The 55,352-nt window shown below is 68.5% G+C and carries 58 protein-coding genes and 1 pseudogene (1 of these 59 running past the window's edge); 13 read left to right on the top strand and 46 right to left on the bottom strand.

Annotated elements, in window-relative coordinates:
* Positions 1-72 carry the 5' end (the start) of a glutathione peroxidase gene (locus WC493_RS04440; protein WP_373062929.1) on the bottom strand. The gene continues 507 nt to the left of window position 1, outside the view, so only the first 72 of its 579 coding nucleotides appear in the window; its start codon is at positions 70-72; the stop codon falls past the left edge of the window.
* 122 nt (positions 73-194) lie between these two features.
* On the opposite strand from WC493_RS04440, the gene WC493_RS04435 reads away from it, so the two are divergent.
* A complete protein-coding gene (locus WC493_RS04435; RefSeq protein ID WP_373062927.1) occupies positions 195-971 on the top strand; it encodes an esterase/lipase family protein in 777 nt (258 codons plus the stop codon).
* 123 nt (positions 972-1,094) lie between these two features.
* Here the strand turns inward: WC493_RS04435 and WC493_RS04430 are convergent, their stop codons facing one another.
* Complete coding sequence (locus tag WC493_RS04430) at positions 1,095-1,496, bottom strand: HU family DNA-binding protein (RefSeq protein ID WP_373062925.1); 402 nt, start codon at positions 1,494-1,496, stop codon at positions 1,095-1,097.
* Positions 1,497-1,596: 100 nt separating this feature from the next.
* Positions 1,597-2,226, bottom strand: a complete 630-nt coding sequence (locus WC493_RS04425) for a TetR/AcrR family transcriptional regulator (RefSeq protein WP_373062923.1) — start codon at positions 2,224-2,226, stop codon at positions 1,597-1,599.
* Positions 2,227-2,298: 72 nt separating this feature from the next.
* On the opposite strand from WC493_RS04425, the gene WC493_RS04420 reads away from it, so the two are divergent.
* Entirely contained in the window at positions 2,299-3,564 is a 1,266-nt protein-coding gene (locus tag WC493_RS04420) for an MFS transporter (RefSeq protein ID WP_373062921.1), read from the top strand.
* Here the strand turns inward: WC493_RS04420 and WC493_RS04415 are convergent.
* From WC493_RS04415 to gluQRS, 5 genes are all read right to left on the bottom strand, one after another.
* Positions 3,561-4,064 (bottom strand): GNAT family N-acetyltransferase, encoded by a 504-nt coding sequence (locus tag WC493_RS04415; RefSeq protein WP_373062919.1) that lies wholly within the window; start codon positions 4,062-4,064, stop codon positions 3,561-3,563. The two genes, WC493_RS04420 and WC493_RS04415, sit on opposite strands and share 4 nt — an antisense overlap.
* Complete coding sequence (locus WC493_RS04410; protein WP_373062917.1) at positions 4,061-4,378, bottom strand: DUF1778 domain-containing protein; 318 nt, start codon at positions 4,376-4,378, stop codon at positions 4,061-4,063. Before WC493_RS04410 ends, WC493_RS04415 begins: the two co-directional genes overlap by 4 nt.
* Before the next feature lie 81 nt (positions 4,379-4,459).
* On the bottom strand, positions 4,460-4,723 hold the full coding sequence (locus tag WC493_RS04405) for a hypothetical protein (RefSeq protein WP_373062915.1): 264 nt from the start codon (positions 4,721-4,723) through the stop codon (positions 4,460-4,462).
* 79 nt (positions 4,724-4,802) lie between these two features.
* Positions 4,803-5,852, bottom strand: coding sequence for an alcohol dehydrogenase (locus tag WC493_RS04400; RefSeq protein ID WP_373062913.1), 1,050 nt, complete (start codon positions 5,850-5,852; stop codon positions 4,803-4,805).
* Between the two features lie 63 nt (positions 5,853-5,915).
* Complete coding sequence (gene gluQRS, locus WC493_RS04395) at positions 5,916-6,764, bottom strand: tRNA glutamyl-Q(34) synthetase GluQRS (RefSeq protein ID WP_373062945.1); 849 nt, start codon at positions 6,762-6,764, stop codon at positions 5,916-5,918.
* 80 nt (positions 6,765-6,844) lie between these two features.
* On the opposite strand from gluQRS, the gene WC493_RS04390 reads away from it, so the two are divergent.
* Together WC493_RS04390 and WC493_RS04385 are read left to right on the top strand one after the other, a co-directional pair.
* Positions 6,845-7,510 (top strand): alpha/beta hydrolase, encoded by a 666-nt coding sequence (locus WC493_RS04390; RefSeq protein ID WP_373062911.1) that lies wholly within the window; start codon positions 6,845-6,847, stop codon positions 7,508-7,510.
* A 123-nt stretch (positions 7,511-7,633) separates the two neighbouring features.
* Entirely contained in the window at positions 7,634-8,194 is a 561-nt protein-coding gene (locus WC493_RS04385; RefSeq protein ID WP_373062909.1) for an HNH endonuclease, read from the top strand.
* Positions 8,195-8,213: 19 nt separating this feature from the next.
* Here the strand turns inward: WC493_RS04385 and WC493_RS04380 are convergent, their stop codons facing one another.
* The 13 genes and pseudogenes from WC493_RS04380 to WC493_RS04320 form a co-directional block, all read right to left on the bottom strand.
* Positions 8,214-9,212, bottom strand: coding sequence for an NAD(P)/FAD-dependent oxidoreductase (locus tag WC493_RS04380; RefSeq protein WP_373062907.1), 999 nt, complete (start codon positions 9,210-9,212; stop codon positions 8,214-8,216).
* A gap of 76 nt (positions 9,213-9,288) precedes the next feature.
* Positions 9,289-10,431: an MHYT domain-containing protein gene (locus WC493_RS04375; RefSeq protein ID WP_373062905.1), complete on the bottom strand. Its 1,143-nt coding sequence runs from the start codon at positions 10,429-10,431 to the stop codon at positions 9,289-9,291.
* 103 nt (positions 10,432-10,534) lie between these two features.
* Complete coding sequence (gene moaA, locus WC493_RS04370; RefSeq protein WP_373062903.1) at positions 10,535-11,569, bottom strand: GTP 3',8-cyclase MoaA; 1,035 nt, start codon at positions 11,567-11,569, stop codon at positions 10,535-10,537.
* A 46-nt stretch (positions 11,570-11,615) separates the two neighbouring features.
* On the bottom strand, positions 11,616-12,239 hold the full coding sequence (locus WC493_RS04365; RefSeq protein WP_373062901.1) for an OmpW family protein: 624 nt from the start codon (positions 12,237-12,239) through the stop codon (positions 11,616-11,618).
* Positions 12,240-12,274: 35 nt separating this feature from the next.
* Positions 12,275-13,897 (bottom strand): NTP transferase domain-containing protein, encoded by a 1,623-nt coding sequence (locus WC493_RS04360; protein WP_373062899.1) that lies wholly within the window; start codon positions 13,895-13,897, stop codon positions 12,275-12,277.
* Positions 13,894-14,865, bottom strand: coding sequence for an XdhC family protein (locus WC493_RS04355; protein ID WP_373062897.1), 972 nt, complete (start codon positions 14,863-14,865; stop codon positions 13,894-13,896). The genes WC493_RS04360 and WC493_RS04355 overlap by 4 nt, the downstream gene beginning before the upstream one ends.
* Before the next feature lie 13 nt (positions 14,866-14,878).
* Positions 14,879-15,448: a CoxG family protein gene (locus tag WC493_RS04350; RefSeq protein ID WP_373062895.1), complete on the bottom strand. Its 570-nt coding sequence runs from the start codon at positions 15,446-15,448 to the stop codon at positions 14,879-14,881.
* Positions 15,449-15,466: 18 nt separating this feature from the next.
* Entirely contained in the window at positions 15,467-16,285 is an 819-nt protein-coding gene (locus WC493_RS04345) for an XdhC family protein (RefSeq protein ID WP_373062893.1), read from the bottom strand.
* Positions 16,286-16,296: 11 nt separating this feature from the next.
* The gene (locus WC493_RS04340; protein ID WP_373062891.1) at positions 16,297-17,487 is read right to left on the bottom strand and encodes a VWA domain-containing protein; all 1,191 of its coding nucleotides are present in this window, start codon (positions 17,485-17,487) and stop codon (positions 16,297-16,299) included.
* A gap of 1 nt (position 17,488) precedes the next feature.
* Positions 17,489-18,367 (bottom strand): AAA family ATPase, encoded by an 879-nt coding sequence (locus tag WC493_RS04335; protein WP_373062889.1) that lies wholly within the window; start codon positions 18,365-18,367, stop codon positions 17,489-17,491.
* A gap of 121 nt (positions 18,368-18,488) precedes the next feature.
* Positions 18,489-20,773, bottom strand: a pseudogene (locus tag WC493_RS04330) (aerobic carbon-monoxide dehydrogenase large subunit).
* 131 nt (positions 20,774-20,904) lie between these two features.
* On the bottom strand, positions 20,905-21,408 hold the full coding sequence (locus WC493_RS04325; RefSeq protein WP_373062887.1) for a (2Fe-2S)-binding protein: 504 nt from the start codon (positions 21,406-21,408) through the stop codon (positions 20,905-20,907).
* A 19-nt stretch (positions 21,409-21,427) separates the two neighbouring features.
* Positions 21,428-22,294, bottom strand: coding sequence for a xanthine dehydrogenase family protein subunit M (locus WC493_RS04320; protein ID WP_373062885.1), 867 nt, complete (start codon positions 22,292-22,294; stop codon positions 21,428-21,430).
* Positions 22,295-22,921: 627 nt separating this feature from the next.
* Here WC493_RS04320 and WC493_RS04315 point away from each other — a divergent pair.
* Together WC493_RS04315 and WC493_RS04310 are read left to right on the top strand one after the other, a co-directional pair.
* On the top strand, positions 22,922-24,073 hold the full coding sequence (locus WC493_RS04315) for an alpha/beta fold hydrolase (protein ID WP_373062883.1): 1,152 nt from the start codon (positions 22,922-22,924) through the stop codon (positions 24,071-24,073).
* Positions 24,070-24,801 carry a hypothetical protein gene (locus tag WC493_RS04310; protein WP_373062881.1) on the top strand — a complete coding sequence of 244 codons (732 nt, stop codon included), beginning with the start codon at positions 24,070-24,072 and terminating at the stop codon, positions 24,799-24,801. Before WC493_RS04315 ends, WC493_RS04310 begins: the two co-directional genes overlap by 4 nt.
* Here WC493_RS04310 and WC493_RS04305 read toward each other — a convergent pair.
* Positions 24,738-25,148: a response regulator transcription factor gene (locus WC493_RS04305; protein ID WP_373062879.1), complete on the bottom strand. Its 411-nt coding sequence runs from the start codon at positions 25,146-25,148 to the stop codon at positions 24,738-24,740. The genes WC493_RS04310 and WC493_RS04305 overlap by 64 nt on opposite strands.
* Positions 25,149-25,377: 229 nt before the next feature.
* Between WC493_RS04305 and WC493_RS04300 the strand changes: the two genes are divergently transcribed.
* The 4 genes from WC493_RS04300 to WC493_RS04285 all read left to right on the top strand — a co-directional run bounded on the left by WC493_RS04300 (position 25,378) and on the right by WC493_RS04285 (position 30,270).
* A complete protein-coding gene (locus WC493_RS04300; RefSeq protein ID WP_373062877.1) occupies positions 25,378-27,273 on the top strand; it encodes a glycosyltransferase family 2 protein in 1,896 nt (631 codons plus the stop codon).
* The gene (locus tag WC493_RS04295; RefSeq protein ID WP_373062875.1) at positions 27,270-28,109 is read left to right on the top strand and encodes a hypothetical protein; all 840 of its coding nucleotides are present in this window, start codon (positions 27,270-27,272) and stop codon (positions 28,107-28,109) included. Before WC493_RS04300 ends, WC493_RS04295 begins: the two co-directional genes overlap by 4 nt.
* Positions 28,094-28,978: a hypothetical protein gene (locus tag WC493_RS04290; RefSeq protein ID WP_373062873.1), complete on the top strand. Its 885-nt coding sequence runs from the start codon at positions 28,094-28,096 to the stop codon at positions 28,976-28,978. The genes WC493_RS04295 and WC493_RS04290 overlap by 16 nt, the downstream gene beginning before the upstream one ends.
* Positions 28,979-29,058: 80 nt before the next feature.
* Complete coding sequence (locus tag WC493_RS04285) at positions 29,059-30,270, top strand: Bcr/CflA family multidrug efflux MFS transporter (RefSeq protein ID WP_373062871.1); 1,212 nt, start codon at positions 29,059-29,061, stop codon at positions 30,268-30,270.
* On the opposite strand, the gene WC493_RS04280 is transcribed toward WC493_RS04285, so the two are convergent.
* The 3 genes from WC493_RS04280 to WC493_RS04270 are packed head-to-tail and all read right to left on the bottom strand — an operon-like array spanning position 30,258 to position 32,807.
* Entirely contained in the window at positions 30,258-31,067 is an 810-nt protein-coding gene (locus WC493_RS04280; protein ID WP_373062869.1) for a metal-dependent hydrolase, read from the bottom strand. The two genes, WC493_RS04285 and WC493_RS04280, sit on opposite strands and share 13 nt — an antisense overlap.
* 16 nt (positions 31,068-31,083) lie before the next feature.
* Entirely contained in the window at positions 31,084-31,902 is an 819-nt protein-coding gene (locus WC493_RS04275; RefSeq protein ID WP_373062867.1) for a metal-dependent hydrolase, read from the bottom strand.
* A gap of 35 nt (positions 31,903-31,937) precedes the next feature.
* Positions 31,938-32,807: an SDR family NAD(P)-dependent oxidoreductase gene (locus WC493_RS04270; protein ID WP_373062865.1), complete on the bottom strand. Its 870-nt coding sequence runs from the start codon at positions 32,805-32,807 to the stop codon at positions 31,938-31,940.
* 155 nt (positions 32,808-32,962) lie between these two features.
* On the opposite strand from WC493_RS04270, the gene WC493_RS04265 reads away from it, so the two are divergent.
* Entirely contained in the window at positions 32,963-33,655 is a 693-nt protein-coding gene (locus tag WC493_RS04265; protein WP_373062863.1) for a TetR/AcrR family transcriptional regulator, read from the top strand.
* A 6-nt stretch (positions 33,656-33,661) separates the two neighbouring features.
* Here the strand turns inward: WC493_RS04265 and ureG are convergent, their stop codons facing one another.
* The 20 genes from ureG to WC493_RS04165 all read right to left on the bottom strand — a co-directional run bounded on the left by ureG (position 33,662) and on the right by WC493_RS04165 (position 52,125).
* Complete coding sequence (gene ureG / locus WC493_RS04260; RefSeq protein ID WP_373062861.1) at positions 33,662-34,291, bottom strand: urease accessory protein UreG; 630 nt, start codon at positions 34,289-34,291, stop codon at positions 33,662-33,664.
* Entirely contained in the window at positions 34,288-35,487 is a 1,200-nt protein-coding gene (locus WC493_RS04255; RefSeq protein ID WP_373062859.1) for an AAA family ATPase, read from the bottom strand. The genes ureG and WC493_RS04255 overlap by 4 nt, the downstream gene beginning before the upstream one ends.
* Before the next feature lie 93 nt (positions 35,488-35,580).
* Positions 35,581-36,282: a putative 2OG-Fe(II) oxygenase gene (locus tag WC493_RS04250; RefSeq protein ID WP_373062857.1), complete on the bottom strand. Its 702-nt coding sequence runs from the start codon at positions 36,280-36,282 to the stop codon at positions 35,581-35,583.
* 1 nt (position 36,283) lies between these two features.
* Complete coding sequence (locus WC493_RS04245) at positions 36,284-37,048, bottom strand: urease accessory protein UreF (RefSeq protein WP_373062855.1); 765 nt, start codon at positions 37,046-37,048, stop codon at positions 36,284-36,286.
* Positions 36,984-37,622 (bottom strand): urease accessory protein UreE, encoded by a 639-nt coding sequence (locus tag WC493_RS04240; protein ID WP_373062853.1) that lies wholly within the window; start codon positions 37,620-37,622, stop codon positions 36,984-36,986. Before WC493_RS04240 ends, WC493_RS04245 begins: the two co-directional genes overlap by 65 nt.
* Positions 37,623-37,632: 10 nt before the next feature.
* Positions 37,633-39,345 carry an urease subunit alpha gene (ureC, locus tag WC493_RS04235; RefSeq protein ID WP_373062851.1) on the bottom strand — a complete coding sequence of 571 codons (1,713 nt, stop codon included), beginning with the start codon at positions 39,343-39,345 and terminating at the stop codon, positions 37,633-37,635.
* 1 nt (position 39,346) lies between these two features.
* Positions 39,347-39,652 carry an urease subunit beta gene (locus WC493_RS04230; RefSeq protein ID WP_373062849.1) on the bottom strand — a complete coding sequence of 102 codons (306 nt, stop codon included), beginning with the start codon at positions 39,650-39,652 and terminating at the stop codon, positions 39,347-39,349.
* A gap of 9 nt (positions 39,653-39,661) precedes the next feature.
* Positions 39,662-39,964 (bottom strand): urease subunit gamma, encoded by a 303-nt coding sequence (locus WC493_RS04225; protein WP_373062847.1) that lies wholly within the window; start codon positions 39,962-39,964, stop codon positions 39,662-39,664.
* Positions 39,965-40,248: 284 nt separating this feature from the next.
* On the bottom strand, positions 40,249-41,100 hold the full coding sequence (locus tag WC493_RS04220; RefSeq protein WP_373062845.1) for an urease accessory protein UreD: 852 nt from the start codon (positions 41,098-41,100) through the stop codon (positions 40,249-40,251).
* Entirely contained in the window at positions 41,066-41,761 is a 696-nt protein-coding gene (urtE, locus tag WC493_RS04215) for an urea ABC transporter ATP-binding subunit UrtE (protein ID WP_373062843.1), read from the bottom strand. The genes WC493_RS04220 and urtE overlap by 35 nt, the downstream gene beginning before the upstream one ends.
* A gap of 11 nt (positions 41,762-41,772) precedes the next feature.
* The gene (gene urtD, locus WC493_RS04210) at positions 41,773-42,531 is read right to left on the bottom strand and encodes an urea ABC transporter ATP-binding protein UrtD (protein ID WP_373062841.1); all 759 of its coding nucleotides are present in this window, start codon (positions 42,529-42,531) and stop codon (positions 41,773-41,775) included.
* A gap of 11 nt (positions 42,532-42,542) precedes the next feature.
* A complete protein-coding gene (urtC, locus tag WC493_RS04205; protein ID WP_373062839.1) occupies positions 42,543-43,688 on the bottom strand; it encodes an urea ABC transporter permease subunit UrtC in 1,146 nt (381 codons plus the stop codon).
* Positions 43,685-45,289 (bottom strand): urea ABC transporter permease subunit UrtB, encoded by a 1,605-nt coding sequence (gene urtB / locus WC493_RS04200; protein ID WP_373062837.1) that lies wholly within the window; start codon positions 45,287-45,289, stop codon positions 43,685-43,687. Before urtB ends, urtC begins: the two co-directional genes overlap by 4 nt.
* A 213-nt stretch (positions 45,290-45,502) precedes the next feature.
* The gene (gene urtA / locus WC493_RS04195) at positions 45,503-46,798 is read right to left on the bottom strand and encodes an urea ABC transporter substrate-binding protein (RefSeq protein WP_373062835.1); all 1,296 of its coding nucleotides are present in this window, start codon (positions 46,796-46,798) and stop codon (positions 45,503-45,505) included.
* 304 nt (positions 46,799-47,102) lie between these two features.
* Positions 47,103-47,525 carry an organic hydroperoxide resistance protein gene (locus tag WC493_RS04190; RefSeq protein ID WP_373062833.1) on the bottom strand — a complete coding sequence of 141 codons (423 nt, stop codon included), beginning with the start codon at positions 47,523-47,525 and terminating at the stop codon, positions 47,103-47,105.
* Positions 47,526-47,601: 76 nt separating this feature from the next.
* Positions 47,602-47,973, bottom strand: a complete 372-nt coding sequence (locus WC493_RS04185; RefSeq protein ID WP_373062943.1) for a MarR family winged helix-turn-helix transcriptional regulator — start codon at positions 47,971-47,973, stop codon at positions 47,602-47,604.
* A gap of 144 nt (positions 47,974-48,117) precedes the next feature.
* On the bottom strand, positions 48,118-48,915 hold the full coding sequence (locus WC493_RS04180) for an ABC transporter permease (RefSeq protein WP_373062831.1): 798 nt from the start codon (positions 48,913-48,915) through the stop codon (positions 48,118-48,120).
* Positions 48,905-49,843 (bottom strand): ABC transporter permease, encoded by a 939-nt coding sequence (locus WC493_RS04175; RefSeq protein ID WP_373062829.1) that lies wholly within the window; start codon positions 49,841-49,843, stop codon positions 48,905-48,907. Before WC493_RS04175 ends, WC493_RS04180 begins: the two co-directional genes overlap by 11 nt.
* Positions 49,840-50,859, bottom strand: coding sequence for an ABC transporter ATP-binding protein (locus WC493_RS04170; RefSeq protein WP_373062827.1), 1,020 nt, complete (start codon positions 50,857-50,859; stop codon positions 49,840-49,842). The genes WC493_RS04175 and WC493_RS04170 overlap by 4 nt, the downstream gene beginning before the upstream one ends.
* Positions 50,860-50,967: 108 nt before the next feature.
* Positions 50,968-52,125, bottom strand: coding sequence for an ABC transporter substrate-binding protein (locus WC493_RS04165; RefSeq protein WP_373062825.1), 1,158 nt, complete (start codon positions 52,123-52,125; stop codon positions 50,968-50,970).
* A 216-nt stretch (positions 52,126-52,341) separates the two neighbouring features.
* On the opposite strand from WC493_RS04165, the gene WC493_RS04160 reads away from it, so the two are divergent.
* Entirely contained in the window at positions 52,342-53,709 is a 1,368-nt protein-coding gene (locus WC493_RS04160) for a DUF1329 domain-containing protein (RefSeq protein ID WP_373062823.1), read from the top strand.
* Between the two features lie 100 nt (positions 53,710-53,809).
* On the top strand, positions 53,810-54,943 hold the full coding sequence (locus WC493_RS04155) for a radical SAM protein (protein WP_373062821.1): 1,134 nt from the start codon (positions 53,810-53,812) through the stop codon (positions 54,941-54,943).
* Between the two features lie 3 nt (positions 54,944-54,946).
* Here the strand turns inward: WC493_RS04155 and dapB are convergent.
* A partial coding sequence (gene dapB / locus WC493_RS04150) for a 4-hydroxy-tetrahydrodipicolinate reductase (protein ID WP_373062819.1) occupies positions 54,947-55,352 on the bottom strand: 406 nt, incomplete at its 5' end.

Genomic DNA, 55,352 nt, shown 5'->3' with positions numbered 1-55,352 from the left:
GGCGTCGGCCACCGCGGCGGCGAGGCCGCTCAGGGGGTTGTCGCGCAAAACTTTGGCGATCTTGTCCAGCATGGGCGCCCTCTCCTCGGCTTCTGTTCGCCTGATCCATCAATGCCCCAAGTCTACGAAAGCGAGAAGGCATCGGATTGACATTGGCGTTAGTATAATCGCCAATGCGTCTTGACGGACACGCCATGGTCGATCGCTTCACGAACGCCTTCAGCTTCCTGCGCCGCACCTTCATGCTGGCCGCCGAAGCCCGTGCCACGCTCGAACTCGCCGGGCTCGCCGCCAGTTGGGCGCTGCTCGGAACCGCGGCCAGGGGCGACGGCCATCCCGTGCTGGTGGTGCCCGAATTCCTCACCGGCGACGGCGCCACCTGGCCGCTCCGCCGCTTCCTGGGCGAGCGCGGCTATGCCGTCTACGGCTGGGACCAGGGCTTCAACCTGGGTCCCCGACCGGACGTCATGTCGAGCCTGCAGGCGCGGATCAGCCATCTGGCCGACCTGCACGGCACCAAGGTGAGCCTGGTCGGCATCAGCGTCGGCGGCATCTATGCCCGCGAGGCGGCCAAGGCCAAGCCCGATTCGGTGCGCGCCGTGATCACCCTGGGCACGCCGACCCGACCGCTGTCGGACGACGTGTTGAACGAGGATGCGCCCCTCGGCCTCATCGAGGCGCTCCGCCTCGCCGTCGGCACGCTGCGCGAGCGGATCGCCAAGGCGCCGCCGGTGCCGACCACCGCGATCTTCAGCCGGAGCGACGGGCTGGTCGCCTGGAAGGCCTGCCTCGAGGCCGAAGGCCCGATGCACGAGAGTGTCGAGATCTTCTCGAGCCATCTCGGCATGGCCCACAACCCGCTGGCCCTCATGGTCATCGCCGACCGCCTGGCCCAGGCCGAGGGCCTGTGGCGGCCCTACAAATCGCTCGAAGGCAAGGCACCGGCGGCCCGCCTGGGCAGCGCCGAGTAACCTGCAGCGCCGAGTAACCTGCAGCGCCGAGTAACCTGCAGCGCCGAGTAACCCATAGCGCCGAGTGGCCGGCTACCCGCGCTGTCCCCGCCGAAGAGCCGGGACAGCGCGCGTCGACGAAGATTACTTCGCAGCCTTCTTGGCGGCCGGCTTCTTGGTCGCGGGCTTTTCCGCCTTGGGCGCGGGCGCTGCCTTTTCGGCCTTGGCCGCGGCCTTCGAGGCCGCCTTGGGGGCCGCCTTCGCCTTTTTCGGCGGGGCCGCGACCGCCAGCGTGGCCGCCGGCTTGAAGGTCAGACGGCTGCTCGCCTTGATCTTGATCGCTTCGCCGGTCTGCGGATTGCGGCCCTTGCGCGCGGCCCGCTTCTTCACCTCGAAGGTGCCGAGGCCGGGCAAGCGCAGCTTGTCGCCCTTGGATGTGCGGGTGGCGATGAATTCGATCGCGCCGCGCAGGGCCTTTTCGGCCGTCTTCAGTTCGATCCCGATATGGGCCGCATAGTCGGCAATCAATTCCTTGAACGTCGCCACGTCTTCCCCCTTCTCCCCGCGCGATTCGGAAGCCTTGCCTCCACGCAAAGCCCGCGCGCCGCCATTCTACATGGCTTTGCGCCGGGCCAAAGAGCCCAGGTTACAATTGCACGACGGAATTTTGGGCGCCGGCGATCATCCGTTCGGCCGCCGCGGCGATCGAACCCGCCGGTCCGCCCGGCCCGAACAGCTGGCCCGAGACATAGGCGCCCTCGATCAAGAGGTGCAGGCCATCGCCCACCACGTCGGGCTCGGCCACCCCCATGGCAGCCGCCATGGCGCGCAGGCGGCGGCGCAGTTCCTGCTTGTTGGCGAGCGAGACCCGAAAGGCCGGATGGTCCGGATCGGGATATTCGACGATCGCATTGGTGAGGCCGCAGCCGCGATAGGCGGCCTGGGTCGCCCGCACCGCGATGCCGCGCAGGAAATCCAGGATCTGCGCTCTGGCATCGCCCGGATGGGCGGCCACGGCGGCATCGAAACGGGCCCAGAATTCACTCTCGTAGTCGCGCAGATAGGCGGCCGCCAACTCGTCCTTCGAGATGAAGGCGCGGTACAGGCTGGGCTTGGTGACGCCGGCCGTGGCCACGATCTCCTCGACGCCGACGGCGCGGATGCCACGCCGGTAGAAGAGATCGCGGGCGGCTGCCCGGATACGGTCGACAGCCCTGAGGGGGGCCCGGGGGGCGGGCTTGGCGGACGGGCTGCCCAATTGAGGAGTAGCGGTCATGCGTGAGACGCCGGTTGACGATGTTACCGATCGGTACCTATACAGGAAGACCACAACGTACCGGTCAGTCACATGAACATAGGACGCGCCCGGCCCTTTGGCCAGAACTATGCCTTTGTCGTCGTCGCGGTGATCTTCCTGGCCCTGCTCGCGGCGGCCGGGCAGCGTTCCGCGCCGGGCGTATTGATCCGCCCGCTCGAAGCCGCCTTCGGCTGGAGCCGGGACGAGATTTCGGTCTCGGCCGCCGTCGGCATCTTTCTCTACGGCATGGTCGGGCCTTTCGCGGCCGCGCTGATGGCCAGCGTCGGCATCCGCCGCACGCTGATCTACGCCCTCGCCCTGATGGCGGCGGCGACAGCGGCGAGTTCCTTCATGACGGCGAGCTGGCAGCTCGTCGCCACCTGGGGCGTGCTCTCCGGCCTCGGCTCAGGCTGCGTCGCCATCGTGTTGGGGGCGACCGTGGTGAACCGCTGGTTCGTTTCGAACCGCGGCCTGATGATGGGCCTGCTGACCGCCAGTGCGGCGACCGGCACGCTGGTCTTCCTGCCCGTCCTGGCCTGGATCGCCGATGCCTGGGGCTGGCGCCCGGTGGTGCTCTCGGTCTCGGCCGCTTCGGCGGTCCTGATCCCGCTGGTCTGGTGGCTGCTGCCGGAGCGCCCGGCCGACATCGGCCAATTGCCCTATGGCGCTGCCGAGGCGCCGCCCCCGCCGCCCCCCGCCGCCGGCATGTTGACCCAGGCCTTCGGCGCCCTCGGCCGGGCGGCGCGGACTTCCGCCTTCTGGTGCCTGTTCGCCACTTTCTTCATCTGCGGCCTGACCACCAACGGTCTGGTCGGCACCCATCTGATCGCGCTCTGCGGCGACCAGGGCATTCCGGAAGTGCAGGCCGCCGGCCTGCTCGCCGCCATGGGCCTGTTCGACCTGGTCGGTACCACGGGTTCGGGCTGGCTGAGCGACCGTTTCGACCCGCGCAAGCTCCTGTTCGTCTATTACGGGGTGCGCGGCCTCTCGCTGATCTATCTGATCCACTCGGATTTCACGATCTACAGCCTGGGCCTGTTCTCGGTCTTTTACGGCCTCGATTGGATCGCCACCGTACCGCCGACACTGCGCCTGACCACCGAGCATTTCGGCGACCGCGACGCCCCCGTGGTGTTCGGCTGGATCGCCGCCGGCCACCAGATCGGCGCCGCCACCGCGGCCTTCGGCGCCGGCTGGCTGCGCAGCGCCCAGGGCAATTATCTCGAAGCCTTCGTCATCGCCGGCGCGACCGGCCTCGCCGCCGCCGTCATCTCGCTCGCGATCGGCCGCCGCGCCCCGGTAGCAGCCCGGGCCTAACCGGGCCCGAGCAGGGCGAGCGCCGTTTTCACCGGGAGGTAGAGGCGGTGCGGCCGCTCGGTCAGGGGCGTGAAGCCGAAGGCTCGATAGAAGGCAGCCGCCCGCTCGTCGATCGCGTCGACGAAAACGGCAAGGGCACCGATCGGGGCCGTGGCGACAGTGCGCAACGCGTCGAACAGCAAAGCTTCCCCGAGGCCGGCGAAGTCGCGGTGCCGGCCGAGCCAACCGATCAGCACCGCCGGCACGGCCGGATAGCGGGGCAGCCGCTTCGCCAAGTCTGGGGGCACCTCGGTCAGGGCGACCGTACTGGAAGGCAGCGTGTAGAAGCCGGCGACGCGGCCGGTCGCCAGTTCCTTCGCGACGAAACAGGTTGCATAGCGGCGTGCAACGTCCTGGGTGACGATCTCCCCGAAATGGCGATCGATCCGGTCGTTGCCGCAGGTGAAATCGCAGCGGTCGTGGCCATCCGCCAGCGGCTCGACGGCGAAGCGTCGACTCACCGCGGCTCGATCAATTCGGCGTGGCGGCGCGCCGCGCGCCGCAGCCGGTCATTCGGGGCCGGCGATGCGATCAGGGCCTCGGCGAAGCGGTACTGATCCTCGACGGCGAGCCGCAGAATTTCCGCTTCCTCGACCGTGCGGCGGGCATCTTCCCCTGCGGTCGCGATGATATAGGCGGTCAGGGTCATGCCGCGCAGCCGAGCCGCCTGCTGTAGCCGCTCGTAGACGCGTTGCCGAACGCGCGCTTCCAGCCGGGCCGTCGGGCCGGCCGCACGGACAGTCTCGGATTTGCTCTCGGATCGGGGTTTGGCCATGACGATCTCCCGCCACGATGATACGGCAGATTGCCGTATGCAGCAGGCAGGGGGCGGCGAACCGCCCCCGCCGCGATCAGGTCAGCTGCACTTGGCGTCCATCATCTTCTTGCCGATGTCGGTCGCCTTGCCGGCCAGTTCCTGGATCTGCTTCTGGAGATCGGCGACCTTGGCTTGATCGCCGGCCGCGGTCGCCGCAGCGAGGTCGGCGCCGAGCTTCGTCGCCTGATCGGACAGCTTGGCCGCTTCGGCCTTCATGCTGTCGCAGCTCTCGCCGCCGCCGCAGGCCGCCAGCACCAGCAGGCCGAAGGCGAAGGCGCCGGCCTTCATGACGTGATTCATCATTTTCCCCCTCTTGTCGGCGCGGCCGCCGCAGCGGCCGCGCCGACACTCTCCGCCAAGGGAGGACTCCCGGCAAGGGGCCTCAGGCGGTGAGCACCACCCGGCCCACCACTTTGCCGGCCTTGAGATCGTGCAGGGCTTCGGTCGCTTCGGCCATGGGGCGGAGCGTGACCGGGATCGGCGCCACCTTGCCAGTACGCACGAGGTCGAGCAGTTCGCCCAGCTCGGCCAGGCTGCCGACATAGGAACCGACGATCGCAATGCCGTTCCACGGCAGCAGCGGGATCGGCATCGAAAGCGCACCGCCGAACAGGCCGACCACCACCGCCGTGCCGCCCCGGCGCAGGCCCCGCGTGGCGAGCTGCACGGTCGCCTCGGCCCCGACGAAGTCGAGCGCCGCATGGACGCCGCCGATCTTCTTCTGGAGATGGGCCGTGGTCTCCTTCTCGCGCGGGTCGAGCACTTCGCTGGCGCCGGCCGCCTTGGCTGCCTCGGCCTTGGCGGGGTCGATCTCGGCGACCAGCAGAGGGGCGGCGGGATAGAGCGCCCGGGCGACCTGGATCGCCATCAGGCCGACGCCACCCGCCCCGATGATCAGGATCGGATCGCCGGCCCCCGCGGGCGGGATCTTCTTCAGCGCCGAATAGGCGGTCAGGCCCGAGCAGGCGAGCGGACCGGCGCGGTCCTCAGCAATGCCGCTGTAATCGAGCAGGTAGCGGGCGTGGGGCACCACCACGGTATCGGCGTAACCGCCGTCGACATTGACGCCGAGATGCCTTCCCTTGGGGCACAGATGCTCGAGCCCGCGGGCGCAGGTCGGGCAGGCGCCGCAACCGATCCAGGGATAGACCACCCGGCGCTCGCCGACCGAAACACCTTCCGCCGCCGGGCCGACCGCGATCACCGTGCCGACGATCTCATGGCCCAGGGTGAAGGGCAGCTTGCGCCCGCCGCGCACGTCCAGGCGGTTGCCGCCACCCATCTCGAAATAGCCTTCATAGATGTGAAGGTCGGAATGGCAGACGCCGCAACGCGAGATCCGTACCACCACTTCGCCGCCCTGAGGCACCGGATCGGGCTCCACCAGCTCGCACAGGGGGGCACCGTAGTCGACCATTTTCTGGCTTTTCATCGAACGCATCCTCCGCCATTCGCGGGCAAGGTAAGGGAGCCGCAGCAGCGCAGCAAGGATCGCTCACGGCGCCAGACCGAGGCTGGCGCGGAGACCGGCCGGCGTCTCGCCCGCCTCGCGCATGGCGGCCAGCGTCAGCGCCTTGTCGCGCTTGGCGAGGCGGACGCCGTCTTCACCCATCACCAGGCCGTGGTGGTGGTAGCAGGGCGTCGGCAGGCCGAGCAGGGCTTGCAGCAGCCGGTGGATATGGGTCGCCGGGAAGAGGTCGATCGCCCGCGTGACCAGGGTGATCTCCTGCAGGGCGTCGTCGACCGTGACCGCCAGGTGATAGCTCGCCGGCGTCTCCTTCCGGGCCAGCACGACATCGCCGAGCAGTTCGGGGCGCGCCGCTTGGAGCCCGGCCTTCTCGTCGAACCAAGTAAGTCCGCCGCCCGCCAGCGCCAGCGCCTTCCCGATATCGAGGCGAAGGGCATGGTCGCCCCCCTCGGCCAAGCGAACTGCCCGCTCGGCTGGCGACAGGCGCCGGCAGGTGCCGGGGTAGAGCGGCCCGGCCGGCCCCTGGGGCGCACCGCCGGCCGCCTGGATCTCCGCCGCGATCTCCGCCCGCGTGCAGAAGCAGGGGTAGAGCACGCCCAGTCCCTCCAGCCGCTCGAGGGCGGCGCGGTAATCGTCGAAATGGTCCGACTGGCGGCGGATCGGGCCGTCCCAGGCGAGGCCGAGCCAGGTCAGGTCCTCGACGATGCCGGCTTCGAAGGCGGGGCGGCAGCGGGTCCGGTCGATGTCCTCGAGGCGGAGCAGGAAGCGGCCGCCCGCCGCCCGCGCCCGGTCATGGGCGAACCAGGCCGCGAAGGCATGGCCGAGATGCAGCCCGCCGGTTGGACTTGGCGCAAAACGTGTAGTTATGGGGGCAATTTGGACCAATACGGACTTTTCCCTGGCGCGAATCGCCAGGATGATTATGGCAGCCGCGACGCCACGTAGGAGTTCCCCGCATGACATCGATCGACGGACCGCGCCTGGCACCGGCAGACGGCCGGCCGGCCCGCCACCTCGTCGTGCTGCTCCATGGCTATGGCGCCGACGGGGCGGACCTGATCGGCCTCGGCCACGAATGGCGCCGGCTGCTGCCCACCGCCTGTTTCGTGGCCCCGGACGCGCCGGAGCCCTGTCCCATGTCCGGCTTCGGCCGGCAGTGGTTCCCGCTCACCGATTTCGGCGACGAGGCACGGCTGGCGGGAGCCCGCCACGCCGCCCCGGCGCTCGACGCCTTCATCGATGCCGAATTGCAGAAGCTCGGCCTGACCGATTCGGACCTCGCGCTGGTCGGCTTCAGCCAGGGCTGCATGATGGCGCTCCATGTCGGGCTGCGGCGGCGCCAGGCGCCCGCCGGCATCGTCGGCTTTTCCGGCGCCCTGCCCGGCTCGCCCGCCGTGCTGGAGGCCGAGGTGACGGCGAAGCCGCCGGTCCTGCTCGTCCACGGCAGTGCCGACGCGGTGGTGGCGCCCGCCTCGCTGCAGCGGGCGGTGACCGCGCTCTACGGCCTTCAGGTCCCGGTGCAATGGCACATCGAGGAAGGCTTGCCCCATGGCATCGGGCCGGAGGGTTTCGCGCTGGCCGGTGAATTCCTCTGCCGCGTGCTGCTGGATGCCGCAGCTTAAAGCGGCGTCATGACCGCGTAACACAGCATGTAGTATTTTGCTGGCGCGGATCCGCAAGGCTTGACACAATTCTGCCGGGCCCTACGGGGGCTTTGTGGCTTTAGGTCAAGGGCGAGGCGGTCGATGAACGCGGTGTCCCATCCAGTTGAAGCCTGTCCAGCGCTCGTCCTGAACGCTGACTACCGACCGCTCTCCTATTTTCCGCTCAGCCTGTGGTCCTGGCAGGATGCGATCAAGGCGGTCTTCCTCGGCCGGGTCAACATCCTCTCGGAATATGAGCGCACGGTCAGGAGCCCCAGCTTCGAGATCCGCCTGCCCTCGGTCGTCTGCCTGAAGACCTATGTGAAGCCGGCGAAATATCCCGCCTTCACCCGTTTCAACGTGTTCCTGCGCGACCGCTTCGCCTGCCAGTACTGCGGCGCCCCCGAAGACCTGACCTTCGACCATATGGTGCCACGCAGCCGCGGCGGTCGCACCACCTGGGACAACATCATCACCGCCTGCTCCCCCTGCAACCTGAAGAAGGGCGGCCGTTCGCTGAAGGATTCGGGCCTCGTGCTGCGCAGTTGGCCAGTGGTGCCCACGGTCGGCCAGTTGCAGGAGAACGGGCGCTCCTTCCCGCCCAACTACCTGCATCATTCCTGGAACGACTTCCTCTATTGGGACGCCGAACTGGAGGACTGAGGCCTCACGCCGCCATCCTTCACGCGGCTTGGGCCAGCCCCAGGCGGGCCGCCATCGCCTCGCCCAGGCTGCGGCCGGAGAGGAAGGCCGCCTCGATCCGCGCCCCCAGGCACCAGTCGCCGCAAGCCCCGATCGCCTGGCGGACGTCCAGCAGATGGGGCACGCCCGCCGGCTGAAGGGTCTGGGCTTCGGGCCAAAAATGGCTGATCGCCACGACCGGCCCGCGGCCGGTACCGAGCGCGGCGCGAAAGGCGTCGAGCAATTCCGCAGCAACCTCGGCCGGGCTCGCTTCGGCATGGGTGCGGCTCCAGCCGGGGGCGGCATGGACCACCCATTGGTCGCCGCCCTGGGCGCTCCGTCCCGGCTTGCTGCCGTCGCGGGCGATCCAGGCGAGCGCACCGCCGGCCACGGTCGGATCGACGGTGGCGGCATCGAAACCGGGATCGAGCGGCGCCGCGAAGGCGAGCATCAGAGCCCAGCAGGGCGCCGTCTCGACCATGGCCGCGGCATTGCCGAGGGCGGGCGCTACCGCCAGCAAGGGCACCGCGGTGCCCGCCGGGGTGGCGACGACGACCGAATCGTAAGGCCCGAAATGTTCGCCGTGGCGGTCCTTCAAAGTCAGCACGGGGCCGCGCGGCGCGACCTCGCGCACGTCGATACCATAGACGGTGGCGCCGCTGCCCAGGGCCGCGACCAGCGCCCCCATGCGCGGGGTGCCGACATAACGGGTTTCGTGCCCCGTTTCCGGAACGAAGCCGTCGGGGCCGAGGGTACCCACCCGTGCCTCCCACGGGGCGACGGCGCCTTCCGCGGCGAGGCCCACCATCAGGGCCCTCAGGACGGGATCCCGCACGGTGAAATATTGCGCGCCGACATCCCACTGACAGGCACCCTCGCGCCGGGTCGCCAGGCGGCCGCCGGCCCCTTGCGCCTTGTCGAAGACCGTGACCAGGGCACCTGCGGCGGAGAGCACGGAAGCCGCACTCTGCCCCGCGATGCCGCCGCCGACGACTGCCACCAGTGGTTTCCCGTTCATCGCCGTCCCGCCCATTCTTGGTGTTATGCGTGGACTCTGATAATCGATCCTACACCCCTCAGGCTCGGGACTCCATCAGACGCTTGCGCACGGCCGAAAGGCGGCCGCGAGCGACCGGGATGTTCTGCGGCACCAGGGCGCCGATCTCGGCGACGCCGCCGTCGCCAGTTCGACGCACCGCCTCGATCCGGCCGATCGAGACGATGTAGCTGCGGTGCACGCGCATGAAGCGGGCGGGGTCGAGCTGGCCCTCGATCTCGCTGATCGCGGCCTGGCAGAAGAATTCCTGCTCGCCGTCCGAGACCAGGGTGTAATGGCCGTTGGCCCGCACGAAGGCGATCTCGGAAACCGGCAGCCAATGGCTCCGCCCGTCCTTCTGGACCTCGACCCGGCGGGCGAAGGCGGCGGGATCGGACAGGGTCTCGGGCACCGGCAGCGGTCCGGCTGGCAGCACCTGGGCCAGGGCCTGGGGCAGCGGCGCCGGGACCGGCACCGGCCGCTCGATCCGCTGGTCCGGCATCAGCGAGAGCATGAAGCCGCCCGAGATCAGGAAGGAGACGATGGCGACCACGATCGCCATCACGTCGTGCGGCATCACCGGATCGGTCGGCGGGGCGAGTTCGATCGGCACCGCGGTCAGGCCGGCCATGGCGGTATAATGCATTCCCGAGATGGCGAGGCCGAGGATGACCGCCGAGGCGAGGCGAGCCGGCTGCCGTTTCGAGCGTTCCATCTGCAACAGCGCCAGGCCCGAGGCGGCGACCGCGACCAAGGTCGACGCGATCACGAAGCCGGTCGAATGATAGATGTCGCAGAGATAGATCGCCGACATGCCGACGTAATGCATGGTGGCGATGCCGCCGCCCATGGCGATCGCACCACAGGTGATGCGCAGCAGCTTGGGCAGGGCGGTATGGACGATCAGCACGCCGGCCCCGACCACGAGCACGCAGATCAGCAGCGAGATCAGGGTGGGCAGCACCCGGAAGCCGACCATGACCGGAAAGCGCGCCGCCATCATGCCGACGAAATGCATCGACCAGATGCTGATCGCCAACGTCATGGCCGCGGCGGCGACGATGAAGCGCCGGCGCAAGCCGCGCGCACGGTCCCCCTCGTCCGCCAGCAGCAGGCTGACGTAACTGCCCTGGGCGGCGATGATCAGCGACAAGGCGACGAGCCAAGGGCTGTGGGCGAGCACCCTTTTCCTCCCTGCGGTCGTTCCCGTTCCTGGATTTTCTTTAGAATCGCACAGAAGGGCGCGCGGTCAACCGCGACATGCGGTTGACCGGAGGCTACCGGCTTCAGCCACCGGTGACGCTCATGTGGCGGCTCAGCGCCGGGGTCCCGTGGTTTCTGTCGATGATGAAGTCGTGCCCCTTCGGCTTGTGGCCCATGGCAGCGCGGATCATGGCGTCCAGGGCGGGATCGGCGACGCCGCCGCGCAGGGCGTCGCGGAAGTCGACCGAATCCTCCTGACCCAGGCAGAGGTAGAGGCGGCCGGTGCAGGTCAGGCGCACGCGATTGCAGCTCTCACAGAAATTATGGGTGAGCGGGGTGATGAAGCCGATCCGCCCGCCGGTCTCGGCCACCGTGACATAGCGCGCCGGACCGCCGGTGCGGTAGCCGCTCTCCTGCAGGGTGAAATGGCGTTCGAGCGCGCGCCGTACCCGGGTCAGGGGCAGGTAATGGTCGGTCCTGTCGCCATCGACGTCGCCGAGCGGCATGGTCTCGATGAAGCTGATGTCATGGCCCCGGCCGTGGGCCCAGAGCACCATGGCGGCGAATTCCTCCTCGTTCAGGCCGCGCAGGGCGACCACGTTGAGCTTCACGGCAAGGCCCGCCGCCTTGGCCGCCGCGATCCCCTCCAGCACCGTATCGAGCCGGCCGCGCCGGGTGATGGCGGCGAAACGCGCGGGGTCGAGGCTGTCGAGGGAGACATTGACCCGGCGGACGCCGGCCGCCGCCAGCGCCTCGGCATGGCGGGCGAGTTGGCTGCCGTTGGTGGTCAGCGTGAGTTCGTCGAGCGTGCCGGCCGCGAGGTGGCGCGACAGGCCGCGGATGAAGTCCAGGATGTCGCGCCTGACCAGGGGCTCGCCCCCGGTCAGGCGCAGCTTGCGGACACCCTGGCGGACGAAGGCGGCGCACAGCCGGTCCAGTTCGTCGAAACTCAATACCTCGGCCTTGGGCAGGAACTGCATCTCCTCCGCCATGCAATAGAGGCAGCGGAAGTCGCAGCGGTCGGTGACCGAGACGCGGAGATAGGTGATCCTGCGGCCGAAGGGGTCCGCCAGCCCCGGGGTGCCGCGCTTTCGCGTGATGTCGTTTTGATGAGCCATGCCGTCATTCCTTGGGGCCGGCGATCGCCTCGCCGGCCCGGAACCGTCAGAAGCGGTAGCCGACGCCGAAGCCGACCAGCAGCGGATTGATGTCGACGTCGGCCTTGATGGCGCCGTTCACGGTGGCGGTGGTCGACAGGAAGATCTGCTTCACGTCGACGTTCAGCATCCAATGCTCGCTGATCGGCATGTCGACGCCGGCCTGGAGCGCCCAGCCGAAGCCGTTGTCGTAGCTGACATCGGTGACACCCGGGCCTTCACCGCCCTGGCCGTAGAAGATCGTGTAGTTCACGCCGGCGCCGATATAGGGCCGGATCTTGCCCTCGGGCGCGAAGTGATACTGCAGGGTCAGGGTCGGCGGCAGCAACCAGATGTGGCCGAGGTCCAGCTTCGGGCCGGAGGTGTCGACGTTATGCGGCGTGGTGCCCAGGATCAGCTCGGCCGCGATGTTCTTGGTGAAGAAATAGGTGATGTCGAGTTCCGGCACCACCGAGTCGCTGATCGAGACGTCGAGCGTCGGGATGGACGGACTGACCCCCGTCAGGTCCTCCTCCGGCAGCACGATCAGCGCGCGGCCGCGGATCTGCCAGGGGCTCTGATCGGCCGCCTGGGCCGTGGCAGCGATTGCGGCAGCCGTCAGCAGGGCCGCCGTGAACATCGTCTTCTTCATGCCGTGATTCCTCCCAGAATTCTCGTTGTCTTCGGTTACGCAGACAGATCCCCGCCACCCCGAGCGGCGGCGTAGTCCGCCCGCGTGTCGAGGTCGATCAGGACGCCGTCGTCGGCCATCGCCACTTCGACCGTCCAATCCGGATTGGCGGCGGCCAGCAGGCGGGCACCCCGATCGCCGTCGAGCGCCGCCATGGCAGGAAAGAAGCGCCGCGCCCAGAGCAGCGGATTGCCCCAGCGCCCGCCCACCGTGGGCACCGCGATCGCCCGCCCCTCATCCGGCGCGAAGGCGGCGGCGAGGCGGGCCAGATGCTCGGCCGTGACGCGCGGCATGTCGCCCAGCATGACGAAGGCGCCGTCGATCTCGGCCCCGAGCGCCGAGACCCCGGTGCGGAGCGAGGACGACAGGCCCTCGGCATAGTCGGGATTGTGCCGCATGGTGACCGGCCGCCCGGCCAGCAGCGGCGCGACCTTGTCGGCATCGTGCCCGGTGACCACCACGACGGGATCGAGCCCGGCCGCCAGCGCCGCGTCGACGGCATGGAGCAGCAAGGGCTTGCCGCCGAGATCGAGCGTCAGCTTGTTGGCCTCGGCCATGCGCGACGAGCGCCCGGCCGCCAGTACCAGGGCACCGAGGCGCGGCGCCCGCGGCGGCGGCGGCGTCGGGCAATCGCCACTGCGGGCGCGGATGGCGGTTTCCTTGAGCAGCCCGCCGACGCCCATCCCGGCGAGTGCCGCGCCGTCGACCGGGACGCCTGCGGCGAGCCGGCGCAGCACGAAGTCGAAGCCGTTGAGCTTCAGGTTGCGGGCGCAGCCCGGCACGCCGATCACCGGCCGGCCGCGCAGCGCGCCGAGGAGGAGGAGATTGCCCGGATCGACCGGCATGCCGAAGCGCAGCACCTCGCCCCCCGCCGCGACCAGGGCGGCCGGGATATGGTCGGCCCGGTCGATCACGGCATGGGCGCCCGCGATCAGCAGGAGATCGGCCGGTGCCGCGGCACGGATCGCCGCCGCGATCGCTTCCGGCCGGTGCTCGACCACCAGGCAGTCGGCGATCGTGCCGCCCACCGCGGCGAGCCTGGCCTTCATCGCGGCCATTGTCTTGTCGATCACCGACTCCTTGGTCGTCCCGTCGCGGCTGACGATCAGGGCGGCGGTCAAGGGGCGGAAGGGATCGACCGCCACCGCCCGTCCGTTGCCGGCCGCCGCCAGCGCCCGTTCGACCAGGGGCCGGGGCACGGCGAAAGGCATGACCTTCACGGTGGCCAGCATCTGGCGCGCTTCGACCATCTCGTCGGGAGCGAGGGTGGCGACGGTGATCGCCTCGTCGACCGCATTGATCGCCGCGATCCTGCCGGCGTCGACGCAGAAGAGGCCCGGCCCCTCGGCATAGAGATTGGCGCGGCCGGTGAAGGCGGCAGTGGCGACCGCGCCGGGCCCGCAGATCGCGGCGGCGAGGCGGCGCGCCACCTCGTCCTCCGGCACGTCGTCGGCTTCGAGGCGGGCGACGAATACCGGTTCACGCCGCTCGGCCGCCAATAGCGCAGCATCGGCGGCGGAGAGCAGGCGGCCCTTCTTCCAGGCCTGGCCGGCGACCACCCGGCTGTGCGCCAGGATGGCGCCTTCGACCTCGGCGGGGGGCAGGGCGGCGAAGATCATGGCAGGCTCCCGTTCAGGACGCCGGTCGCCTGGGCCAGGATGGCGACGGCGATCTGGCCCGGGCTGCGTGCCCCGATGTCGAGCCCGACCGGGCCGTGGATGCGGGATAGCGCCGCCGCGTCGAAGCCCGCTTCGGCCAGGCGGCGCAGCCGGCCGGCGTGGGTCCGGCCGGAGCCGAGGGCGCCGATGTAGAAGAGCGGGGACGACAGGGCGTTGACGAGCGCCACGTCGTCGATCTTGGGATCATGGGTCAGGGTGACGAGCGCGGTCCGCTCGTCGAGGCCGAGGCCGGGCAGCACCTCGTCCGGCCAGCCGGTCGCCAGGGTCGCCCCGGCGAAACGCTCAGGTCTGGCGAAGGCGCGCCGGGGATCGACGATGGTGACGGCGAAACCGGCCAGCGCTGCCATCGGGGCCAAGGCCTCCGCGATATGGACGGCACCGATGAGCACGAGGCGGAGCGGCGGCGTGAAGGGGTTCAGGAAATGCCGGCCGTCCTCGCTCAGGGTGGCACGGTCCTTCGCGATCACGGCGGCGGCAGCGGCGTCGCCTTCGGGGTAACGGAGCGCGTGGCGCCCGGTTTCGAGGTCGGTGTCGAAGACGGCGGCGCGTTTCTCTGCCAGCGCCCGGCGCAGCGCCTCGAATTCGCCGCCCGCCGGCAGGGGCTCGACCAGGACGCGGATGCGCCCGCCGCAGGCGAGGCCGACGGCCCAGGCGTCGGCATCGGCGACGCCGAATTCGAGCATGCGGTGGCGGCCCTCGTCCATGCTCTCGAGCGCCGCCTCGATCACCGCGCGCTCGACACAGCCGCCGGAGACCGAGCCGACGAAATTGCCGGTCCGGTCCGCCGCCAGCAGGCTGCCGGCCGGCCGCGGTGCCGAGCCCCAGGTCTCGATCACCGTGGCCAGCGCGGCGATCCCGTCACGGCCGGCCCATGAGGCGGCCTGGTCGAGGATCGCGTCGCGTTCCATGTCCCGGCTCCGCTCAGGCGACCGGTTTGCCGCTCGGCGTCCGGCCGCCGCCGAACAGCCGCTTGATGAAGCGGAAGATGGCGCGGAAGACGCGGATCACCACCCACTGCCTGGCCTCGCGCTCCGCGATGATGTCGGCGGTCGGCGGCGCCACCATGTCGCCGAGCTTCATAAAGAAGTCGTCGGCCAGCTTCTTCGCGGTGACGTCGATCAGGCGGGCGCCGAGCTGGGCGAGCTTGCCGCTCACCTCGGCGGTCACCGTGTAATGCAGGATGGTCTGCTTGCCGGCCGGTTCCAGGCGCACCTTGGCGGTGCCCTTGGCCTGGCCGTTGGAGCCACCGTTGCCTTCGCCCTTGATCGTATAGCCCCGGGGCGGATCGATGTCGGAGAAGCTGACATTGCCCTTGAAGGAGGCCTTCACCGGGCCGACGCGAAGCGTGACCAGGGCTTCCATCGTGGTGTCGCTGGTCTTGGCGATCTGCTCGCAGCCGGGAATGCAGGCCTTCAGCACCTCGACGTCGTTCAGCGCGGCCCAGAGCTTGGCCGGCGGGGCGTTGACGCGCTGCGATCCGTTCATTTCCATGGCAGATGTTTCCTTTCGTTATTCGGGTGCGGGCTTTGCGCCCTTGCGGCGGTGGGAGACGATTTCGGCGAGGATCGAGAGGGCTATCTCCTCCGGCGTGATCGCACCGATGTCGAGGCCGGCCGGTGCCTTCACCGCGGCCAGGCGCTCCTCGGGCACGCCCTCGCCGCGCAGGTCCTCGATCAGCGAGGCGATCTTGCGGCGCGAGCCGACGAAGGCGACATAGGCGGACTCGCCGGTGATCGCGGCCTTCAGCGCCGTGAGGTCGCCCGTGCTCTGGGTCGAGACGACGACGTAGCGGGGCCCTGCCGGCGCCGGCAGGGCGAAGCCGTCGATCACCTGATCGGCGCCGGCGAAATCGCCGTGATATTTGGCCGGCGCCGCCGCGGTGACGCGAAAACCGAATTTGCCGGCGAGCCCGACCAGCGCCGATGCCACCGGCGAGGTGCCGAGCACCACGAGTTCCGGGCGCGGCAGCACCGGCTCGACGAAGATATAGAGCGTGCCCTGGCTCGGGCATTTGTTGCGCGCGTAATGCACCCCGTCCCGCGTGTCGCCGGCATGGACGCCGATCTCTTCCAGCATTTCCTCGGGCTGGACCGAGATGAGGCGGGGCCAGCCGTCGGCCAGCGAATCGCGGACCGCGGTCAGGGTGGCGCCGCGGGCGCAGCCGCCGCCGATCCAGCCGGCGACCACGGTGCCGTCGCCGAGGATCAAGGCCTTCGCGCCGGCCTTGGCCGAGGTGACGGAGAGGGTGCGCACCACTGTCGCCACGGCGAAGGGGGTTTCCCTGGCCTGGAGGTCGGGGATCAGGTTGAAGACGTCGCGGGGGGTCATCGCTTCGCCTCCTAGAGCCGGGCCAGATAGGGCTCGAGGGCTTCCAGGCTCTCGAGATTGTGGGCCGGGGCGAAGAGATCGAGATGGGGCAGCGCCGCCTTCATGCCGGCCGCCACCGGGGCATAGTCGCGCCAGCCCATCATCGGGTTGAGCCAGGCGATGCGGCGCGCCCGCCTGCGCAAGGCCGCCATCTCGCGCCCCAGCCGCTCCGCCTCGCCGGTGTCGTAGCCGTCGGAGACGATCAGCACGGCGGTCCTGGAATGGACGACACGGCAGGCGTGCCAGCGGTTGAAGGTGGCGAGGCAGTCGCCGATCCGCGTTCCCCCGCCGACCCCTTCGGTCATCAGCCCGAGGCGCTCGACGGCACGCGCGGGATCACGCTCGCGCATGGCATCGGTGATGTCGACCAGGCGGGTGTGGAAGAGGAAGGCCGACGCCTGTCGGAAGCCTGCGAGGACGCCGTGGATGAAGCGGACGAAGAGCGCCACATAGGGGCTCATGGAACCCGAGGCATCCAGCAGGATGACGAGCTTCAGGGGCTTCGGCCGGCGCCGGCGCAGGACGAGCTCGACCGGCACGCCGCCCCGCCCGACGCTGCGGTGGAGGGTGCGGCGGAGGTCGACGCGGGGCCCGCCGCGGGCGATCTCCATCCGCCGGGTCAGGCGGACACGCATGGCGGCGGCGAGGCGGCGCGCCAGTTCCTGCACCCGGGCCTGTTCGGCGGGATCGAGGATATGGCGGAAATCGGTGCGCGCCAGCTTCTCCCGGGCGGAGGCGCCGCCCTTCTCCTGGCCGCCCTCGGGCAGGTCCTCGTCGCCCTCCTCGGTGACCTGGCGCTCGGTCTTCAGGATCGGGCCGTCCGCCCCCTCCTCGCCCCTATCAGCCAGCACGGGGGATTTCGCAGGGCCCTGCTTCCGGCGCCGCGGGTCGGCCACCTTGGCGCCCTCGCGGAGGTGGCGCTCGAACCAATAGGCATCGAAGAGCGGGCCGAACTTCTCGAAATCGGCCCGGCGCGAGGCAAGCAGGGCGCGCAATCCGGCGCGCGCCACCGCGGGCCGGTCGAGGCCCGGATCGGCGAGCAGGCGAAGGGCATCGGCGCTCTCCGCCAGGCCGACGGCAAAGCCGTTGTCGCGCAGCACGCGGACGAAGCCGGCGAAACGGCGGCGCAGCGCGGCACCCGGTTCGGGCAGGGCGGGTGCCATCTCAGGCCACCTTGTGGACGAGGCGGGCGACCACCTCGGGCACTATTGCGGCGCGGTCTTCGTGGGTCTTGAGGACCGTGATCAGGAGGTCGTAGACCGCGTCGGGATCGCGCGCCAGATCATGGAGGCCGAGGCCGGTCAGGGCGGCGACGAAATCCAGCGTCTCGGCGACGCCGGGCAGCTTGCGCAAGTCCTCCTTGCGGATCGCGGCGACGAAGCGGGCGACCTGCTGGGCCAGGGCGGCGTCGACCCCGGGCAGGCGCGCCTTGACGATCGCCGCCTCGCGGTCGATGTCCGGGAAATCGACGAAATGATAGAGGCAGCGCCGGCGCAGCGCGTCGGAGAGTTCGCGCGTGCCGTTCGAGGTCAGCACGACGCGGGGCACGGATCTCGCCTTGAGAGTGCCGAGCTCCGGGATGGTGACCTGGAAATCGGACAGGAGTTCGAGAAGGAACGCCTCGAATTCCTCGTCCGCCCTGTCGACCTCGTCGATCAGCAGGACGGCCGGCGTCTCCGACCTGATCGCGGCGAGCAGGGGCCGCTCCAGAAGATAGCTCTCGGAGAAGATCTGCGCCTCCGCCTCGGCGGCCGACTGGCCGGCGGCTTCGCGCGCCTTCAGGGCCAGGATCTGGCGCTGGTAGTTCCATTCGTAGAGGGCTGCATTCTGGTCCAGCCCTTCGTAACACTGGAGCCGGATCAGGCGGGCGCCATGCACTTCGGCCAGGGCGAGCGCCACCGCCGTCTTGCCGACGCCGGCCGCCCCTTCGAGCAGCAGGGGCCGGCCGAGCAGGTCCATCAGCCAGAGCGCGGTCGCCAGGTCGCGGTCGGCGACATAGCCGGCCCGGGCGAGACGTTCGGCGATGGTGGTGCGATCGGTCATGGTCTTCTCGAATTTCGGGCGCCCGGATGACAGGGCGCAGGGCGCCGAAGCAGGCGGTAAGCACCTGCTTCGGCCGTGCGGCGCGGGGGCGGCGAGGGGATGAACCAGCCGCCCCGCGGCCTCACTTATGCAATCCCAGGCGTTCCGCCGCCTGCCAGATCCGCCAGTAGTCGTGCGGCATGTCGATATGGCTGGAGCCCATGAAGGAGAAGGCGTCGTTCACCGCGTTGGAGAAGCAGGGCACGCCGCCGACATGCGGGCTCTCGCCCACCCCCTTGGCGCCGATCGGGTGATGCGGCGAGGGGGTGACGGTATAGTCCGTCTCCCAATGCGGGGTCTCGACCGCGGTCGGCACGAAGAAGTCCATGAAGGACGCCCCCATGACGTTGCCGCGATCGTCGTAGCGGATCTCCTGGCCCATGGCGACGGCGAAGGCTTCGGTCAGGCCGCCGTGGACCTGGCCTTCGATCACCATCGGGTTGATCCGCGTGCCGCAGTCGTCGAGGGCGTAGAAGCGCCTGACCTTGAACACGCCGGTGTCGACGTCGATGTCCATCACGCAGAAATAGGCGCCGAAGGGGTAGGTCAGGTTGGGCGGATCGTAGTAGTTCACCGCCTCCAGACCCGGCTCCAGCCCCGGCACCGCCTGGTGATAGGCGGTCCAGGCGATCTCCTTCATCGACTTGCGGCGTTCGGGCAGGCCTTTGACCGCGAAACCGTCGACATCCCATTCGAGGTCGTCGTGATGGACTTCCAGAAGGTAGGCAGCGATCAGTTGCGCCTTGGCCCTGATCTTGCGCGCGGCCATGGCGGTGGCCGCCCCGGCCGTGGGCGTCGAGCGCGAACCATAGGTGCCGAGACCATAGGGGGCGGTATCGGTATTGCCTTCCTCGATCGTGATGTCGTCGGCCGGGATGCCGAGCTCGGTCGCCAGGATCTGGGCATAGGTCGTCTCGTGACCCTGGCCCTGGCTCTTGGTGCCCATGCGCGCGATCACCGAACCCGTGGGATGGATGCGGATCTCGCAACTGTCGAACATCGCGATACCGAGGATGTCACAATTCTTGGACGGGCCGGCGCCGACGATCTCGGTGAAGAAGGAGACGCCGATGCCCATGACCTCACGCGTCTCGCCCCGCAGATACGCTTCGCGCTTGGCCGCCTGTTCGGCCCGGAGGCCGCGGTAGTCGACGGCCGCCATGGCCTTCTCCATGGCCGTGTGATAGTCGCCCGAGTCGTATTCCCAGCCGAGCGCCGCCTTGTAGGGGAATTGCTCGCGCTTGATGAAATTCTTCAGGCGGAAATCGACCGAATCCATGCCGAGCTTCTGGGCATGGACCTCCATCGCGCGCTCGATGGCATAGACCGCCTCGGTGACACGGAACGAGCAGCGATAGGCGACACCGCCGGTCATCTTGTTGGTGTAGACGCCGTCGACGCCGAGATGGGCCACGGGAATGTCGTAGGAGCCGGTGCAGATATTCATGAAGCCGGCCGGCCATTTGCTGGGGTCGGCGCAGGCGTCGAAGGCGCCGTGGTCGGCCAGCACATGGCAGCGCATGCCGAGCAGGCGGCCGTCGGCCGTCGAGGCCAGTTCGGTCGTCATGTGGTAGTCACGGGCGAAGGAGGTGGCGGAGAGATTCTCCATCCGGTCCTCGACCCATTTCACCGGCCGGCCCAGCACGATCGAGGCGACCACGGCGCAGACATAGCCGGCATAGGCGCCACCTTGTTGCCGAAGCCGCCGCCGATGTCGGGCGCGATCACATGGATCTTGTGCTCCGGCAGGCCGGAGATCAGCGAAACCACGGTACGGATGACATGCGGCGCCTGGAAGGTGCCGTAGAGCGTGAGCTCGCCCTTCACCTTGTCCATCGAGGCCAGGCACTGACAGGTCTCGAGCGGCGAGGGATGGGTTCGGTGGTAGAAGAAAGTCTCCTTGGTCGTCACCGGTGCCGACTCGAACACCGCATCGGTGCCCGACTTGTCGCCGATCTCCCAATAGAAGATGTGGTTGTAGTGCTTGCGCGAGCCGTGGGCGCCTTCCATCTTGTCCTTGATGTCCTCGCGGAGCAGAGGGGCGTCGGGGTCCATCGCCTTCCAGGGATCGACCAGGACCGGCAGTTCGTCGTATTCCGCCTCGATCAATTCGATCGCGTCGGCAGCGATATAGCGGTCGTCGGCGATGACGAAGGCGACTTCCTGGCTCTGGTAGAGAACCTTCTCCTCGGCCAGCACGGCCTGCACGTCGCCGGCGAGCGTCGGCATGTAGTGCAGGTTCAAGGGCTTCAGGTCGGCTGCGGTCAGCACGGCATGGACGCCGGGCAGGGCCTTGGCCTTGGAGACGTCGAGCTTGCGGATCCGCCCATGGGCGACCGGCGAGCGGTAGAAGTCGCCGAACAGCATGCCGGGCAGCTTGATGTCGTCGACATAATTGCCCTTGCCCTGGGTGAAGCGGATGTCTTCGACGCGCTTCCGCCGGCAACCCATGCCCTGGAGCTTTTCTTCCCGCTGTTCGCGGGTGACCACGATCTCGTTCATTCCGCCGCCTCCACGAAGGGGGTGCCGTTCAATTTCGCCGCGGCGTATTGAATGGCTTTGACGATGTTCTGGTAGCCGGTGCAACGGCACAGGTTACCGGCGATGCCGAAGCGGATCTCCTCCTCGGTCGGATCCGGGTTCTCCTGCAGGAGCCGGTGGGCGCGCATGATCATGCCGGGTGTGCAGAAGCCGCACTGCAGCCCGTGCATCATGCGGAAGCCTTCCTGGAGCGCGTGCAGCGTGCCGTCGGGGGCGGCCATGCCCTCGATCGTGGTGATGGTCGAGCCGTCGGCCTGGACCGCGAAGCGCGTGCAGCTCTTCACCGACATGCCGTCGAGGTCGACCGTGCAGGCGCCGCAATGCGAGGTGTCACAGCCGATATGGGTGCCGGTCAGGGCGAGCTGCTCGCGGATGAAATGGATCAGCAGCAGGCGCGGCTCCACCATCTCTTCGACCAGCCTGCCGTTGATGGTCATGCTGACGGGGATTTTTTTCGCCATCTCGTTGCCTCCTTCCGGTTCAGCCGGCGGCCCGGGCGAAGGCGCGTTCGAGCGCCCGGCGGACCATGATGCCGGCCACCTTGGTGCGGTAGGCGGCGGGACCCCGGCCATCGCTGGCCGGATCGGTGATCGCTTCGGCGGCCGCGGCGGCGCGTGCCAGCACGTCGGGGCCGAGGCTCGTACCCCGCACCGCCGCCATGGCGTCTTCGGCCAGGAGGGCGGTCTGGCCGACGTTGGTCAGGGTGATCGAGGCTTGCGCGATGCGCCCGCCCTGCTTGGTCAGGACGACGGCGGCGGCGGCGGTGGCATAGTCGCCGATCTTGCGCTTCAGCTTCTCGTAAGCCGCGCCATGGCCGGCCGGCGGCACCGGGACGGAGACCGCGGTCACCATCTCGCCGGGTTCGAGGGCGGTGAAATAGGCGCCGAAGTAGAAGTCGCGCGCCTTCACCTCGCGCGTGCCGGCGGAACCGGCGATCTGATAGCTGGCGTCGAGCGCCATCATCACCCCCGGCATGTCGTTGCCGGGGTCGCCGTTGGCGACATTGCCGCCGATCGTGCCGCAGTAGCGGACCTGGGGGTCGGCGATCAACAGCGAGGTTTCGCGGATGATCGGCAGGGCCGAGGTCAGCAGGTCGGAAGCGATCAGCTCCTTCTGCGTCGTCATGGCGCCGATCACGATCGAGGCGCCCGCATGGCGGATGCCCTTCAGTTCGGCGATGGCGGCGAGATCGACCAGATGTTCGGGCGTCGCCATGCGCAGCTTCATCATCGGGATCAGGCTGTGCCCGCCCGCGAGGGGCCGCGCATCCTCTCCGAGGTCGGCCAGCAGCCTGACCGCATCGGCGACCGTGGTCGGCCGATGGTATTGGAACGAGCCTGGAATCATGCCTGCCTGTCCTCCCCGCGCTGGCCGGACGTGCCGGCCGTTCCCTCGTCGGACCCCTCTTGGCCGGGGGCCCGTTCTGTTGGACTGAAGGGTCCGCGTTGCTGCGCCGCACCCTCAACGGAGGATTCACCAAGGCCCCGTTTCGATGCCCGGAAGCACCGGCGCTGCACGAAAGGCGGAGTCTGACCGTCCGCCTTTCACGAACGGCGGCCCGACGGCAGGCCGGCGCCTGCCGTCGCGAATGCGCCGCTGCGCCGCAGAAAACCAGGATCGCCACCGCATTTCGTGCGCATTCGGGGGCAGCGGGTCGCCGTTCGTGCAAGGGCGGGCCGCGTTGGTGCCCCGGACGGTCGTGTCCCGGCCCGGCCCCGGGCCGGGCGGGAGAATCGTCGAAAAGGACCGGGCCGATGTTCCAGGACACGGCGGCGGCCATCCGGCCGCCACGGCTGCGGTTTCCCTGTTCCCGGCCCTGGAGCGCCGGCACCTCGCCCGATCGTCCCGCAGCGGGGCAATTCCGCCGCCGCTGCCCTTGCCAAGCCCGCCGGCCGCCGCTAATCGAGAAATGTTCGGTATCGCGTACAAGAATGACGGGAGAGGGTTCCCGCCACACATCTCGTAGGGATCTTCATGGTGCTGGACAGGCTGGTCAGGGCGTCGAGCTTCGCGGGCGAAAGAGCCCTTCAATGGATCAGCAACGCGGTCGAGAGCACGCTCTTCGCCGAGAATTTCGACATCTCCGAACAGACCCCCTACGAGGTCGTGGTGCAGAGCGGGCTGATGTCGCTGCGCCACTATCCGCCGCTGGCCGAAGACGCGATCGAGGTCGGCGACCAGACCATGCCGGTCGCGACCCAGCACCATGCCGTGCCGATCCTGCTGGTGCCGCCGCTGGCCGCCGATCCGCTGAACTTCGACCTGTTGCCCAACCGCTCGCTGGTCAAATTCCTGCTCGCCAAGGGCTTCAGGGTCTATCTGGTCGATTTCGGCTCGCCCAAGGCACGCCATGCCGACTATGGCCTGGCCGACTATGCCGCGCGTATGCTGCCCGACGCGCTGGCCGCATTGCGTGCCCATGCCGGGACCATGCCGGTCTCCCTGGTCGGCTACTGCATGGGCGGGCTCTTCGCCCTGGTCTATCAGGGTTTCGCCCATGATCCCGACATCCGCACCATCGTGACGATCGCGAGCCCGATCGATTCCAAGGCCGTGGGCACCGCCGGCGTATTGGTCGAGGCGATGCAGGTGCCGACCCGCCTGATCCGCCACCTGACTCCGTTCCGGATCGACAAGATCGATGGGAAGCGCCTGATGATGCCGGGCTGGATGGCGTCCAGCATCTTCAAGCTGACCAATCCGATCGGCGTGCTCCAAGGTTACGCCGACCTCCTGGTCAACCTGTGGGACCGGGAATACCTCCTGGAAAACCGCACCATCGCCAAGTGGTTCAACGACATGCACGCCTATCCGGGCGGCATCGTGAAGGATTTCCTGGTCCGCGTCGGGCTCGACAATGCGCTGGCGAAGGGGCGGATCGAGCTGGGCGACGGCTTGGTCAGCGATTTCTCGGCCATCACCTGCCCCTATCTCGCCATCGCCGGCAAGTCGGACCAGATCGTCACCCTGGACGCCGCGCGCAAGGTGATGGACGTGGTGCCGGCCAAGGACAAACAGTTCGCCGAAGCACCGGGCGGCCATGCCGGCGTCTTCGCCGGCTCCAAGGCGCCGCGCACGACCTGGACCATCGCCGCCGACTGGCTGGCGCTGCGCTCCGCCGCGTGAGAGCCGGCGCCGCCCTCGCCCTCTTCGCCGCCCAGCTGGCGGCCGGAACGGCGCAGGCCGCCTGGACCGAAGAGCCGGGCCACGGCCTCGTCATCCTGAACACCACGGCGAGCCGCAGCAGCGGCCGTTACGAAAAACTGGAAGTCGCCCCCTATCTCCAGTTCGGCCTGGCCGAGGGTATGACCGCGATCCTGCAACCGACCTGGAGCGAGATTTCGACCACCGACGATGCCGGCGCCGGCCTCAGCAAGGTCTTCGCGGGTGCCCGCCTCCGCCTGTGGCAGGACGCGGCGGAGGTCGTCTCGCTCCAGCCCGGCCTCACCCTGTCGCCCTTCGACCAGGCCCAGTCCCGCTTGCGCGGCGGGGGTGACAGTTCGGCAGAATTACGCCTGTTGTGGGGCTGCGGCTTCGCCGAACCGTTCGAGGGCTTCGTGGTGGCCGAGGCAGCCCCCCTGCTCTCCCTCGGCGGCGACGCGTCGCTGCTCGAGGCGGACCTGACCCTGGGCTTCCGGCTCGATGCGGAAGACTTGGCCATGGTCCAGTTCGTCAACAAGCTGCCGCTCGACGGCGGGCCGGGCGGCTACCGCAAACACCAGGTGGTGCCGTCGCTCGTCCAGGACCTCGGCCTGTTCGGCCTGTCGCTGCAAATGGGCCTGCCCTGGACCTATGCCGGTGAGGACATTCCGCGAGAGATCGGCGTCTCGGCAGCACTCTGGCTCCGCTTCTGAGCGAAGCGGGCGAGCAGGTCGTCGAGGGCGAAGGGCTTGGCCAGGATCTCGATGTCACCGAGCAGATCGCGCGCCGCCGTGCGCAGATAGGCGTGCCCGCTCATCATCACGAGGCCCGCCGCCGGCACCAGGGCGCGCACCACCTGGGCGAGGCGCAAGCCGTCGACTCCGGGTGTCTCGACGTCGAGCAGGATCAGGTCGGGACCGTCCTCGGTCGCCAGGCGGGCCCCGGCCTTTCCGTCGGCCGCGACCGAGACGGCGAAACCGCTGGCGGCGAGTCCGGCTGCCAGTTCTTCGCGCAGAAGACAGTCGTCCTCGACGATCAGAACCCTGGTTTGGTCGGACATCGACAGCGCCCCCGTCAGATCGTGATAGTTTATCTGTTTCCAGTCTTTGGCGCAGCATAATATGGTATGCGACTTAAGGCTGTTGTTCCGGGGGCGGACGTGGGGCGCGGAGTTGAACGATGACGGCGGGCGGCTTGGCTGCCCCGCTGGCAGGGCTTTTTTGGGTTTTGTTGTCGGCCGCGATCCTGTTGTGGCGGCGCCGGCGCCATCGCTGCCGGATCGCGCGGTCATGACGGCCGCCGCGGTGCCGGATCCGGCCCGCCGGGACTGGGGCGGCGCCCTGGCCGGTCCCGCGGGCGATGTCTTGGTGACCCGCGGCCTGGTCACCGCGGCCTTGCGGGAGGCGGCGATCGATACCGCCCGCCTGCACCGGGCCGATCCGACCGATGCCCTGCTGGGCTGCCTTCCGATCGGCGCCCGGCCGACCCGGGCCGCGATCGCCGACCTCTATGCCCGCGACCTCGGCCTGATGCGGGCGGATCTGGCGGTGCGGCCGCTCGATCCGGAATTATTCGAGGCGCCGCGTGCCGGCTTCTATGCCGATCACCTGCTGCTGCCCTGGTACCGCGAGGGCGGTTGCCCGGTCTATGCCTGTGCCAGTCCAGATGCCGGGCTCCTCGCCCTGGCCGAGGAGCTGGCGGGCGGTCCGGTGCGGCTCGCGGTGGCGACCAGGGCCGAGATCATGGGCGCGCTGATCGCGGCGGCATCCCCCTGGCTGACCGAACAGGCGCGCGAATTGCTGCGCAGCAAAACACCCGAAGCCTCGGCCGGAACGCCGGCGCCCCGCTGGCAGTGGCGCACTGCGGCCGGCGCGGCGGCCGTGGCCGGCGCCGCCGTGCTGATCTGGCCGGACCTGGCGCTGCCGGCGTCGAGCGCGCTGGTCAGCCTGTTCTACCTCGGCAACCTGGTGCTGCGCGCCGCCCTGGTGCTGGCCGGACGGCGCCCCGGCGGTGCCGCACCGCCGCCCCTGCCGGACCACGCCCTGCCCAGCTACAGCGTATTGGTGCCGATGTATCGCGAACCGGAAGTCCTGCCCCAGCTCGCCGCCGGGCTGGACCGGTTGGACTATCCCCCTGCCCTGCTCGACATCAAGCTGGTGCTCGAGGCCGACGATCGCGAGACGCTGGATGAAGCCCTCCGTCTCGGCCTGGCGGAACGTTTCGACATCGTCCTGGTGCCGCCGTCCGAGCCGCGCACCAAGCCCAAGGCGTGCAATTTCGCCCTGCCGCTGGCCCGGGGCGAACGCCTCGTCATTTTCGATGCCGAAGACCGGCCGGAGTCGGACCAGCTCCGCCGCGCCGCCGCCGCCTTCGCTGCCGGTCCGCCGGATCTCGCCTGCGTGCAGGCCCGGCTCAATTTCGACAATGCGGAAGAGAACTGGCTGACCCGCATGTTCGCCATCGACTATGCCCTGTGGTTCGATTTCCTGCTGCCGGGGCTCGACCGGCTGGGCATGCCGCTACCCCTGGGCGGCACCTCGAACCACTTCCGCACCGCGGTGCTGCGCGAGGTCCTGGCCTGGGACCCCTTCAACGTGACCGAGGACGCCGATCTCGGGCTGCGGCTCCAGCGCCGGGGGTACAGGGTCGGGGTAATCGCCTCGACCACCTTCGAGGAAGCCAATTGCGAGATCGGCAATTGGATCCGCCAGCGCAGCCGCTGGCTGAAGGGCTATATGCTGACCTTCACGGTGCAGATGCGCAGCCCGGCCGACCTGTGGCGCCGGCTCGGTCCGCTCGGCTTCTTCGGCTTCGCCTTCTTCATCGGCGGCACCGCCCTGTCTGCCTTGATCAATCCCCTCGTCTGGGGCTGTTTCGCCCTCTGGGTGGTAGCCGGCAGTCCGCTGCTCGACCCGCTGTTCCCGGCCCCGGTGCTGGTGGTCGGCCTGTTCAACTGGCTCGGCGGCAACTTCCTCTATCTTTATCTGGCAATGCTGGCGCCCCTCAGCCGACGATGGTTCGGCCTCGTGCCCTGGGCGCTGACCGTGACGCCCTATTGGGCATTGGTTTCGATCGCCGGTTATCGCGCCCTCTGGCAGTGGATCCGCCGGCCCTTCCACTGGGACAAGACCCGCCACGGCCTGAGTCGGCAATTGCGGACCTCTTCCGCCGGGACGGTGACGTGAGAGCCACGGTCCTGCGGGTGGCCGGCGGCCTGGCCCTGGCGAGCGGCGGTGCGGCGCTGCTTCGCGGTGGGCCGACGGCCAGCCTGGCCGATCTGCCCGCCTTCGGCGCCGTCCTGCTCGCCCTGCTGCCGCTGGCCGGCAACAACGCTGCCCTCGCCCTCGCCCTCCCCGGGCTCGGCGCGGCCCTGGCCGAAGGAACCGGGGCTTGCCTCCTGGCCCTCGCCTATGCCCAGGCCGCAGCGGCGCTCGGTCGCATGGGCCGGCAGCCCGCGACCCGCGACTTGGTCACCGCCGGCCTCGCCCTGGGCACCCTGCCCTTCCTGCATCCGGCGGGCGCCGCCCTCGATTTCGCCGTCCTGCCGGCGATCGCCGCGAGCCTGCCGGCCGCCCTGGTGTCCGGGCGCGGCCTGATGGCGACCCTGCTGATCCTCGGTTTCCCGGGACTGGCCTTCGCTGCCGCCTATGGGCTGCTCGCATCCCGCTTCGGCCAGGCGCCGGGCGCACCCTTCCTGACCCTGGCCGGTCTCGGTCAGGGATTCGATGCGCGCGAGGCCACGGCCTGCTTGGCAGGCGCCCTGCCCGCCATTGTCTGGCTCTGTGGCCCGCTGCCCTGGCGCCGGCCGGACCCGGCCCTGGTGGCAGTGCCGCTCGCCGCCGGCCTGTTGCAGGGCCTGGGTGGCGGACGGGTCGAACTGGCGGCGGTCCTGGCCCCTGCGCTTCTGGCCGCGGCGAGGCAGCCGGCGCCGGCGCCGCAGGTCCGCTGGTTCGGTGCCACCCTCGCCTTGACCGGCGTGGTCGGCGCCCACTGGATCCGACTGCCGTGGACATCGTCCTGATCGATCCCGATCCGGCCCGCCGGGCGGCCTGGGCGTCACGGCTGGCCCGCCTGGGCGGCCACGCCACCTCGGCCGGAACGCCAGCCGATGCGGCCGGTGCCGCCCTTCTGCTGTTGCGGGCGCCGGAAAGCGGCGCCGTCGGGGCGTTGCTGACCCTGGCGGCCGAGAGTCCCGCAGTCTTCGCGGTGATCGCAGGGTCGGCGACGGCGGCGCTGCGCGAAGCCTGCGCGCTGGCCGGTGTCGAACTCCTGGAGGACGGCGCCGACGACGCGGCCCTCGCCCTCTTGATCCGCCATGCCGCACGGTTGCAGGGCGAACGCAGCCGGCGCCTCCATCTCGAGACCGAGAAGCGGCAACTGGCCGAACAACGGCTGGCGCTCCGCGACCTGGCCCCCTTCGAGGCCGGAAACACCATGCTCCGCCCGGCGACCGGACGCTACCGCGCCCAGCACCTGCTGGCCGCGGGACCGGCCCTGGTGATCACCCTGGCGCTCGACGGATTGGGCGCGCTGCGGGCCGGGGCCGGGGCCGATGCCGCCGGGGCGGCCGAAGCACGGATCGGCGCTTTGCTGGCCGAAGCGCCCGCTCGCCTGGGCGACATGATGCACGTGCGGGGCCCTGGCGCGGGCTGGGCCCTGTGGCGTCCCGGCCACGATCGGGAAGCGGCGGAACGGCTGGCCCTCGGGCTGCTCGACCGGGTCGAGGGCGCGGGCCTGCCCCATGGCCACGGCCGGCGCCGCCTGACACTTTCGGCCGGCATCGCGCTGGCCCCGGCCGCGAGCCCCGCCCTGTCCGCCGAGGAACGGGCCGACGCCGCCCTGGCCCGAGCCGCCGACCTCGGCGGCAACCGCATCCGCTGGGCCGACTGAAGCCCGGCCACCGCGGACTGCATGGGGTGCCGGCGCGACCGCCGATGGTCGGCCCCCGGGTGCTTCGTTAGACTTTTCCGATGCCGACCGAATCCCCTCCGCCCAGAGCCCGCCGCGAGGCCGGCCTGATTCTCGTGCTCGGCGCGTTGACCGCCTTCGCGCCGCTTTCGATCGACATGTATCTGCCGGCCTTCCCGGCGCTGGAGGCGTATTTCGCGACCACCGGCGGGGCCGTGCAGGCGACCTTGGCCGCCTTCTTCGTCGGTCTCGCTATCGGCCAGTCGGTCCATGGCCCATTGGCCGACCGGCTGGGCCGGCGCCTGCCCATGGTGATGGGCATCGCGGTCTATGTCGCCGCCTCGATCGGGGCGATCTTCGCCCCCGACATCGAGACCCTGACCCTGCTCCGCTTCCTGCAGGCGCTGGGCGGCTGTGCCGGCATCGTGATCGCCCGGGCCATGGTGCGCGACCTGTTCGACGAGCGGAATTCGGCCCGGGTCTTCTCGCTCCTGATGCTGGTCATGGGGGTGGCGCCGATCCTGGCGCCCATGGCGGGCGGGCAATTGCTGGCGATCGCCGACTGGCGCTGGATCTTCGTCGTGCTGGCGCTCTTTGGCGCCGGCTGTCTGGCCGCCGTCTTCCTGATGCTGCCGGAGACCCTGCCGCCCGAACGGCGTCAGCGCGGCGGCATCGGGCCGATCCTGGCGGCCTATGGCCAATTGCTGCGCGATCCCGTGTTCATGGGCTTTTCGCTATCGAGCGGTCTGCTGATGGCCGGCATGTTCGCCTATATCACCGGCTCGCCCCTGGTCTTCATCAAGCTCTACGGCGTCAGCCCGCAGCACTACGGCCTGCTGTTCGGCCTCAATGCCTTCGGCCTGATCGCGGCGAGCCAGATCAACGTCTTCCTGTTGAAGCGTTTCGCCGGGCGGCACATCCTGGGCACCGCGCTGCTGGCCAACAGCGCGGCGGCGCTGGTGCTGGGCGTGATCGCCACAGTCGGCACCGGGCAGCTCCTCGCGATCCTGGTGCCGCTGTTCCTGACCATTTCGAGCCTCGGCTTCGTCACCGCCAATGCCATGGCGGCGGCGATGAGCCGGGCGGGGGCGCGGGCCGGCATCGCCTCGGCCCTGATCGGCGTGCTGCAATTCTCGCTCGGCGCCGTCGGCGGCGGCCTGGTCTCGGCCTTCGACGACGGCACGGCGGCCCCCATGGGGCTCACCATCGCCGGGCTCAGCCTGGCGGGCGCTTGCGCCCACCGGCTGGTCCGGCTGGGGGCTCAGGCCTCGTAGGCGGCGCGGAACTTCTCGATCAGCACCCGGTTGTCGTGCTTCCAGGGATGGAAGCCCGGCAGGTAGTAGCCGAGGTAAATGCCGAGCACACGGCGCAGAATGCCCGGCTTCACGAAGCCGAAATAGGCCATGCGCCGGACATTGCGCAGCGTCGAGGTCTCGCCCCGCGCGTGGAGCAGGGCGAAGGCATTGTGGTGCACCTGGCCGATGAAGACCCTTGTCGCCAGCATCATGGCGCGCACGCGCATCCAGTAACCCTTGAGGCCCTTGGGCTTCACAATGTTCCAGACGTCATAGGCGACCGACTTGTGTTCGGCCTCTTCGATCGCGTGCCAGTGCCAGATGCGCGAGAATTCGGGATCGGCACCCTTCATGAAATCGTCGTGCGCGAGCAGGTCATCGGCGAGGATCGCGGTGAAATGCTCGAAGGCGCAGGTCACGGCGAGCTTGAATTCCGGGCTGTCGTCCCAGCGCGCGATCTCGTCCTTCAGGTTCTGTTCGAGCCGGCCGACATCGCCGCCGAACGCTTCGATCGCTTTGTTGTAACGCCGATGCTCACGCGAGTGGATGCCTTCCTGCTGCTGGAAGGCGGTGATCTCTTCGAGAAGCTTGGGATCGCTCACGCGGTCGCGGAAATGCACCACGGATTCGATGAAATAGGTCTCGCCGACCGGGAACAGGATCGACGCCCCGTCCATCACCGCGGTCGCCACCGGATTGCCGGCGAACCAGTTCCGCTTGTCTTCACCCGCCAGCGCGAATTTGATGTTGCGCGGCTTGATCGCTGCCATGCCCATGGTCGCTCTCCTCCGATCAGGCCTCGTAGGCCGCCTTGTATTTGTCGATCAGGTTGCGGTTGTCATGCTGCCAGGGGTGGAAGCCCGGCTTGAAATAGGCGAGATAGGCGGGCAGCGAACGGCGCAGCACGCCCGGCTTCACCAGCGAGAAATAGAAGATGCCGAGCACCGTGTTGCGGAAGCCGCCGTAACCCCGGGCACGCAGCAGGACCCGGGCGTTGTAGCGCGACTGGCCGACGAAGACGCGGGTCGCCCTCATCATGGCGCGCACACGCATCCAGTAACCCTTGAGGCCCTTGGGCTTCACCTGGTTCCAGACGTCGTAGGCGACCGACTTGTGTTCCGCCTCCTCGATCGCGTGCCAGTGCCAGATGCGCGAGAATTCGGGATCGGCGCCGGCCATGAAATCGGGATGGGCCAGCAGGTCGTCCGCCAGCATCGCGGTGAAATGCTCGAAGGCGCAGGTCAGCGCCAGCTTGTACTCGGGCGAGACACCGCGACGGTCGAGATCGTCCACCTCGGCCTGGAGGCGCGCCTCCAGCTCCGCGATATTGCCGCCGAAGGCTTCGACCGCCTTGTTGTAACGCCGGTGCTCACGCGAATGGATGCCTTCCTGCTGCTGGAAGCCGCGAATTTCCTCGAGCAGCTTGGGATCGCTGATGCGGTCGCGGAAATGCACCACGGATTCGATGAAGAAGGTCTCGCCGATCGGAAAGAGGATCGAGGCGCCGTCCATCAGGGCGGTGGCGACCGGGTTGCCGGCGAACCAGTTCCGCTTGTCTTCACCCGCCAGCGCGAACTTGATGTTGCGCGGCTTGATTTCGACCATGCTCATGTCGTGTCTCCCCTATGGGCCGGCGGCGGGTCGCGTCAGGACCGGGCCGCGGCCGGGTTTTCGTTTCTGTTCTTCGACTTGGTGGCGAATTCGAGCGCCTTGCGCACGACGGCCGAATAGGCCACCGGGAACAGGCGGGCGAGGCCGGAAATGACCCTGGCGTCGCCGCCGATGAGAATGCGGGGCGAGCGCCGCTCGATCCCGCGCAGGATGGTGGCCGCCGCCTGCTCGGGCGTGGTGCGGGCCGTCTCCTCGAAACGGCGCGCCATGGCCTCGGGCGAGTCGACGCCGGGCATCAGTTCGACGGTGCGGGCCGAGGCCGCGATATTGGTCTTGATCCCGCCCGGGTGGACGCAGCCGACATAGACGCCGCTGCCGGCCACTTCCTGGCGCAGCGTCTCGGTGAAGCCGCGCACGGCGAATTTCGCCGCGCAATAGGCGCCCTGGCCGGGCACACCGATCAGGCCGAAGACGCTCGACACATTGACGATCGAACCCCGCCCACGGGACAACATGCCGGGCAGGAACGCCTTGGTGCCATGCACCACGCCCCAGAAGTTGATGCCCATCAGCCAGTCGATCTGATCCAGCGGCAGGGCGGCGATCGAGCCGACCAGGGCGACGCCGGCATTGTTGATCACGATGTCGACCGGCCCCAGCTCGCCCGCCAGCATGTCGGCATAGGCGAAGAAGGCGGCACGGTCGGAGACGTCCAGCCGGTCGGCCCGGGCGTTGGCACCGGCGGCGCGCAATTCGGCGGCGACGGCTTCCAGGCGTTCGATGTTGACGTCCGAGAGGGCGAGACGGGCACCCCGGCGGGCCAAGTCGCGGGCCAGCGCCAAGCCGATGCCCGAAGCGGCACCAGTGATCACGGCGATTTTTCCGGCGAATGGGTCCTGAGCCATGGGTCTCTCCTCTCGCCAATGTTTTCTCATTCGACCTAACTTATGTCAACCGACAAATAAATCCGATTCCAAATCGAACCGGGGGGGATCCGAGGCTTGCATCCAGCGCGCGTGCTGCGCATTGTGCGCCTTTGACCGCTTGTTTCGGGGTTTCAGTGTCGCGTCCGGTTTTCGACGATCTGCAGGCCCGCCTGCGCTCGCTCGCCCGCGGGGACCTGCCGGCGGCAGTGGCCCTGCCCACGGGCAGCCGGGCCGAGCGTTCGGCCGCGCTGCGCGCCCGGATCGTCGAGGCGGCCAAGCCGGAATTCGCCGCCAAGGGCTATGACGGTGCCTCGGTCCGCTCCATTGCCGCGGCGGCGGGCATCGAACAGGGCCATCTCGGCTATCACTTCAAAACCAAGCGGGCGCTGTGGGAGGCGACGGTCGACACCGTCTTCGCCGATTTCCCGGAGACGGTCGCCGGCAATGTACCGCGCACCTATGAGGATGCGCGCACCGTCATGCGCACCCTGCTGCAATCCTATGCCGCCTATTGCGTGGTCTGCCCGGAACATGCCCGCATCGTCTTCAACGAGGCGGCGGGCGGGGGCGAGCGGCTGGAATGGCTGGTCGAGCGCCACATCCGGCGGCGCATCGCAGCGATCGAGCCGGTGTTCAAGGCGGCGCGCGACCGGGGTGCCGTGGCGCCGACCTCTTTCGAAGCCTTCGTGATCAGCTTCTTGGCGGCGCTGGGCCTCACCTATGCGCTGGGCAGTTTCCCGGCCGCGATCTTCGGCCCGCCCGGGGCGGACCCGGCAGGCGTGCCGCCGGTGCCTCTCGAAGAGATGATCGCCCTTTTCGTCAAGTAGTCGGGGTCAAGTAGGGCGTGCGAGGCCACCCGCCTGCTCGATGAAGGCGGCGATATCCGCGACACCGTCGCCTTTGGCGGCGCGGGCGAAGACGAAAGGCTTGTCGCCCCGCATCTTCCGGGCATCCCGGTCCATCACCGAAAGATCGGCGCCCACCAGGGGGGCGAGGTCGGTCTTGTTGATGACCAGGAGGTCGGAGCGGGTGATGCCCGGGCCGCCCTTTCGCGGAATCTTGTCGCCGGCCGAGACGTCGATCACATAGATCGTCAGGTCCGCCAGCTCCGGGCTGAAGGTGGCGGCCAGATTGTCGCCGCCGGATTCGATCAGGATGAGGTCGAGATCGGGGAAGCGCCGCCGCATCTCGGCCACGGCGGCGAGGTTGATCGAGGCATCTTCGCGGATCGCGGTATGGGGGCAGCCGCCGGTCTCGACGCCCAGGATGCGCTCGGCCTCCAGGCTGCCGGCACGGGTCAGGAATTCCGCGTCTTCCTTGGTATAGATGTCGTTGGTGATGGCCGCGATGTCGTAGCGCGCCCGGAAATGCTGGCACAGCTTGTCCATCAGCGCCGTCTTGCCCGAGCCGACCGGCCCGCCGACGCCGACACGCAGGGGGCCGCTGGGATTACGCAGAGTCATGGCTTGGAATCCTGTTCCGCGCGGGCCGGCGCCACGCGCTTCATGAAGGCGTCGAACAAGGGCACGGTGAAGGCCGTATCGCCGTGGGCCGGGCTGTAGATCATGCCCTTGGCGATGAGGGAATTGCGTAGCGGTGCGACGGCGCTGACGGCTTTTCCCAGCTTTTCGGCGATATCGCCGGAACGATGCGGACCTGGACCCAGCGCAGCCATTGCCGCCATATAGGCCTTCTCGCGGGGAGTCAGCCGGTCGAAGCGGACGCGGAAGAAGCTCGCGTCCAGCTCGGCCAGGGCTTCCAGCGTCGCGCGGTCGGCATGGGCGCGGGAGATCGGCGATTCGTCGGCGATCTGCCAGCAGTGCTTGCCCCATTCCTGCAGAAAATAGGGATAGCCCTGGGTCTCCCGCAGGATGGAGTCGATCGCCGCCTCGTCGAAATAGACGAATTCGCGCTCGGCCGGCAGCTTCAGGGCATCGCGTGCCGCAGCATCGGGCAGGCGGTCGATCGGAACGAATTCGAACAGCCGTTCGGCATAGGATTTCGCCCGTCCCATCTGGCCGAGCAGCTGCGGCAGCCCGGCGGCGACCATGGTGACGGGCAGACCGTCCTGCGCCGCACGGTGAAGAGCACCGATCAGCGCGGCCAATTCGCCCTCTCGGACGTATTGAAGCTCGTCGATGAAGAGAACCGCGGCCGACTTGCGGTCCCGGACCACGGCCCCCACCGCGGCGAAGAGATCGGCCAGATCGAGTTCGAGATCGCCGCTGTCCGCCAGGCCCGGCTCCGCATCGACGTCCAGGCTGACCTCTATGTCTCCGACCTTGGCCTTGAAACTCTTGGCAAAGCCCGCCAGCGCCCGCCAGGCGCGGCCCGCGACGACCTTGGCCGCCTCGCCCCGATCCAGGCGCAGGAGAAGGGCACGCATGTTGGGAATGAGCAACGCCGGCAGCGGCCTGTCTTCCAGCGCCTCGATCCTGATCGTACTGAAACCGCGTGCCTCGGCATCCAGCCGGATGCGGTTGAGCAGCACCGTCTTGCCGACCCCGCGGAGGCCGTAGAGGATGAAACTGCGCGCCGGCCGGCCCGCGCGAATGCGATCGAGCGCCACGGCGGCCCGTTCGATCAGCTCGTCGCGCCCGGCGAGTTCAGGCGGCGGCGTGCCCGCCCCCGGCGCGTAGGGATTGCGTCTCGGGTCCATTTGTAGGGTTCTTATCCCAAGTTACAGAAATTCAATAACTTCAGGTAAGATAGCTATAATCGCGTGGCCTTGCCAAGGGCGCCGCCTCGAGACTCAGCCGGCGGCATAGGCATGCAGGCGGTCGCCGCCGGCCGCATGGACGCTGGCGTTGAAGGAGACGATCACCCGTTCCGCCGTGCCGGCATAGGGCAGGGCCTGATGGGCGAGCCAGGACGGGAAGATGGTGAGCTGGCCGGCGACCGGCGCGACGTCCCGGTGCGGCGGCTGGAGATAGGCGTTGCCGACATCGACGAAGGCGCCGCCGAGCGTCGCGAAAGGCGGGCCGTAGAAGCGGGTCGCACCATTGGCGGCGCCATGGACGGGGTGGCGCACCCGCGCTTCCTCCGGATCGACCTGGACGACATAGACCCCGGACCAGGAGCAATTGCCGTGGGTATGGACGTCATGGAAGGCGCCCGCGTTGCTGCACTGGAACCACATGCCCTGCAGCGCCACCCGAAGGTCGAGCCCGCCATCGGGCCAATGGCCTTCATTGGCCCGGGCCGCCGTGTCGTGCACCCGGTCGACCACGAAGCGCACGAAATCCGCCCAGCCGGGCAGGGTGACGCGCTGGACGAGGTCGTCGTCGCTGGCGAAGAAGGGCCGGGCCGCCTCGCCCCGCTGGCGCCGCTGCTCGGCCCGGAGGGCGTCGAAAGCGGCGACCAGGCGGGCATTGAAGGCTTCCGCCCCGGCCAGACGGTAGATCCCGATCGGCGTCGGCCACAGGGCGTGGAAACCGGGGGCGAGGGGGCTCATCTCAGGTCCGGAACAGGCGGGTATATTGGGTCTCGTGGCGCATGGCGCAGAGGTCGGAGACCAGGCAGGCGCCGCCCAGCGCCTCGAAGGGATCGGCCGCGGGATCGAGCACCGCCGCCCGCGTAGCGACATCGTCGACCAGGGCGGCGAGGGCGGCCAGGGCGCATTGCCCGTCGGTCTGGCCGAGGGGCACGAGGCGCTGCGCCGCCGAGACCAGATTGGCCGCGAAACCATGGAGATAGGCGGCCAGCGCCGGGCGCAGCGGCACCCCGTGCAGCGCCGCCAGGGCACCGACGGCAATCGGATAGGGCAGGGGGTCGGGCAGGGCGTCGAGCCCGGCGACCGGCCAGGCATTTTCCGAGATCAGGCGGAAGGCCGTGCCCTGGGCCAGGGTCTCGACCTGGCGTTCGCGCGCCGGCACCAGGGCGGCGGCGAGTCCGGCGAGCTGCGCCAAGCGGGCACCGTCCCCCGCCGCGGCATGGGCATGGACGAAGAAGACGGCGTCGTTCCAGCCGCTGCCGGCCGCCAGGAGATCGCTCAGCCAGGCGGTGAGGCCGGCCCGATCCTTGACCCAGCCCTGTTCCACCGCCCATTCGAGGCCATGGGAATGGCTGAAGGCACCGACCGGATAGGAGGGCGACAGCCAGGCCAGCAGGCGGAACAGCGCCGCCCCGGTCAGGCCGTCGCCAGCGACCATGCCCTCAGTGGTCATGCCCGCAATGTTCGTGGCCGTGGTGGTCGTGATCATGACCGTGTTCGTGGCCATGCTTTTCGCCATGGTCGTGACCGCAGCAGGCGCCGTGTTCATGGCCGTGCTCGTGCCCGGCGTGGGCATGGTCGTCGTGGCCATGGTCGTGGCCGCAACAGGCGCCATGCTCGTGGCCGTGTTCCTGCGCATGGTCGTGGTGGCCGCCGGCATAGGCGCCGCCCTCGGGCTCGAAGGCGGCATCGATCTTGGCCACGGTGGCGCCCAGGCCGACCAGCATGTCCTCGATCACATGGTCGGGGCGGATGCGGATCGCCGCCGGCAGGAGCTGGGCCGGCAGGTGGCGGTTGCCCAGGTGCCAGGCGATGCGGACGAGATCGGCCGGCGTCTTGGCCGTGACTTCGACCAGGCGTTCCGGCGCGGCGGCGACCCGGATCACCCCGCCGCCGTCGAGCGCCAGGCCGTCGCCGTCGTTCAGCGGCACGAGCTCGGGCAGGTCCAGCAGGAACTGCTGGCGACCGGCCGAGAGCACGGCGCGGCGGCGCAGCCGCGCCTCGGAATCCAGCACCACTTCGCCGACCACCGAATCGTCGGCGAAACTGCCCTTGGGCAGAACGGCGGATGCGCGCTTCATGGCTTGTCCCTCAGAACAGGAAATAACGCTGCGCCATGGGTAGCACAGTTGCCGGCTGGCAGGTGAGAAGTTCGCCATCGGCCCGGACTTCATAGGTTTCCGGATCGACCTCGATATGAGGGCAGGCGTCGTTCAGGATCATGGAAGCCTTGGCTGCCTTCATCCGCGTGCCCTCGACCGCCGCCAGGGTGCGCTGGAGGCCCAGCTTCCGCCCGATGTCGAGGTCGAGCGCCGCCTTGGAGACGAAGGTCAGGCAGGAAGCCGCCATGGCTCGGCCGAAGGAACCGAACATGGGGCGGTAATGCACCGGCTGCGGCGTCGGGATCGAGGCGTTGGGATCGCCCATCAGGGCCTGGGTGATGGTCCCGGCCTTCAGCACCATATCCGGCTTCACGCCGAAGAAGGCAGGGGTCCAGAGCACGAGGTCGGCCAGCTTGCCCGCCTCGATCGAGCCGACATGAGTGCTGATGCCATGGGCGATCGCCGGGTTGATGGTGTATTTGGCGACATAGCGGCGGGCCCGGTAATTGTCGTTGCCCGGGCCGTCGCCGGGCAGGCTGCCCCGCTGGGTCTTCATCTTGTGCGCGGTCTGCCAGGTGCGCAGGATCACTTCACCGAGCCGGCCCATGGCCTGGCTGTCGGACGAGATGATCGAGAGCGCGCCGAGGTCGTGCAGGATGTCCTCGGCCGCGATGGTTTCCCGCCGGATCCGGCTCTCGGCGAAGGCGACGTCTTCCGGAATGCTCGAATCCAGGTGGTGGCAGACCATGAGCATGTCCAGATGCTCATCGAGCGTATTCACCGTGAAGGGCCGGGTCGGATTGGTCGAGGACGGGATCACATTGGGCAGGCCCGCGACCTTGATGATGTCCGGGGCATGGCCACCGCCCGCCCCTTCGGTATGGAAGGCGTGGATGGTGCGGCCCTTGAAGGCACCGATGGTATCCTCGACGAAGCCGGATTCGTTCAGCGTGTCGGTGTGGATCATCACCTGGACGTCGTAGTCGTCCGCGACCGAGAGGCAGCAGTCGATCGCGGCCGGCGTGGTGCCCCAATCCTCGTGCAGCTTCAAGGCACCCGCCCCGCCCAGGATCTGCTCGACCAGGCCGGCGGGATCGGAGGCATTGCCCTTGCCGGCGAACATCAGGTTGACCGGCAGGCCTTCCGCCGCCTGCAACATGCGGGCGAGATGCCAGGGCCCGGGGGTGCAGGTCGTCGCATTGGTGCCGGTGGCAGGCCCGGTGCCGCCGCCGATCAGGGTGGTGACGCCGGACGAGATCGCCTCTTCGACCTGCTGCGGGCAGATGAAATGGATGTGGCAGTCGATACCGCCGGCGGTGAGGATCTTGCCCTCGCCCGCGATCACTTCGGTGCCGGGACCGACGATGATGTCGACGCCGGGCTGGGTATCGGGATTGCCGGCCTTGCCGATGGCGGCGATCCGCCCGTCCTTGATCGCGACGTCGGCCTTCACGATGCCCCAATGGTCGAGCACCACGGCATTGGTGATCACGGTATCGACGGCACCGGCCGCCCGCGTCACCTGGGATTGGCCCTGGCCGTCGCGGATCACCTTGCCGCCGCCGAATTTCACCTCTTCGCCGTAGATCGTGTAATCCTTCTCGATCTCGATCAGAAGCTCGGTATCGGCGAGACGGATGCGGTCACCCACGGTCGGGCCGAACATGTCGGCATAGGCCGCGCGGCTCATCTTCATCGGCATGTCAAAGCTCCCCCATCACCAGGCCGCGGAAGCCGACCGCACGGCGCAAGCCCCGGAACGGCACCAGCGTGACCTCGCGCGTCTGCCCCGGCTCGAAGCGGACGGCGGTGCCGGCCGGAATGTCCAGCCTGTAACCCTTGGCAGCCATGCGGTCGAATTCGAGGCCCGCATTGGTTTCGGCGAAATGATAATGGCTGCCGACCTGGATCGGCCGGTCGCCGACATTGGCGACCGTGAGGCGGATCGCCGCCGCCCCTGCGTTCAACTCGATCTCGCCTTCGGCGGGAATGACTTCACCCGGAATCATGTCGGCACCTCAGCGGATCGGCGAATGGACGGTGACCAGCTTGGTCCCATCGGGGAAGGTGGCTTCGACCTGGACGTCGTGGATCATCTCGGGAATGCCCTCCATCACCTGGTCGCGGGTAAGCACGGTGGCGCCGGCCGCCATCAGGTCGGCCACCGAGCGGCCGTCGCGGGCACCTTCGACCACGAAATCGGTGATCAGGGCGACCGCTTCCGGATAGTTCAGCTTCACGCCGCGCTCCAGCCGCTTCCGCGCCACGATCGCCGCCATGGCGATCAGCAGCTTGTCCTTCTCCCGTGGTGAAAGATTCATGATTCAGGTCCCTCAATCGCCGGGCCGGCCGCATTCGCGGCCTTGGCTCGCTTCGCTGAAGCTTCGCGGGGCCTCAACGGCCCTTGAAAAGCTGGTTGTCAGTCCCTCAAGCGCCGGGCGGCCGCATTCGCAGCCTTGGCTCGCTTCGCTGAAGCTTCGCGGGGCCTCAACGGCCCTTGAAAAGCTGGTTGTCAGTCCCTCAAGCGCCGGGCGGCCGCATTCGCGGCCTTGGCTCGCTTCGCTGAAGCTTCGCGGGGCCTCAACGGCCCTTGAAAGCTGTGGATTCATATCTGCCAGACCCTGGGCAGGGGGCGGTGGTCGCGCAGCACGGCGAGGGCGGCGATCACCATGGGGCGCAGGTCCGCGCCGGTCGGGGCCAGCAGGCGCGCGACGATGATACCGTCGAACTCGCTGGCGCCCCAAAGGGGGAAAGGGCCTAGGGCATTGCGCAATTCGGCCAGCTTGTCGCCCCGCTCGGGCGCCGCATGGACGAGGGCGGCGATCGCCCGCGCCCCCTGGCCGACCGCCGCGCGGTCGAGCCTCGCCTGCATGTCGCCTTCGAGCGAGAGCACGTCGGCATGGACCAGGCGGCCGCCGCGGCTGAGACGCCAGGCATCGCGGAAGGAGCCGCGGCGCACCGTCTCGCCCCGCGCCGTGCGGCCGAACACTACTTGTTCGATCCCGGTGAAGCTGGCGTCGGGGGCGAGCTCGATGCGGAGGTCGCGGGCAATCGCGCAGTCGTCGAACAGGATGGTTTCCTGCGGCAACCATTCGGCGTTGGCGCCGGCGCGGATATCGAGCCGGGTGGTGAGCCGGGCGGGCAGGGGGCCGATGGCGCGATAGGCGCGTTCCGCCGCCTGACTGGCGATGGTCGCCGCGGCACCGTCTTCCCAGGTCACCGCGGTGTCGATCCGGTCGCCGCCGGTCAAGCCGCCCGCGGTATTCAGGGTGACGGCACAGGTCATCGCGCCCGCTTCCACCTTGGGGAAGCGGGCCTTGGCGCAGCCTTGCTGATAGAGGTCGCCCAGCGCGGTGATCTCGCCGCGGCGCCGGAAAGAGAGGGCGAGGCGCCCCTCCGCCCGGGCGAGGGAGGCGGTGGGTTCAGACCATGACGTGGCGGCGAACCTCGGATTCATCCAACTGGTCCTTGGGCCCGGCCAGGACGACTTCGCCCCGGTCCATGACCGCCAGCGTCTGCCCCAGTTCGTGCGCGAAATCGAAATATTGCTCGACCAGCAGGATTGCCATTTCGCCGCGATCGCGCAACAGCGCGATGACGCGGCCGATGTCCTTGATGATGGAAGGCTGGATGCCTTCGGTCGGTTCGTCGAGCACCAGGAGGCGCGGCTTCATCACCAGCGCCCGGCCGATCGCCAATTGCTGCTGCTGGCCGCCGGAAAGGTCGCCCCCGCGCCGGCGCAGCATGTTCTTCAGGACGGGGAAGAGCTCGAAGATCTCGTCCGGCACCTTGCGCTGGCCGCGCGGCAGCACGGCGAAGCCGGTCTCCAGGTTTTCGCGCACGGTGAGCAGGGGGAAGATGTCGCGCCCCTGGGGCACATAGGCGACACCGCGGCGCGCCCGCTCGAAGGGTTTCAGGCGGGTGATGTCCTCGCCCTCCCACAGGATCTTGCCGCGCGTGACCGGCTGATTGCCGGTGATCGCGCGCAAGGTCGAGGTCTTGCCGACGCCGTTCCGGCCGAGCAGGCAGGTCACCCGGCCCACTTCGGCGGTGAGCGAGACGCCGCGCAGCGCCTGGGCGGCGCCGTAGAAGAGATCGATTTTTTCGACCGACAGCATGACCCGACCCCTCAGCGACCCAGATAGACTTCGATCACGCGTTCATTGGCCTGCACCTGGTCGAGCGGGCCTTCGGCCAGCACCGAACCTTCGTGCAGCACGGTGACCTTGACGCCGAGCGCCTTCACGAAGGTCATGTCGTGTTCCACCACGACGACCGAGCGGGTCTTGTTGATCTCGACCAGGAGCTCCGCGGTTTCCGCCGTCTCGGCATCGGTCATGCCGGCGACCGGCTCGTCCACCAGGAGGAGCGCCGGCTCCTGGGCCAGCAGCATGCCGATCTCGAGCCACTGCTTCTGGCCGTGGGAGAGATCGCCGGCCAGGCGACCGGCGGCGTCCTGCAACTTGGTGAGTTCCAGGAGCTCGTCGATCCGGGCCTTCTCCTTTGCCGTCTCCCTGGCGAAGAGGACGGCGAAGGGCTTGCGCAAGCCGGCCAGCGAGAGCTGGAGATTGTCGCGCACCGTGTGGCTCTCGAACACGGTCGGCTTCTGGAACTTGCGCCCGATGCCGAGGGAGGCGATGGCGGCCTCGTCCATCTTGGTCAGGTCGACGTCGCCGTTGAAGGCGACGGTGCCGGTGTCGGGCCGCGTCTTGCCGGTGATGACATCCATCATCGTGGTCTTGCCGGCGCCGTTCGGGCCGATGATCGCCCGCATCTCGCCCGGTGCGATGACCAGCGAGAGGTCGTTCAAGGCCCGGAAACCGTCGAAGGTGACCGTGACGCCGTCGACATAGAGGAGGGGCTTCGGGGAAATGTCGCCGATCTGCATGGGGGCCCCTCCTATTCGCCGGCCGGCTTCGAGGCTTCGGCGGGAGCCGCCGCCTGGGCCTTCCGGTTGCGCGCCATCTCGATCAATTGCGGCACCGTGCCGATGATGCCCTTGGGCATCAGCAGGGTGACGAAGACGAAGAGGCCGCCCAGGGCGAAGAGCCAGAGTTCGGGCAGCACGCCGGTGAACACCGTCTTGCCGAAATTGACCACGATGGCGCCCAGCGCCGCCCCGACCAGGGTGCCGCGGCCGCCGACCGCGACCCAGACCACCGCTTCGATCGAATTCTGCGGCGCGAATTCGCCCGGGTTGATGATGCCGACCTGCGGCACATAGAGGGCGCCTGCAAAGCCCGCCACCACCGCCGAAAGGGTAAAGGCGGCGAGCTTGTAGCCCTCGACCCTGTAACCCATGAAGCGCGCCCGGCTCTCGGCGTCGCGAACGGCGATCAGCACCTTGCCGAAGCGGGACCGCGTGATCCAGCGGAAGAGCACGAAGGTTGCACCCAGCAGGATGGCCGAGGCGGTGAACAGGCCGACGCGCATGCCGTCGGTCTGCATGTTCATGCCGAGCAGGTCCTTGAAGTCGGTCAGGCCGTTGTTGCCGCCGAAACCCATGTCGTTCCGGAAGAAGGCGAGCAGCAGGGCATAGGTCATGGCCTGGGTGATGATCGAGAGATAGACGCCGGTGACGCGCGAGCGGAAGGCGAGATAGCCGAAGACGAAGGCCAGGATGCCGGGCACCAGGGCGACCATGAACATGGCGAAGAAGAAATTGTCGAAGCCGAGCCAGTACCAGGGCAGTTCCTTCCAGTTCAGGAACACCATGAAGTCCGGCAGGATCGGATCGCCGTAGACCCCGCGCGAGCCGATCTGGCGCATCAGATACATGCCCATGGCATAGCCGCCGAGGGCGAAGAAGGCGCCGTGGCCGAGCGACAGGATGCCGACATAGCCCCAGACCAGGTCGATCGCCAGGGCCAGGATGGCGTAGCAGAGATATTTGCCGAACAGCGCGACGAGGTAGGTCGGAACATGGAGCGCCGAGTCTTCCGGGGTCGCCAGGTTGGAGACGCCGATGAGCACGGTGGCGAGGGTGAGGACGAGCAGGAACCAGAAACCGGCCCTGTCGTCGCCGAAGAGACGTTTTCCGATCATCGTTCGACCGCCCTGCCTTTCTGGGGAAACAGCCCGCGCGGTTTTCGCTGGATGAACAGCACCAGGGCGACCAGCACCAGGATCTTGCCGAGCACGGCACCGGCCAGGGGTTCGAGCAGCTTGTTGGTGATGCCGAGGGTGAGGGCGCCGACCAGCGTACCCCAGAGGTTACCGACGCCGCCGAACACCACGACCATGAAGCTGTCGATGATGTAACCCTGGCCGAGGTTGGGCGAGACATTGTCGATCTGGCTGAGCGCCACCCCGGCGATGCCGGCGACGCCGGAGCCCAGGCCGAAGGTCAGGCTGTCGACCCAATTGGTGCGGATGCCCATGGAGCCCGCCATGCGCCGGTTCTGGGTCACCGCCCGCATCTGCAGACCGAAGGCGGTGCGCCGGAGCACGATCATCAGGACGACCAGCACCACGGCCGAGAAGACGATGATCCACATGCGGTTGTAGGTCAGCGTGATCCCGCCCAGCTCGAAGGCACCGGACATCCAGGACGGATTGCCCACTTCCCGGTTGGTCGGCCCGAAGATGGTGCGCACCGCCTGCTGGAGCACGAGGGAGAGGCCGAAGGTGGCGAGCAGGGTTTCCAGCGGCCGGCCGTAGAGGAAGCGGATGATCGAACGCTCGATGGCGATGCCGACCACGCCGGCGACGATGAAGGCGAGGGGAAGCGCGATCGCCAGCGAATAGTCGAACAGCCAGGGCGCTGAATTGCGGATCACCTCCTGGACCATGAAGGTCACATAGGCGCCGATCATCACCATCTCGCCATGCGCCATGTTGATGACGCCCATCACGCCGAAGGTGATGGCGAGGCCGATGGCGGCGAGCAGCAGGACGGAGCCGAGCGAGATGCCGTAATAGACGCTCTGCACCCCGGACCAGAGGGCGAGGCGGCCCTCGATGATGTCCTTGGCGTCGTCCAGCGCCTTGGCCAGTTCGGGCGATGGGCTGGGCACGTCGGACAGAAGGGCGAGGGCGTCTTGGTCGCCGTTCTCGGCGATCACTTTGACCGCTTCGAGTTTGGCCGCGTCGGCGGACCCGCCGGTCAGGATGATGGCGGCGCGGGCGCGTTCCAGCAGCGACTTGATGGCCGGATCGGTTTCCTTGGCGAGCGCCACCTCGACCACGGGCAGGGCGCCCTGGTCGCGCGACTTGAAGACGGCGGCGGCGGCCTCGCGGCGCTTGGCGGGATCGGGGCTCATCAGGGTGAGCTGGCCCATGGCGGCGTCGACCGCGCGGCGGATCCGGTTGTTGGCGCGCACCGCCTTGGCCCCCGGCGGGGCCCCGGCCAGGGCTTCGCCGGTGGCGGCGGCGTGATAGGTGCCGGCCGCGTCCTTGTAGACGATGCCGCCGTCGGCGCCGACGAAGAGCCTGCCGTCGGCCAGTGCCTGGAGGACATCGATGGCGGCGGGATCGGCGCTGGACACCAGGTCCTGCACGCCCTTTTCGATGTCGTCATAGGAAGAGGAAGCGAAGAGCTTCAAGGAATCGGCGAGCTGATCGGCCCGGGCGGGCAGGACCGCGGCGATCAAAGCGAAGAGCAGAAGGGCGAAAATCCGGAACCCGGAACGGGTCGAGGAGAGCATGGAGCGACCGCCTCTCGTACCATGCGCGGAACGCGCGAACTGGATGCTGATGGCCCTTGGGCCGAAATCCTCGAAAGAGGCCCCGGGCAGGGCGAACCTGCCCGGGGTGCAAGTCGAGGGAGGAGACCAGACGCAAACAACAGGAAATCAGTTTCGAACCAGGACTTTAAGTATTTCTTTGAATATTCCTTTGTTGATCGGAAGTCCGGGCAATTACTTGCCCGAACCGCCGCACTTGCCGGTGACCACATTGAAGTTGCCGCACTTGAGCGGCGAACGCCAATCCGAGATCAGGTCCTTCGAGCCTTCGAGGTAGTCGGACCATTCGTCACCCATGACCAGGCCGGCGGTCTGCGAGACGATGTTGAACTGGCCGTCGGCCTTGATCTCGCCGATCAGCACGGGCTTGGTGATGTGGTGGTTCGGCATCATGGCCGAATAGCCGCCGGTCAGGTTGGGCACGGTGACGCCGATCAGCGCGTCGATGACCTTGTCCGGATCGGTGGTGCCGGCCTTTTCGACCGCCTTCACCCACATGTTGAAGCCGATGACATGGGCTTCCATCGGGTCGTTGGTGACGCGCTTCGGATTGTTGGTGAACGCCTGCCACTTGGCGATGAAGGCCTTGTTCTCCGGCGTGTCGACCGACATGAAGTAGTTCCAGGCGGCCAGGTGACCGACCAGGTTCGAGGTGTCGAGACCCGCGAGCTCTTCTTCGCCGACCGAGAAGGCGACCACCGGAATGTCGGTCGCCTTGATGCCCTGGTTGGCCAGTTCCTTGTAGAAGGGCACGTTGGCGTCGCCGTTGATGGTCGAGACCACGGCGGTCTTCTTGCCGGCCGAGCCGAACTTCTTGATGTCGGCGACGATCGTCTGCCAGTCGGAATGACCGAACGGCGTGTAGTTGATCATGATGTCCTCGGGCTTCACGCCCTTGGCCTTCAGATAGGCCTCGAGGATCTTGTTGGTGGTGCGCGGATAGACGTAGTCGGTACCGGCGAGGACCCAGCGCTTCACGCCTTCCTCTTCCATCAGGTAGTCGACGGCCGGGACCGCCTGCTGGTTGGGGGCGGCGCCGGTGTAGAAGATGTTGCGCGAGGATTCTTCACCCTCGTATTGCACCGGGTAGAACAGGATGTTGTTCAGTTCCTCGAACGCCGGCAGCACCGACTTGCGCGAGACCGAAGTCCAGCAGCCGAACACGGCCGAGACCTTGTCCTGCGAAATGAGTTCGACGGCCTTTTCGCGGAACAGCGGCCAGTTCGACGCCGGGTCGACCACCACCGCCTCGAGCTTCTTGCCGAGGAGGCCGCCCTTCTTGTTCTGCTCGTCGATGAGCATCAGCATGACGTCCTTCAGCGTGGTCTCGCTGATCGCCATGGTGCCGGACAGGGAGTGGAGCACGCCAACCTTGATGGTGTCTTCGGCCTGGGCGCCCGAGACGGCCCCGACCACCGCCGCGGCGCCGAGGACCGCCCCGGCCAACCATTTCGTGAACCTCGTCGACATTCGTAACCCCCCAACCCTGTCTGATCCGAAGGCCGCGGAGCCGCGGCCGGCCTGAACGGTCCCGGGGTCGCCCCCGCCGTTGGCCGGAGAGTCGCAAGAGCTATGCCAAGGCTGTTTCTTGGGGGTGAACGCGGCCTGTATGCATGGCTTGCAGACCGAAGACACAGGGCAGAGGGCGCCGAAATACGGCACGCAGGGGTCGAATTGCGAGCAAGACTAAGGCAAATTGCGGAGCGGCCGCCCAAATTTTAAGCAGAGATGCCGGCCGGCTTCCCCGAAGGGAGCGCCGGCCGGCCTCACAGGGTCAGGCGACGGTCAGCGAGACCTCGATATTGCCCCGCGTCGCGTTGGAATAGGGGCACACGACATGGGCCTTCTGCACCAGCTCCTCGGCCACCGCGCGCTCCACGCCGGGCACGGAAACCGTAAGGGAAACGGCCAGTCCGAAGCCGGTCGGGATCGGGCCGATCGAGACGGCGGCCGAGACTTTCGCCGCGTCGGGCAGCGCCACCTTGGCGGCGCGGGCGACGAATTTCAGCGCGCTCAAAAAACAGGCAGAATAGCCGGAGGCGAAGAGCTGTTCCGGATTGGTGCCGGGGCCGCTGTCGCCGCCCAGTTCCTTCGGCACCGAGAGTTTGACCGAGAGGCGGCCGTCGTCGGTCGCCGCGGAACCGTCGCGGCCGCCGGTGGCGGAGGCATGAGCGGTGTAGAGGATCTTGTCAGGCATCTTGGGTCTCCCGTGTTGATGGGAGATATATAGCGTTCAATTAAATTGTACGCAATATAATATTCCGGCGCAGGACCTATGCGCCGGCCGCCAACCTCTCCCGGAAGGCGGCGACGGCGGCGCGCAGCGCCATCACCTCGGGTCCCGGGGCGCCCAGGCTGCACACCAGCGCCTCGTAGTGTTTCCGTGCCTCGGCCTGGAGGGTGCGGCCGGCCTCGGTCAGCAGGATGCGGACCTGGCGCTCGTCGGCGGGATCGCGCCGGCGTTCGACCATGCCCTGGGCTTCGAGACGCTTCAGCAGAGGGGTGAGGGTGCCGGAATCGAGATAGAGCTTTTCGCCCAGCGCGCCCACGGTGAGGTCGTCCGCCTCCCACAGCACCAGCATGACCAGATATTGCGGATAGGTCAGGCCGAGTGCCGTCAGCATGGGCCGATAGGCTTTGGTCATCAGATGCGACGCCGAATAGAGGGCGAAGCAGAGCTGGTCGTCGAGGTGGAGGGACAGGCCCTTCGGCGCTTCGGTCACGGCGATACTCCGGCTGATCACCGGAAATATATAGTGCGCAATCGACTTGTGCACGAGGGATAGAGCTCAGCTCTTTCCCGGGGTCTCGTCCCGGGTCAGGTAATAGGCCGCCAGGATCGGCAGGAAGGTGACCGCGATGACGAAGACGGCGACCACATTGGTGACCGGCCGCTGTCTGGGCCGCACCAGTTCGGACAGCATCCAGATCGGCAGGGTGGACTGCTGGCCCGCCGTGAAGGTGGTCACGATCACTTCGTCGAAGGAGAGCGCGAAGGCGAGCATGCCGCCGGCCAGCAGGGCGGTCGCGATATTGGGCAGCACGACGTGGCGGAAGGTCTGGAAACCGTCCGCCCCGAGGTCCATGGAGGCTTCGACCAGGCTGCCCGACAGGCGCCGGAAACGCGCCACCGCATTGTTGTAGACGACGACGATGCAGAAGGTGGCATGGCCCAGCACGATGGTGAGAATGCCGTAGTCGAAGTCGAGCAGGTTGAAGGCGGCGCGCAGCGCGATGCCGGTGACGATCCCGGGCAGGGCGATCGGCAGGATCACCAGGAGGGACAGGCCCTCCCGCCCGAAGAACTGCCGCCGCGCCAGTGCCGCCGCGATCAACGTGCCGAGCACCATGGCGATCGCGGTCGCCGCCAGGGCCACCTGGACCGAGAGCGAAATGGCCGACCAGATGTCGTCCCGCCCGAAGGCGACGCCGAACCATTTGAGCGTCAGGCCCGGCGGCGGGAATTGATAGGACTTCTCCTCCGTCGTGAAGGCATAGAGGAGGACGAAGAGCAGCGGCACATGGAGGAACAGCAGGCCGCCGAGGGCGGCCGCCTTGAGCGGGCGGGAGGCGCGGTCAAAGGGCATCGAAGGCCCCCATCCGCTTGGCCGCCCAGAGGTAGAGGCCCATGATCGCGACCGGCACCACGGTGAAGGCGGCGGCGAGCGGCACATTGCCCGCCGTGCCCTGCTGGGTCAGCACCGCCTGGCCGATGAAGAGCGTCGAGCCGCCGACGATCTGCGGGATGATGTAGTCGCCGAGGGTGAGCGAGAAGGTGAAGATCGAGCCGGCGATCATGCCCGGCAGGGCCAAGGGCAGGATCACGTGGCGGAAGGTCTGGCCCGGCCGGGCGCCCAGGTCCTGCGAGGCTTCGACCAGGTTGTGCGGCACCCGTTCGAGCGAGGCCTGCAAGGGCAGGATCATGTAGGGCAGCCAGACATAGGTGAAGGTGAGGAAAGTGCCGATATAGGAGGTCGACAGGCTGGGGCCGCCGATCACCGGGATCGCCAGGATCGCATCGACCAGCCAGGTGAGGCCCAGGCTCTGCGCCGCCCAGGAAACGATGCCTTCCTTGGCCAGGATCAGCTTCCAGGCATAGACCTTGACCAGATAGGACGACCACAGCGGCATCATCACCAAAAGATAGAAGGCCGCCTTCATCCGCCCCCGGGCATAGCGCGCGGCGTAATAGGCGATCGGAAAGGCCAGCGCCGCCGAAGCCAGTGTCACCGCCGCCGCCATTGCGACCGTGCGGATGACGATGTCCAGATTGGCGAGCTGGAAGAGCTGGCCATAGGTCGAAAGGGTCAGGGTGTAGTCGATCGTCCCCGAGAATTCGTCGATCGAGAAAAAGCTCTGCGCCAGCAGGGCGAAGAGCGAACCCAGATAGATGATGCCGAGCCAGAGCAGCGGCGGCGTCAGCAGCAGCGCCAGATAGACGCCGGGCCGGCGCAGCAGGAAGTCCGACAGGCCGCGAAGCGGCCCGCGCGGTGCGGCCAGGACGGCGGTGGTCACACCGCCTCCATGGCCCAGAGGGCGCTCAACGGAAAGCCCAGGGTGACGGCGGCGCCGGGCGCCAGGCCTGCGCCTTCCGCCGCGGGCAGGGCGACCGCGAGCCGCGTGGCCGCGTCCACCGCGACCAGCAGGCGGCGCGAGGCGCCGTGATATTGGGCATCCTCGATCCTTCCGGGCAGCGACGCCCAGCCTTCCGGCGCCGGGCCGTCGAGCAGGGAGAGCGCTTCCGGGCGGAGCGAGCAGGGCGCCGCCGGCCCGCCGAGCGCCTGAGCCAGGCCCGCCTCGATCACGTTGGAGGCGCCGACGAAACGGGCGACGAAGGGCGTGCGCGGGCGTTCGTAGATGTCTTCCGGCGGGCCGACCTGGACGATCCGCCCCTCGGCGAAGACCGCCACCCGGTCGGACATGGAGAGCGCCTCGCCCTGGTCGTGGGTGACGAAGACGAAGGTGGTGCCGAGCTTTCGTTGCAGCGCCTTCAGCTCGACCTGCATTTCCTCGCGGAGCTTGAGGTCGAGGGCGCCCAGGGGCTCGTCGAGCAGGAGGACGCGGGGCTTGTTGACCAGCGCCCGGGCCAGCGCCACGCGCTGGCGCTGGCCGCCGGAGAGCTGGGCCGGCCGCCGCTCGCCGTGGGAATCCAGGCGAACCAGGGCGAGGGCCGCCCGGGCCTCGGCATGGCGCTGCGCCTTGGGCACGCCCTTCACCATCAGGCCATAGGCGACATTGTCGAGCACATTCATATGCGGGAACAGGGCGTAGTCCTGGAACACGGTGTTCACCGCCCTTGCATAGGGCGGCACGCCGGCCGAGGGCACGCCGAAGATCTCGATCTCGCCTTCGCTCGGCTGTTCGAAGCCGGCGATGAGGCGAAGGCAGGTGGTCTTGCCGGAGCCCGACGGGCCGAGCATCGAGAAGAATTCGCCGGGGGCGATGTCGAGGTCGACGCCGTCGACGGCGCGCACAGCCCCGAAATGGCGGGCCACGGCACGGAAACGGACGGCGGGAGCGGATGAGGTCATCAGGATCTTCTGGCGAAACGGGTCAGGCCCGCCACCCCGCGCCGGGGGCGGCGATGCCTAGGGGTCGCGCGGCCCCGGCGCGCCGCCGGGGCCGCGCCGGTTGCAGGATCAGCGACCGCCCAGGATGGCGATGTAATCCGTGACCCAGCGGTAGTAGGGCACGCAGGCTTCCTGCGACTTGCACTTGGTGACCGGGGTCCGCCAGAAGTGGATCTTGTCGAAGTCGCCCAGGCCGTTGGTGGCGCAGCCCTCGTCGCCCAGCAGGGCATTGCCCTTGCAGGCGGCGAGCACCACGGGCACCGAGCCGAACCAGGCCGCCAGGTCGCCCTGGAGCTTGGGTTGCAGCGAATGCTCCATCCACATGTAGGCGCAGTTCGGATGGGCGGCATCGGCATGCATCATGGTGGTGTCGGCCCAGCCGGTGGCGCCTTCCTCGGGGATCGTGGAGGCGGCGGGCTTGCCCTGGCTCTTCAGCAGGTTGACCTGGAACGGCCAGGAGGAAGAGGCGACGACGCCTTCGTTGTTGAAGTCGTCCACCTGCATCATGGCGTCGTGCCAATAGCGGCTGACCAGGGCGTGCTGGGCGCGCAGCAGCTCGAGGGCCGCCTTGTACTGGTCCTCGTTCAGCTCGTAGGGGTCCTTGATGCCGAGTTCGGGCTTGGTCTTCATCAGATAGAGGGCGGCGTCGGCGATATAGATCGGGCCGTCGAAGGCCTGGACGCGGCCCTTGTTGGGCTTGCCGTCCGGCAGGTCCTGGGCGGTGAAGACCACGCTCCACGACTTGGGCGGGGCATCCTTGAAGACCGTGGTGTTATACATCAGCACGTTGGAGCCCCACTGATAGGGCACGCCGTAGTGCTTGCCGTCGACCGTGTGCCAGGGCGCATCGGCCAGGCGCGGGTCGACGTTCTTCCAGCTCGGGATCAGCTTGGTGTTGATCTCCTGCACCTTCTTGCCGGAAATCATGCGGAGCGAGGCATCGCCCGAAGCGGTGACCAGGTCGAAGCCGCCCTCGTTCATCAGGGCGACCATCTCGTCCGAGGTGCCGGCGGTCTTCACGCGGACCTTGCAGCCGGTCTCCTTCTCGAAGTCGGTGACCCAGTCGTAGGCCTTGTCGCTCTCGCCCCGCTCGATATAGCCGGGCCAGGCGACGATATCGACGAAGCCCTCCGCCTTGCCGATCTTGGTCAAGGGCGCCGCCCCCGCGGCACCCGACAGGGCCCCCATCACTGCCGCAGTACAGGCGGCAACCACCAGCTTCTTCATGGCCTCACCCCTCGTGCTTCGCACTGGTCGCGCTTGGCGTCTGTGTTTTCCCACCGGGAAAATACGCATCCCGGCAGGGGGACAGTATGAAGCGAGGTCCGCGATCTAGTCCATATGGCCGCTGCGAGCAGCGCGCGCCCATGATGTTCTCGCTTCGCTAAACCCGGATCGGCGCAAAGCGCCACCGAATCAGGGAATAACGAACAGGGGAAACGCATGAAGCGCAGGGACTTCATGACGGGGGCCGCCGCCGCGCTGGCCTTCGCCGGCCGGGCATCGGCCAAGGCGGCGAGCGAAGAGCTCGCCAAGCTGGGCAGCACGCTGACGGCCTTCGGGGCGCAGAAGGAAGGCAGCGCCGACGGGCTGCTGGTGCCCTATGCCGGCAAATGGCTGGGCGCGCCGCCGGGCATCGCCTTCGCCGGCACGGGCAAGCCCCAGGCGAACCCCTATGCCGGGGAAAAGCCGCTGTTCTCGATCGACGCCAAGAATTTCCAGAAGCACGCGGCCCGGCTCAGCGAAGGCCAGAAGGCCATGCTGCAGAAATATCCGGCCAGCTTCCGGATGGACGTCTATCCCTGCCACCGGGATTTCCGTTTCGACGATGCGCTGCTGGCCAATCTGAAGCTCAATGCCGCCGAAGCCGCGCTGACGCCGGACGGCGAAGGCGTCACCGGGGTCTTCGGCGCACCCGCCTTTCCCTTCCCCAAGACCGGGCTCGAGCTGATCTGGAACGCCGTCACCGTGCCGCGCCCCTTCACCGTGCGCGGCACGATGGACGAGGCGGTGGTCTATCCGAACGGCAATATCGCCTGGGGTGCCCAGAAGTGGGACATCTATTGCCCGTCCTACGATCCCGCGGTGAAGCGGGCGACCTTCGACGGCACCTCGGCCCTGGTCTATCGCACCACGATGAAGCCGGAACGGGAGTCGGGCACGGTCGCCCTGGCCCGGGAATATTGGGATTTCGCCAACCGCCCGACCCAGGCCTGGACCTATGTCCCCGGCACCCGCCGGGTCAAGCAGGTGGCCGAAGTGGCGGGCGACTATCCGCTCGGCCCCGGCGGCTTCCACACGGTCGACGATACCGGCCTCTGGGCCCAGTCACCCAAGCGCTACGACTGGGAACTGGCCGGCAAGCAGGAGATCTTCGTCCCCTACAATAATTTCGCCATCGACGATCCCGCGCTTCGCTACAAGGACCTGCTCGGCCTCTCGCACCTCAATCCCGCCTTCGTGCGCTGGGAATTGCATCGCTGCTGGGTCGTGAAGGCCCGGCTGAAGCCGGGGCTTCGCCATGTCTATGGTGCGCGCACGATCTATCTCGACGAAGATTCGCTCAATCCCGTGGTGGCCGATCTCTACGACCTGCGCGGCAATCTCTATCGCTTCGCGATGAACACCATCGCCTATGACTATGCGACCCGCATTCTGGGCCAGCATGTCACCGTCTATCACGACCTCGTCTCGGGCGCCTATATGGCGGACCGGCTCTCGAACGAGGTGACCGACCGCGTCCGCTGCAACGAGGGCGGCCGGACGGCGGGGGACTACACGCCCCAGGCCCTGCAGCGCCGCGTGACCTGAGGGGACGGCCCGGCGGAGGCTGGCCATGCGCGGGGCGCCATTGCCGGCGTCCCGCGTCCGGCGTAGAACGCCGGCCTGACGCCTGCGATTGGATCCCGCCTTGGCCTTGCCCGCCTCTCTCCTGCCGTCCCCGACCGGTCCCGCCGAACAGGCGATGCTGAATGCCGCCTACGACCGGCTGGCGGCCGAGGCGCGGCTGCTGCCGATCAAGGTAACCGGCTTCTATGGCAAGAAGCTGGCGGCCGAACTGGCGGTGCTCGGCCATACCGAGGGGCCGCTGCACCGGATCGCCTATCCGAGCCGGGAGCGGCTGTCGCAGCGGGCGCCGGGCGAAGTGGCCGATTTCGTCGACGACCGGGCCAACATGAAGACCGGCTCGCCCGCCATCGTGCAGAAATATGCCGACCGGGTGCTGTTCCTGGCGACGCCGCTGTGCGCCGGCCATTGCCAATATTGCTTCCGCCAGGACGTGCTGGCCGAGATGCAGGGCGAAGACCCGGCCGATCTTTCCGAGACCTTGGAAGCGCTGGTCGCCCATGTCCGGGCCAATCCGGCGATCACCGAGGTGATCCTCTCCGGCGGCGATCCGCTGACACTGTCGCCCGCCGCCCTGGGCCTGGTGCTGGACCGCCTGCGCGGCTTGGCCCAACTGACCTCGATCCGGCTGCACACGCGGGTCGCCGCCTTCGCGCCCCAATTCTTCGCCAAGGGCGACAAGATCCGCCTGCTGGCCGAGGCGGACGTCCGCCTGGTGCACCATCTGGTGCATCCCTACGAAGTCTGCGACGAGGTCGCGGACATGCTGCGCCGGCTGAATGCCGCCGGCATCCGGCAATACAACCAGTTCCCGATCCTGCGTGGCGTGAACGACGACGCCGGCCTGCTCGCCCGCCATATCCGCCGGCTGGACGAGCTCCGCGTCCGCACCATCTCTCTCTTCGCGCCCGACCCGATCCATTATTCGGCCGCCTTCCGCCTGACCCTGGACCGGCTCTTCGCCCTGCACGACCAACTCTCGGCCGAAACGCCGAGCTGGATCAATGCCGCCGCGTTGACCTTCGACAGCCCGCTCGGCAAATTCCGCCGCGAGCATCTGGTCTCGCGCGACCGCGCCCGCGGCCTCGCCCTGTTCCGCCACCGCGGCCGCGACATTCCCTATCACGACCTGCCCGAAGCGCTGGACCTGCCCGGCGATCCGGCCGTGATGCTCTGGCGGGACGGCGCCCCGGCGTAAGGCTCAGTCGAGCGCCAACACATCGGCCATGGAATAGAGACCGGCGGGCTTGCCGGCGGCCCAGAGGGCGGCATGGACGGCGCCGCGGGCGAAGATGCCGCGGTCGGTCGCCTTGTGGGCGAGTTCCAGGCGCTCACCGTCGGCGGCGAAGATCACGCTGTGCTCGCCCACCACGTCACCGCCGCGCAGCGTGGCGAAGCCGATATGGCCCTGCAGCCGGGCGCCGGTATGGCCGTCGCGCACCCGGTCCGAGACCGCGGCGAGCTCGACGCCGCGCCCGGCCGCCGCCGCCTTGCCCAGCGCCAGCGCGGTGCCCGAGGGGGCATCGACCTTGTGGCGGTGGTGCATTTCGACGATTTCGACGTCCCATTCCGCCGGTCCCAGGATCGAAGCGACCTTCTGGGTCAGC

Source organism: Zavarzinia sp. (genome assembly GCF_041650655.1).
Classification (GTDB): Bacteria; Pseudomonadota; Alphaproteobacteria; order Zavarziniales; family Zavarziniaceae; genus Zavarzinia.
Note: the sequence above shows the minus strand (reverse complement) of the source record. Positions and strands in the feature narration are given on the sequence as shown.

Excerpts from the sequence above, each read along its gene's own strand:
- WC493_RS04315 (WP_373062883.1), top strand. The coding sequence starts at position 22,922 with ATGGTGCTGGACAGGCTGGTCAGGGCGTCGAGCTTCGCGGGCGAAAGA.
- WC493_RS04275 (WP_373062867.1), bottom strand. The coding sequence starts at position 31,902 with ATGAGCATGGTCGAAATCAAGCCGCGCAACATCAAGTTCGCGCTGGCG.
- WC493_RS04240 (WP_373062853.1), bottom strand. The coding sequence starts at position 37,622 with ATGAAGCGCGCATCCGCCGTTCTGCCCAAGGGCAGTTTCGCCGACGAT.
- WC493_RS04355 (WP_373062897.1), bottom strand. The coding sequence starts at position 14,865 with ATGGAACGCGACGCGATCCTCGACCAGGCCGCCTCATGGGCCGGCCGT.
- WC493_RS04360 (WP_373062899.1), bottom strand. The coding sequence starts at position 13,897 with ATGATCTTCGCCGCCCTGCCCCCCGCCGAGGTCGAAGGCGCCATCCTG.
- WC493_RS04220 (WP_373062845.1), bottom strand. The coding sequence starts at position 41,100 with ATGAATCCGAGGTTCGCCGCCACGTCATGGTCTGAACCCACCGCCTCC.
- WC493_RS04230 (WP_373062849.1), bottom strand. The coding sequence starts at position 39,652 with ATGATTCCGGGTGAAGTCATTCCCGCCGAAGGCGAGATCGAGTTGAAC.
- urtA (WP_373062835.1), bottom strand. The coding sequence starts at position 46,798 with ATGTCGACGAGGTTCACGAAATGGTTGGCCGGGGCGGTCCTCGGCGCC.
- WC493_RS04365 (WP_373062901.1), bottom strand. The coding sequence starts at position 12,239 with ATGAAGAAGACGATGTTCACGGCGGCCCTGCTGACGGCTGCCGCAATC.
- WC493_RS04245 (WP_373062855.1), bottom strand. The coding sequence starts at position 37,048 with ATGGCCACGAACACGGTCATGATCACGACCACCACGGCCACGAACATT.
- ureG (WP_373062861.1), bottom strand. The coding sequence starts at position 34,291 with ATGACTCTGCGTAATCCCAGCGGCCCCCTGCGTGTCGGCGTCGGCGGG.
- WC493_RS04425 (WP_373062923.1), bottom strand. The coding sequence starts at position 2,226 with ATGACCGCTACTCCTCAATTGGGCAGCCCGTCCGCCAAGCCCGCCCCC.
- WC493_RS04165 (WP_373062825.1), bottom strand. The coding sequence starts at position 52,125 with ATGAAGAAGCTGGTGGTTGCCGCCTGTACTGCGGCAGTGATGGGGGCC.
- WC493_RS04185 (WP_373062943.1), bottom strand. The coding sequence starts at position 47,973 with ATGACCAAAGCCTATCGGCCCATGCTGACGGCACTCGGCCTGACCTAT.
- WC493_RS04385 (WP_373062909.1), top strand. The coding sequence starts at position 7,634 with ATGAACGCGGTGTCCCATCCAGTTGAAGCCTGTCCAGCGCTCGTCCTG.
- urtC (WP_373062839.1), bottom strand. The coding sequence starts at position 43,688 with ATGATCGGAAAACGTCTCTTCGGCGACGACAGGGCCGGTTTCTGGTTC.
- moaA (WP_373062903.1), bottom strand. The coding sequence starts at position 11,569 with ATGGCTCATCAAAACGACATCACGCGAAAGCGCGGCACCCCGGGGCTG.
- WC493_RS04300 (WP_373062877.1), top strand. The coding sequence starts at position 25,378 with ATGACGGCCGCCGCGGTGCCGGATCCGGCCCGCCGGGACTGGGGCGGC.
- WC493_RS04280 (WP_373062869.1), bottom strand. The coding sequence starts at position 31,067 with ATGGGCATGGCAGCGATCAAGCCGCGCAACATCAAATTCGCGCTGGCG.
- urtB (WP_373062837.1), bottom strand. The coding sequence starts at position 45,289 with ATGCTCTCCTCGACCCGTTCCGGGTTCCGGATTTTCGCCCTTCTGCTC.
- WC493_RS04400 (WP_373062913.1), bottom strand. The coding sequence starts at position 5,852 with ATGAAAAGCCAGAAAATGGTCGACTACGGTGCCCCCCTGTGCGAGCTG.
- WC493_RS04335 (WP_373062889.1), bottom strand. The coding sequence starts at position 18,367 with ATGACCGATCGCACCACCATCGCCGAACGTCTCGCCCGGGCCGGCTAT.
- WC493_RS04170 (WP_373062827.1), bottom strand. The coding sequence starts at position 50,859 with ATGACCTCATCCGCTCCCGCCGTCCGTTTCCGTGCCGTGGCCCGCCAT.
- WC493_RS04190 (WP_373062833.1), bottom strand. The coding sequence starts at position 47,525 with ATGCCTGACAAGATCCTCTACACCGCTCATGCCTCCGCCACCGGCGGC.
- WC493_RS04285 (WP_373062871.1), top strand. The coding sequence starts at position 29,059 with ATGCCGACCGAATCCCCTCCGCCCAGAGCCCGCCGCGAGGCCGGCCTG.
- urtD (WP_373062841.1), bottom strand. The coding sequence starts at position 42,531 with ATGCAGATCGGCGACATTTCCCCGAAGCCCCTCCTCTATGTCGACGGC.
- WC493_RS04435 (WP_373062927.1), top strand. The coding sequence starts at position 195 with ATGGTCGATCGCTTCACGAACGCCTTCAGCTTCCTGCGCCGCACCTTC.
- WC493_RS04390 (WP_373062911.1), top strand. The coding sequence starts at position 6,845 with ATGACATCGATCGACGGACCGCGCCTGGCACCGGCAGACGGCCGGCCG.
- WC493_RS04320 (WP_373062885.1), bottom strand. The coding sequence starts at position 22,294 with ATGATTCCAGGCTCGTTCCAATACCATCGGCCGACCACGGTCGCCGAT.
- ureC (WP_373062851.1), bottom strand. The coding sequence starts at position 39,345 with ATGCCGATGAAGATGAGCCGCGCGGCCTATGCCGACATGTTCGGCCCG.
- WC493_RS04180 (WP_373062831.1), bottom strand. The coding sequence starts at position 48,915 with ATGCCCTTTGACCGCGCCTCCCGCCCGCTCAAGGCGGCCGCCCTCGGC.
- WC493_RS04270 (WP_373062865.1), bottom strand. The coding sequence starts at position 32,807 with ATGGCTCAGGACCCATTCGCCGGAAAAATCGCCGTGATCACTGGTGCC.
- WC493_RS04225 (WP_373062847.1), bottom strand. The coding sequence starts at position 39,964 with ATGAATCTTTCACCACGGGAGAAGGACAAGCTGCTGATCGCCATGGCG.
- WC493_RS04350 (WP_373062895.1), bottom strand. The coding sequence starts at position 15,448 with ATGGAAATGAACGGATCGCAGCGCGTCAACGCCCCGCCGGCCAAGCTC.
- WC493_RS04250 (WP_373062857.1), bottom strand. The coding sequence starts at position 36,282 with ATGAGCCCCCTCGCCCCCGGTTTCCACGCCCTGTGGCCGACGCCGATC.
- WC493_RS04345 (WP_373062893.1), bottom strand. The coding sequence starts at position 16,285 with ATGACCCCCCGCGACGTCTTCAACCTGATCCCCGACCTCCAGGCCAGG.
- WC493_RS04405 (WP_373062915.1), bottom strand. The coding sequence starts at position 4,723 with ATGATGAATCACGTCATGAAGGCCGGCGCCTTCGCCTTCGGCCTGCTG.
- WC493_RS04325 (WP_373062887.1), bottom strand. The coding sequence starts at position 21,408 with ATGGCGAAAAAAATCCCCGTCAGCATGACCATCAACGGCAGGCTGGTC.
- WC493_RS04160 (WP_373062823.1), top strand. The coding sequence starts at position 52,342 with ATGAAGCGCAGGGACTTCATGACGGGGGCCGCCGCCGCGCTGGCCTTC.
- WC493_RS04410 (WP_373062917.1), bottom strand. The coding sequence starts at position 4,378 with ATGGCCAAACCCCGATCCGAGAGCAAATCCGAGACTGTCCGTGCGGCC.
- WC493_RS04420 (WP_373062921.1), top strand. The coding sequence starts at position 2,299 with ATGAACATAGGACGCGCCCGGCCCTTTGGCCAGAACTATGCCTTTGTC.
- WC493_RS04255 (WP_373062859.1), bottom strand. The coding sequence starts at position 35,487 with ATGGACCCGAGACGCAATCCCTACGCGCCGGGGGCGGGCACGCCGCCG.
- WC493_RS04305 (WP_373062879.1), bottom strand. The coding sequence starts at position 25,148 with ATGTCCGACCAAACCAGGGTTCTGATCGTCGAGGACGACTGTCTTCTG.
- WC493_RS04340 (WP_373062891.1), bottom strand. The coding sequence starts at position 17,487 with ATGGCACCCGCCCTGCCCGAACCGGGTGCCGCGCTGCGCCGCCGTTTC.
- urtE (WP_373062843.1), bottom strand. The coding sequence starts at position 41,761 with ATGCTGTCGGTCGAAAAAATCGATCTCTTCTACGGCGCCGCCCAGGCG.